Here is a 55,649-nt window from a genome sequence, read left to right on the forward strand (position 1 = left end):
GTGGCGTCGAGGCCGGCGGCAACCTCCTCTTGGCGCTCCTCGTCGGAGTGCTGATAGATCAGCGCGGCCTTCTCGGAGGACTGTCCGGCGCGCACCATCGTGTCCTTCAGGGTGGCACCGGATCGGGTGGAGAGCGTGTGCCCGGTGTGCCGCAGGTCGTAGAACCGGAAGCCCTCCGGCATGCCGACGGCCTCCCGGGCCTTCCGCCACTTCCGCCCGAAGGTGCTCCGCCGGAAGGGAGCGCCCTTCTCACCGACGAAGAGCAGCCCGTCCGGGCCCGGCTCGGCGTAGGACTCCAGGTGCCAACGGAGCTCCCGGCGGAGGAAGGCGGGAAGAATCACAGTCCGGGTGCTTGCCTCGGACTTGGTGTCGCCCTGGACGCGGCGCCCGTTCATCCGCTCCGGTTCGGCGAGGCGGACTCGGAGCCGTAAGTGGTCAAGGTCGACATCCCGGCGCCGGAGACCGGCCAGCTCTTCGGGCCGGAGCGGACCGTAGGCGCCGAGGTAGACCATGAGCCGCCACCGCATGCCCACCGCGTTGGCGAGGGCGTCCACCTGGTCGACGGTGGCGATACGCCGCTCAGCGGCCTTCTCCTTACCCGCACCCTTGATGCGGCACGGGTTGCGTGTGATCAGCTCGTCATCAACGGCCGTCTCCATGATGGCCTTGAGGAGGCGGTACGCCTTTGCCGTGATCGTTTTGGCACCCGTGAGCCGCAGCCGTTCAGCCCGCCATTCCCGGACGCGGGGCGCGGTGATCTCGTCCAAGTCCAGGTCGGTGAAGGCGAACAGGTGCTTGTCGAGGAGGTAGCGGTAGAGGTCCTGCGTCAGCGGCGCGAGCTCCCGTTCCTCCACCCACTTCTCCGCGTAGGCCCGGAAACTCACCGCGCCCGCATCGGGGTCACGCCACTCACCACGGCGGATCTCGGTCTGCTTCTCGGCGAGCCAGTCATCGGCGTCCGCCGTCGTCTCGAAGGTGAAGGGAGCGGGACGCATCACACCGTCAGGTCCTGGATAGCGAGCCTGATAGCGGCCTGACGGCAGTTTCCTGATTGCTCCGAAGCGGCGCCGTCTGCCTCGATTGTTGGCCATCAGGCAGCCCTCCCGTAGCGAGCGCGAGGCCGCCGGATCGGCTCGACCGTATGAGACGAGATGAACTCGGCAAGGGCGCTTTCTGGGATACGTACGTGCCGACCGACTTTGACGTAGCGGATACGCCGCTCCTCGATGAGTCGCCGAGGAAAGCGGACCGTGGTGCCGAGCAGTTCGGCGACCTGCCCGACCGATAGATAGCGCTCAGCCACGTGTGGGCTCTCCTTCCGTTCCGGGAGCGGGATCGATGGTTTCGGCGAGCCAGGCTTCGGCGTCGGTGAGGCCGGTCCCGGCGTAGATCCAGTGCGCGAGGACGAGGGTCGTGTCCGGGTCGGTCTCAGCCGCCTCCAGGGCTTGTGCGCGGCGCCATTCGGCGCGGGCGTGGCGGAGGGCGCCGAGAGTGGTGGAGTAGCGGCGGGACTTGGTGGAGAAGTGGCCGCGGAAGCCGAGCATGTGGGCCCAGGCGCGCAGGCGGAGGTGTTCGAGGTCTTTGCGTGCGCCGAGGGTCCAGGCGGTGCGGACGAGCCGGCGGGCGTGGTCGCTGATGTCGAGCTGGGCGAGTTCGGCGAGGAACCTCAGCGGCCGGTCCAGAGCTCCCGTGGCGGTCTCGGCGCCCTTGGTGGCGTACTTGGCGATGTACGCGGCGACGGCCCGCTCGGTCAGCTCCTGGCCGCCGTCGAAGTCGGCCGAGCGGATGGTGCGCACGTCGAGCTGACGGCCGAAGGCGAAGGCATGCGCCCGCCCGTCGAGGATCGGGCCGTCCACGCGGGCGGCGGCGGTGGCGGCCTGGATGGCGTCGGTCAGCAGCTCGGCGGTGGCCCAGGCGGGAGGCGGGGTGTCGCCGCCCTCGGGGCCGTCGATGCGGATGACGGCGTGGAAGTGGACGGCTCCGCGCTTCTGGTACTCGGCGACCTTGGCGAAGGACACCCGGGCGTGCTCGCGGAAGGCCCGCTGCGTCAGGCCGGCGCGCTTGGCGACCTCCCGGCGCAGGTAGGTCGAGAAGCGCCGCCACAGCGGACCGGCATGCGCGTTCCAGAGCACGGCTGCTTCGTAGTCGTAGGTGTCCGGGTCGAGCGGGGTGCCGAGTGCGGGGTCGTCCTGGTCATGGAGCGTGCCGCACCGGCAGCGGCGGACCGAACCGGCCGCTCCGCTGGGGCGGTTGTGGACCGGGCCGAAGCTCGGCGCGGTGAAGGTGGCGAAGACGCGCGGGTGGGCGGCGACGCGTTCGGGGATGCCCTTGCCGCCGCGCAGGCCGCTGGTGATCAGGTGGAAGGTGTCGCGGCGGTAGACCTCGGCGCAGGCCGCGCAGCGGGTGGTGCGGCGGTTGTTGCAGCGGACCAGGAGGTGACCGGTCGGGAGGCTGGAGGAGTCGAGGTGGTGGAGGACGTTGCCGATCTCACCGGTGCGGGTGTTCAGGTCGTACTCGGTGCGGTAACCGTCGAGGCGGATCGGGTGGATGCAGCCGCCGAGGCCGGCGAGTTGGCGCAGGAGTGCGGGCATGGTGCCCAGGGCGGCCAGTTCGCCGAGTTCGTGGAGCGGGGGCGGAGTGGCGCGGGTGATGATGGTTTCTCCTTCTGGTTTCGGCTGGAGGGAAAGGGCCCCGGGGCGGCGGATGCTTGGCGGTATCGAGGCCGCCCCGGGGGCCTGGTGTGTCAGCGGCGGTGCTGGTCGCGGAGCATCGAGCGCAGGACCACGGCGGCGACGGCCACGGAGACGGCAGTGACGGCGACGGCGGCCAGGAGCGCGGTCAGCACGACGCCGCCGACGAGGACGGCCGCGACCGCTCCCGTGCTGGCGGAGATCTGAGGGGCGGGACGCCGCGCGGGCGCCTGGTCGGCCACGGCGTGGGGGTACGCGGGCGGCGGCGTCGGGCTGTCGGGGTACTTGGGCAGGAACACAGCGAAGCTCTCCTTACCTACTCGTCTAGTCATGTGAGCCATTGACGATGTCCACGCCGGAGCGCGTACCGGACTCGATGGCCGGAGCCATGAACGTGTGCGAGAGCCAGAAGCCGAAAAGGGCAATCAGGACGACGATCCACGTGCGAACCCCGAGGAACTTGACCGCTCCCCAGGCGAAAAAGCCGAGGACGACGACGAGCGGGAGACTGACGGTCACGGTGTGCGGGTCCTTTCAGCGGACGGGGCAGCGGTGGGTACGGGCGGCCAGTTCGGCGGCGGCACGGCTGTCGTAGTCGGCGGAGAAGCCACAGCGCGGGGCCGTGCAGACGGCGGTGTGCTTCTCCCGGCCGCGACCGTCGTAGTACGTGCCGACCTGGACCGGGCCGATGCGGGTGACGGAACGGAAGCGGCGGTTGGCGCTCACGTGGGTGTCTCCTCTCAGAGCTGGGCGGCGATGGCGTCGGCCATGGGCGGCGGGACGCCGAGGCGGGCGCGCAGGGTTGGGGTGTCGATGGCCGTCCCGGTGCGGGCGTGGTGCTCGGCGGCGACCTTGCGGGCGTGCTCGACCAGAGCGGTCGGGACGGCAACCGGAGGCGGGGGCGTTGCCGGAATCGGTACCGGATCGACTGCCGGAGGCGCCGGGAGTTCCGGTGCGGGGTCGAGGACGGCGTCCTCCTGGCCCTCGATCTCCTCGGACGTCTTTCCGTCCACGGCGTCACTGGTCTCGTCGTGCGATGCCGGCGGGGAGTGGGCGAGGAGGGTTCCGCCGAGGAAGGCGACCGCGGGCCAGCCCGCGACGAGGATGCGGAGCCAGGCCGGTACGTGGTCGAGGTCGAGCAGTCCGGCGGTGGCGATGTTCGCGCCGAGGGATGCGGCGAGGGCGATCAGGAACCAGCACCACCCGGCCGCTTTCGCCTCCCCGGAGCGCAGTCGGCGCCAGGCGGCGACGAGCAGCAGGTCAACGCTGATCGGGTAGGCCCACGCCTTCCACCCGTCCTGTCCGGCGGCGGAGGCGACGTCGTGCAGGTGGGCGAAGGACAGCGCGGCGGCGATGACCGCTTGGACGAGCACCGCGTCGACGCGGGCCAGGTGGGCACGCATGCTGCGGCTCCTTCCGGATTCAGGCATGGGAGGGGTAGGGACGTGGCGTGAGGCGGTCACGCCGACCGGGGATGCGTTGAGACGTGGATCAGTCGGTCACTGGCCGGGGCCACAGAACCGGGTCCGGCGTCTCGGCGGTCGGCCGTACGGGCACGTGTGGCCGGAAGGGCTTGAGCGCGGGCAGGTCGGGGACCATGTGGGCCGACTCGCGGCAGGCATCGGCGGCGTCGCCGAGGGAGAGGTACGGCGTGCGGATGCGGGACCAGCCGCCGGAGGTGTCACCGGCCACGGCGAGGCCAGGCCGTTCGGGGGCGATGGCGCAGGCGGCGGAGACCGCTTCGGGGGCGATGTCGCCGAGCGCCATCTTGGCTGAGGCTTCGTCGTTGACGCGGTGGCAGACGCGGCCAGTCAACTGGGCCCGCAGCATGGTCGCGCCCTTGCCGAGTTCGGCGCCGAAGCGCTGGCCGCAGACCTCCAGGTAGATGCCGGCGGCCCGGCCGAGCTGGGCGAGGCGGATGAGCTGGGTGACCATCTCGTCCCGGCGTTCCTCGTCCTTCTTCGTGGCGACGAGGAAGAGTTCGGCCACCTCGTCGACGAACAGCACGACGGGAACCGGGCGTTCGTGGTCGGGCAGGCCCCAGATGTCGGAGGTGATCTCTTCGTCCGGGGTGCTCGGCGCGATGCCCTGCCGGGACTTGATCAGGTCGTACCGGTCCTCCATTTCCTTGATGAGTACGGGCAGCAGCTCGGCGGCCTGTTCCGGGTCGGTGGCGAGTGCTGACAGGCGTGGGGCGAAGGGCGCCAGTTCCACGCCCCGCTTGCAGTCGATGCCAACCAGGGCGACGGGCTGAGGGGCGAGTCCGGCGACGAGGTGACGCAAATACATGGACTTGCCGGACAGCGTGGCGCCAAGGGTCAGTTGATGCGGCACGGCGCGGTAGTCGCGTACGAACGGCGTGGCGTCCTCGCGCAGCGCGACCGGCACCCGCAGCAGGTCCGGGTGGAGCTTGCGGGGCATACGAACCTTCCGCAGTACGTCAAAGCCGACGAGCCGCAGTTCCACCACCCCCGGCTTGACCGTGCTCACGTAGACGGCGTGGACGCCCCAGGCGTGCCGCAGCCGTTCGGCGGAGGCGGCCACGTCGGCGGGCTCCTGGCCCGGGGCAAGCCGCAGGCGGACCCGCAGCCCCGTCGCGGTCGGCCGGATGATCCCCCGACGCGGCGGCACGGGCCGGACCTCACGGCGGGTGGTGGCTTTGACCGCCAGGACCCGCAGCCGGGAGGGCGCCACAGTCAGACCGCACGCCTCCATGACCGAGCTGTAGGAGCTGAGGAGCCGGACCGTGGATATCGGTAAGCCGACGGTGGACCAGTACACCCCGGGGTGCTTGGCCCGGGCGTAGGCGGCCCCACCGCCAAGCGCGGCGACGGGACCACCCACCTCCAGAAGCGTTGCCAGGTCGGTCATCAGGCCGCAGCCCCCACAGCGGCCGGGTAGGCAGCCGGAGTGACGGCGGCGGCCCGGAAGGCAATGCCGTGACGCTGCTGCCCGTTGAACACGCTCTCCCACGGCCGGGCGACCAGGCCCGGCAGGGAGACCGGGGCACCGAGGGCGAGCCCTTCCGACACCCCGCTCTCCGGAACGGTCACCTTGATCAGCGACGACTCCCCTTCCTCGATGTAGACGACGCCGATCGTCATCAGCGCCTCACCGCTGACGGCGTCCTTCGCGATCTCGCCCGTCTGCCGGTCGCGGACCTTGGGCTCGGGCGCCTCGGTCAGCAGGATCGTCGCGGCCGAGGTCTCCACACGGATGGTGCGCAAGGCTTCTTCCCCATCTACTCGTCTAGACAAGATGCAGTCTTCGAACCCGGCGGCGCCGGAACGTGGACCACCTTGCCACACAACTTGGCCACTCGTCTATACGAGTATGCGTGTCGGGGCGTACGAGTCCGGGGAAGTGGCCTCGCGCACCGCCGATCAGTTCGCCGGGAGCTGGTAGGAGAGGACGTAGGCGTCGGCCGCCATGACCGTGTCGCAGACCTCCACGGCTCGCCCAGCCGTGTCGAAGGCGGTGCGGATCAGGTGGATCACGGGCACACCGGAGGCCAACTGCAGCGTCTTGACCTCAGAAGGCGAGGGCATCCGGGCCCGGATCTCCTCCTCGAAGTGGTCGAGCTGGTGGCCCAGCTCCTCAAGCCGGGCGTAGATGCCGCCGGGGCCGGGATTCGGCTCGGCGATCTGCGTCCCGCGAGCGATGTCGAGCGGCAGGTACGAGGTGGCGAACTCGACCGGCCGTCCGTCGAGCAGGTACCGGCGACGCCGGGCGAGCACGCGCCGCACGGAGCCGAGGCGGGTGGAGATGTCCTGGCTGGCCTTCTCCTCCTTGACCTCCAGACTGTCCACCTTCGGGTGACTGCCGGCGGCGTCGGCCTCCACGATGAACGCGGACTTGCCCTGCTCGCGGTGGCGCCGGGCGAACCGGTCCGAGGCGAGCCGCCGCACCGGGGGCCGGGGCCGAACGAAGACGCCCTTGCCGTGCTCGGCGTGCACCAGGCCCTCGCCCTGGAGAACCGAGAAGGAGTTGCGGACCGTCATCCGGGAAACGCCGTAGTGCTCGACCAGCTCAGCTTCGGAGGGCAGCTTCTCCCCCTCCTTGAATCGCCCACGGTCGATGGCCTCGCGCAGCTGGTCGGCGATCTGCCGGAAGACTGCCCGATCACTGGTCGGGTCGAGGTCGCCAAGAATGCTCGGTAGAGACGTCACGCGTACTCCTTTAGGTATCTAGACGAGTGGGCGAGTGTTGTTGCTACGGTGGAGAGCCTAGTCAGCCGAGAGGGCCAAAGAACGTGAGCACAGAACGCCCGCACTCCGTGAGCGTCGCCGGGGTCATCGTCGACGACCAAGGCCGGGCCCTCCTGATCAAGCGCCGCGACAACGGTCACTGGGAGCCCCCGGGCGGAATCCTCGAACGCGAGGAAACCATCCCCGAAGCCCTCCAGCGCGAAGTTCTCGAAGAGACCGGCATCAAGATCGAGCTCCCTGCAACCCTGACCGGCGTCTACAAGAACATGACGGGCCTGATCGTCTCCCTCGTCTTCCGCTGCCAGGCAGCCGACGGCACCCCCACCACCGGAGACGAGACCCGCGCACTGCGCTGGGCCACCCGCGAAGAAGTCATCGACCTTGCCGACGAGGCCTACGCGATCCGCGTCCTTGACGCACTCGACGCGATGTCTCCGCCGGCCATCCGCGCCCACGACGGCGTGAAACTCGTCTAGCCCGAACCCGCTGCACATGGCGGCCTACCAGCATGAAGGAACTTGTATGCACGAGTATACGAGTAGAGCCCGGGTCTGGGGACTGTCTTGCCCAGGTTTCCCGGAAGAGGTCAGCCGGGCCCGCCGCTGGACCCGGGACATCCTGCGCGGATCTCCCCTGGCCGACGACGCCGAGCTGATCGTGAGCGAGCTGAGCGCGAACGCGATCCTCCATACCGCCAGCGGCATGCAGACGGGCAGCTTCCATCTGGCGCTCGCGGTGTCCCCGCAGGTGGTCGCCCTCTCGGTCACGGACGAGGGAGGCACGGGCACGGCTCCGAAGATCGAGCACCAGGACGACCAGGCCGAGCACGGCCGGGGCCTGGGCATGGTCAGCGCGCTCGCACACCGGGTCGTCGTCTACGACAGCCACGGCGGCTACACGGTCACCGCGGAGCTCTTCACCCGGGCCCGCTTGGCAGGGGGAAACCAGTGTTGACGCCTCAGCATCCCGAAGCACTGGACGCGGACAGTGGCCCCCTTCACTACCGCAGCCAGGCTGCCGCCTACCCCTCGCACGCGGCCCACTCCATCCCCCTGGGGACACACGACACCACGAGCCCGCGCTTGGCCCTGCGCTGGTTACAAGAGCGCACGCGCCACATCACCGACCAGCTCGACGCCGCATACGCGCAGCCCGGACTGCACTGGCTGATCGACGAGGCAGAGCACGAACGAGCCCTCGCCCACATGACCGCAGGAACGGGCTACCAACTCACCCTGCATGACGAGAACGCCCACTACGTCCTCACCGCCCACCGGATGGGAGCGGCCTCGTGAGCGGGACAGTCCGCGGCTACTGGTGCGAGTGCTGGACCGAACACGTCACCAAGCCGGACCCGCCGGCACTCCGAGCATCGTTCGACGCGTACTCCGCATCCCAAGCAGACCGATGGGTGGCCATCGCACTCCGCGCCATCTCACCGGCACTCGACTCGGACGCCTCGGACGAAGCGTGGGCATGGCTGCACGAGGACCGCGCCGAGACGAGGAGGGCTCTCCTACGCTCCGAGCCGTGCACGGTGACCATCAAGCACGTTCAACTCCGCATCACTTGGACCATCCGTCCAGTTCGCTACCTGCCCCTCGCACACCGGCAGGCCGCTGAACTTCCGGCCTGTACCTATGCCTTCAGACCCCAGCCGACCAACTGAGTTACAACTTTCTCTACTGGTTCAAGGCGGCTCGCTCCGCTCACCGCGCGCGGCCCGGCCCCCGGCCGGGCCTGCGCTCCTGTCTCCGCCCCGCTCCAGCCCGGCCGGCGCCCGTACCGCGCTCAAAGCCTGTAGCCACCTGACGCCAGAGAAGAGGTACGCCGTGGCTGGGGCGGTCGGCTCCACGGCTTTACGGAGCCACTTTGGCGCGAGCCTCGAAGATCATGGCCCCAACGTCGTGCTTTACCGGGCAGGTCCACAGACTGCCCGACGCGCCGGAAGCTTACGGGGCCATGATCCCTCGCGCCAAAGCAGCGCCACCCCAAAGCCGCTACGCCGACCTCATGTGTTTGGCGCCACGTCGTCTTCATGGCTCGGAACTTGGTTTGGGAGAGATACCGCTGCGTCAGACGCCTGCTGCGCGAGCTTCTTGTAGCCGGTTACAGTGATGCTCCGCCAAGCCATATAGAAACCAGCCGCAGATAGTCCGCCAACCACCACCACCGCAACACAAAGAAGCGGTCGATTCTGGACGGGAAAACGCCAGATAGCTAGCGAAGCTGCTAGCGATAGCAACAGAGAGTCCAGTAGCCATCCGCGACAAATCCTCATACGCGAACGCGCATAGTCTGACATAGCCACCAGGTGCGGAGAATCTAGAATTACGCGTCGAGCAGCATCGTAGGCAACATCAGTCGGAAAGTAGCGCCTTCTCAGCCGCCTCCTGGGCAACGTCAGGAGATGATCTGCAGCGCGATCGAAAACAATTCCAAGAGCGTACGCAAATGCAAGTGCCGCGCCGGAGGCCGGTGTAGACCCGAGGATAGGGGCGACCTTTTGCAGGTTAGCGTAGCCAGCAATGGATGCCAAGCAGCCGAATACGCCAAGAAGCGCTCCGATACCGACAACTAAGACTTCAACGAACATTGCCGTAGCAGCAACAACTCCTGATGCCTCAGGCTTTGCAAGCTGACTCACAGAGAAACACCCCAGGCATCTGCCATATCATTCAACATGGACTCCGGAAGCTCGTCGACCCAACGGCCATGAAGCAGGAGCTTAGAACTTGATAAGCGCTCAAAGATGATTAAGCTTTCTGGCTGACTCGCCAAAATATATCGCCCGTGACGCAGGAAATGATCACTTTCGGGACCATAGTCCCTGTAGGCGCGTTCAAGGTCTGCTCGCCGATCATCGATGAATCTCGAAAGCCGTTCAGGATACCCGCCAGGGTCAGGAATGGCCTTCACCAGTACGTCAACGACCTCTTCAGATAGGTCGCGTCGGGGCTTATGCTCCGTGAACGTTCGGAAGAGATGTTCCGCTTCATCCAGGAGGCGGTTACTCTGGGCAACATCGGGGTACTGCGCCATGGCCTCAACCCCCCGTCGGACCTCAAGATCGTAAAGCTCGATCAGAGCAATCAAACGGTACAGCGAGCGTCTGACATTGGATGGTACGACCGCCGCCTCAGCCTTGTACATGAGCTTGTGCGACATCCTGGCCCACAAGTCGATGGCCTCCGTGCGAAGCTGGATCTCGCACTCGTATGGCTTCCCGTCATCACTCACCTGGTCGCCAGAGGCGATCACCTGAACGTGGAGACGTGGGTACTGGAGGCGATCTTCCGCTCCAACGATAAGACGATCATCCTCTGGTTCCCCGACTACGTTGAGTGACTCTTGGATCAGATGGAGCATCGGATCGAGCAAGCCCTCGTGTTGAACCACCACGCGCACGCCGGCCTTGTCAGTAATCTGCTTCCAGGGATCCACGTAATTCTTGTACTGGGCCTTAGTTACGAAGCTACTGACTTCCTTAGCCCGGTAAGAGACCTCACAGTTAATCCGCGCACGCGCTGCACGCCGCCTCAAGTGAGCCGCAGTCAACCTAGCGGCGATCTCTATGCGTGGACGCTCGCGCCGATACCTAGAAAAAACCTCATCCATCACGGTCGTCTGCCCCGGGGGCAGGGATATCTCCATCCGCCGTACCTCGACCGCCCGCTTGGCTGCTGCGCCTAGTGCGTCGTCCTCCTCCTGGCGGGGCGTACGCAGTGGCAGTCGTCACCGTGCCCGTAATTGTTACGCTCGTAGTGCCATCACCTTGATCTTTCAATATGATGTCGCCGTTATCAGCTTCGTTGTCTCCAACGGGGGCAACGATGAAAGCACCGTTGGCGAATGCGACTCGCATATTCTTGAGGCGGCTTTCAAGCTGCTCGATGTCCTTATCAAAATTCCGACAGGGTACGTCGGCCGCTTGCAAGTACTCGATGAAATCGTCTCTATGAACGACATCTAGGTGCTGCTGGGCAAAGGTGACTGGATTAAGGAAACGCGTAGGGCTTTGGAGTTCCGCCAATGTCGCGACGACGTAGTTGACGCGTTTATCCGGATCCGCAATGTGTGAATTGATCCACTTAGTTGCCGCATCGTGGAAACGGCGGGTTACCTCTCGCGGTTCATCTTTCTGCTGGCAGCCCAAGAATCGCTCCAGGAAGAAGACAGCCATCCTTCCGGACAATTGCCGGTCTGCCGCCCACCCTTCAACCCGGTCTTCGCCAATACCATCCTCAGAGAACAACGCCACCTTGTGAATTTTCGATTTTTCCGTGAACAGCAGGTCCGCTAGGTACTTCACGTCAAAGGTGCGCAAACCATTCACGACTGTTTCAGTGGCCTGCATGCCAGTTTCTTGCTCAAGCTTGACGATCAATAAGGATTTTTGACTCCCCAGCCGAGCTTCGGCCACAAGGAGCAATCCTGCCGAGTTCACACCTGACTGACTGCTCCTCAGCAAATGGACCAAGTCCACGGACACATCGACTAGGTTAGATTCACCGGTAAGAAATGCATAGACATAATCAGGAAGGGCAGATTTCGAATCCGGATTTTCTATTATTTCCCGTCCCGTATGAGCGAGGACACCTCGTAGCCGCGCTTGCAGGGCAGTGCGCACGTCATGGTTCAAATTACATGGCGCCTCGCTCAGAGGGATATCTTCACTGGGATCCGTTCGCCTGCGCTGTGGCACGACGTGCACGATCGCTTGTTCGATGACGAGATCGCCGAAGTCCGTCCGCAACGCTTCCCACCCGTAGTTCGCTTAGCGGCCTGCTGGCCGGCTGACATGGTCCCCCACAGCTTCAGGCTGAACACACGCCTTCAGCGTCTGCGCCCCACTTGCGGGCGCGTACACGTATGGTGACACACTGCGACGGTATTGGGGAGGCTTCCGATATAACCCTTGCGTGCAAGCGTCACTTGATGACCACTGCACGCTAAATCGAACTGGTAGTCGATTTACGGCTTCTGGTGGCTTGTCACCTCACGGGTTGGTGGCGACGCCGGCGCCCCCACCCTTCAGCATGGCATTGATGTGTTTGATTCGTTTTGTTGCATCGTCGAATTCAGCTACAGAGAACTCGCGCCTGAGGTGGACAACATCGTTCCTCATGCGGCGAAGGAGGTCGATCTCGTCTCCGATCCCATAGGGGATATCCAAAATCCTCACCAGGTTCGCCACCGGCATGGTGGAGCGACGCGACACTCCAGATTGTTGCGCCAAATCATTAAGAGTAGTTTCAAGTTCGACCCAGTCCTGCAAAAATTCAAGCATCGCATTCGCTGTATCGCGCGCAGCATCCGAACTATCTATGTGCGACGAATTAGATGCGCTGCGAATATCGTTGTAAACTGCATAACGTGCCGAGTCCTCTGCCAAGAGCGCGTCTACAACTTGTTCCGCCAACGGACGCTCTGCAACCGCACCGTGGAGGGATTCAAGATACTTCGCTAGATCGGCAGGGGTAGTCATGTTGAGTCGCTTGAGCAGCGCGAAAAGGTCATCGACCTTACCGAGCCCCGAGTCACCGACAGGTTCTGCTAGAGCGTCGTTCGCGTGCCGCAGTAGATGTGCCGCAAGTTCATAGTGGTTCAAGAAGTTGGCGCCGGTGCGTGCGACGCGAGTTTCGCCAGCTTCCTGTAGAAGCCTGAGAGAAATCTCGCCAGCCAGCACAAGGCCGTTCAGCTGATCAAGAATAGAATGCTCTTCGCTTGAAAGATCTCCTGCCATCTGTTTGTAAGTAAGATCGTGTTGCACTTCTGACCAGGCATGCATCAGCACGGATGCCACCTGGATCTCTACTCGGGCCTTCAAGTACCTCCTGTCTGCATCGCCGATGAATTTTTCCCTAGGTTGCACTCGGTAGTGCACTGCTGAATACCCCGAAAAGCTGCGCCCTTCTGGGACTTCCTCGGCCCCCGGGAAGATCCTTTTTGTGTCCCACTGGTCAAAGAGTCGTGTAATCGCCTTGTCTACGAGCTCCAATTCTCCGGGGAAGTACAAGGCAACTCGAACACCAGCCAGGTCGACGATATCTGCAAAAATACCCTCGATCGATTCATATCGTTTCTCGGAATTTCGCTGGATGCACTTATCTTTAAGTCTTTCGACCTCTTTCGCTCGATGGCTTACGATGCATCGAACACCGGAAGACCGTAGATCATTTTCTAGGATTTGAGCGACAAGATTAGCCGCCCTGCCGTAAAAATCATACTCTTTTGTGTAGCGGTCAATAAATTCCTCGATCAAGCTCATTTCCCCACCTCAAGCTCAGCCCAACCGTGTCTAGGACACAGCTACGCAGCACGGTTCCCAACGCATCTGCTGGGAAAAGATATCCGCTATCACGTGTCGGCATGCCCTCTTCGGTAGTGCTCGCAGGTAACCGCACTCACGGGGAAGACCTCATGGACTCGTCACACGCCGCGTAGTCGCACAGCAGGTCAGCGCGCCCCCGGCCTACGTAGCGTTTCAGTAGAACGTCCAGGCCCGCCAGGAGCAGGCCGGCTGACTCCCGAGCCTCGGCCAGGTCGCCCCGCTCGCACCCTTCAACCACCTCAGCCAGATCGCTACGAAGGATGTGAAGGGAGTCGCCCTGCATCAGCACACCCGGAAACCTCCGACCAGGCAGGCGAACCACAGCGTCGTTGCCACCATCAGTGAACAGCTCTGCCTCAACGCGCTCCATCACACCATCCAACCTGACATCACCAGCTGACATCAACGACGGCGTACACAGGCACCCTTGAACGACCGAACGCGCAGGGCGAGCGAGGGCGTCGAGGCTCCAGGGTGGCCGATGGAGCGAACTCCTGAAGCGGTGCTCCGCAAAGGCCAGCCTCTGCCACCGGCTTCCGTCGCTACGCTCGATCCGTGAGCGAAGACGCCCGACTCATCGCGAACCACCGAGTCCACGTCGTACCTGTGGTGCTGGCTCTGGCCAATCCACCATGGCCGCGGGACGTGTGGCTTGACCCATCGGCGTTTGAAGACCTGGACCATGTCTGCCACACACTCTTCGACGACTTCTGCGACGCCGACGAGCCAGAGCGGTACCTCGGCGTCAGCCTTCGAACTGCCAAAGAGGTCGTTCTGATGAGACAGCTCGGTGCCGCGCTTAACGCCGCGGCGGCCGAGGCGCCCAACGACACCGACGCAGAGCATCTCCGGACATCTGCCTGGCCAGAGGTTGTTGCCATCGCCGGACGCCTCGCTCAGGCCATGGTCGAGGACGACCTAAGGGAACTAGCCGCGCTGCTCGACCACACGGCCGTGCCAGACCCGTGCCAGATCGTACGGGGAACCACGGGGAACAGCGGGGAGCCGAGCGGCGGAGAACCAAGCTCCAAGACGGCATCACCGAAGGTCAGACCGGCGATCTCTCCCAAACGCCCCTAGCTTCCCAAGCTGAGGGTCCTCACGGCACTATGGGTCGGCTGACCATAGGGGGCATGGTGGGGAACAAGGAGACAGAGCACGCTGCGGTCATGCATGTGATGGCCTTGGAACGTGCTGCCGGCCGCGATCCGAAGGACGTCCGTACCTCGGGCCTTCCGTACGACATCGAAAGTCCTCCTCGCATGATCGAGGTGAAGGCCTTCAGCCGCACCGCCCGCAGCGAAGCTCTGCCACTGGAACACCGGCAGGTGGAGGCCGCCAGAGCGAACCCCGAGCAGTACTACCTCTATGTCGTGGACAATCTCGCAGGTGCGGATGGAGCCGAGGTTGGCGTACGCACTCTGCATGGCGAAACGCTGTCGGCAATGATCGAGCGGTCCCAGCCCCAGATGACGTACTGGCCCACGTTCAGGGCAGCCGAGTACGACCAGGCGGATCGCCTGCTTTGACCGCTGCGGTACCGCACGGACTGCAGCAACCACAGTGATCACGGCTGATCATTGCGACAGGTACAGGTGTGCACGCCACCTCTGCGAGGCTCTGCCGACAGCGGACTTGGGGCGCCCCAGGGCCGACCAACGGCGTTCGACAGTGAGGGTCGGTCGCCCCAGCAGCCGCCAGCGGTGAGCCTCTGGCCAGTGCCCCTCGACCGTACGGGTTTCCCCGAGGGCTAGCGTCAGACGAGACGGAGCATCCCGCGACAGTCTTCCGGTAGACCAATGTGTCCACAGGCTGTGGACGGCCCGGCCGCGCCAGGGGCATGCGCCCAGTACCGGCTCTTTGCGGTGGTCCGGTGGGGTGTCAGTCTGCTACTGGCAGCGCTGCCGCCACCGCGTCGCGCTCCTTGCGGCCGAGCAGGGGGAAGGTGATCTTCAGGCTGTTCTCGCTGCCGGGGGCGGAGATCACGAAGGACGAGTTCAGTACGCGTTCCCTGATCTCCGAGCGGACCAGGCCGGCGCGCGGGATGGTCATCAGGTGCTCTTCCGGGCGGGCGAAGGTCGGGCTCGCGCGGAAGATGAAGATGCGGCGGTCGGTCATCGCCAGGTACATGGGGGTGGGCGTCGGGACCACGGCCATGGCGCCGGCGCTCATGAGGGCCGAGGCCGCCGCGAAGGCCGCCGTACGGCGCACCGAGACGGAGCTCAGGTTGACGACGGACGTCACCTCGACCTGCTCGCCGGGTTCGAGCAGGGGGGCGACGGCGGCCAGCAGCAGTCGACGGCGCTTTCCGTTCACGGGCGGTACTCCTGAGGGTCGGTGCAACCGGCGGAGGGGGCTCCTGTCCGGCAGATGATCGTCCGGCTCGCCGGATCGCCGTCGCAGAGTACCTGTGGCCGGAAAGCGTCTACAGGCTGGGTCCGGCCCGGCCGGGCCGTCGCCGGCGGGCCGCGTGGCGTCAGGACGCCTGGGCCGGGGTCGGCCGGGCCTCCGGTTCCGGTTCCGGATCCGGCAGGGGAGGCGTGGGGGCCGGGTCCCAGCGGCGCGTTGTGCGGAGGTAGCCGTAGATCACCGACGTCATCGCCAGGATGAGCACCGGGCCGGATATCTCCGGGTGGCGGGCCATCTCCGTCGGCAGGTAGCGGTACGAGACGAGGAGCGCGAGGAAGATCGTCGTGCCGTAGGTGACCAGGTGGACGCCGGAGCGGTCCCAGCCGCGGTCGGCGGCGCGCAGGGCTCCCTCGACCGTGAGGGCGAAGACCACGCCCGCGATGAGGTCGACGCCGTAGTGGTAGCCGAAGCCGAGCGTCGCGGTGAGCGTGGCGATCAGCCAGAACGTGCCCGCGTAGCGGAGCAGGCGGGGGGCCCTGCGGGTGTGGAGGTAGATGGCGAGGGCCCAGGCCGTGTGCAGGCTGGGCATGCAGTTGCGCGGGGTGATCCCGTCGTAGGTCATGGGCAGCGGGGTGGTGACCGGCGGCAGGGTGTGGGGCCACAGGTCGGCCACCGCCCACTCCACACCGCCGGTGCCGGAGGCGCCCGGGCCGTAGGCGAAGACCGGGCCGACGACCGGGAAGAGCATGTAGACGCCCGGGCCGAGGAGGCCGATCAGCAGGAACGTGCGGACCAGGTGGTGGCGCGGGAAGCGGCGCTCGGTCACGACGTTGCGCAGCTGGTAGCAGGCGACGACGACCGCGGCGACGGCCAGTTGGGCGTAGACGAGCTGGAGGAGGTGCGGGCCGACGGGGGCGGTGGCCTGAAGCGCCCGGCCCACCAGCCACGACGGGTCGCCCAGGGCGTGGTCGGCGGTGGCGACGTACTGGTCGAGGACGGTCGGGCGGGTCTTCGACGTGATGAACAGCCAGGTGTCGCCGATCTTGCGGGCGGCCACCAGCAGCAGGCCCAGGCCGACGCCCTTGAGGAGCAGGACGCGTTCGGGGCCGGTGCGGCGGGTGAGGGCGATGACGGCGGTGCCCAGCATCACCCACAGCGCGCCCGTGCCGAAGGAGACGCCCTCGGGTATCTCGGCACCGGCCGCCCAGCGGATCAGCAGCAGGACGGTGTCGATGCCGACCGCCGTGCCGGCCGCGAGGAACCGCTGCCGCCAGGTCAGCACCACCATCATCAGCGCCAGCCCGCCGTACAGCGGGCCCGACTTGGGGGCGAGGACCAGGGCCTGCAGCTGGGTGGTGATCGGGCCGGGTTCGCCGTAGTGGCGGGAGGCGGCCTCCAGGGCGATGAGGAATCCGCACACCACCAGGCCGGCCGCGGACCACAGCACCGCGCGTCCGTGGCGCCACGCGATCCGTGACGTCTTGCCGCTCATCCGCTCATCCGCGAAGACACCCGCGATGCTCCAGTTTTTGATCGTTTGATGAGATCGAACATGTTATCGGAGGGCCGCCGCCGAGTGGCCGGAACGGCGGGAACGGCCGGAACGACGGCAGGGGCGGCGCCGGGAACGGCCGGAGCGGCGGCCGGAGCGGCAGTCGGGAACGGCCGGGGCGGTGGGACGCGGATCGTGCGCGGGATCGTCTGTCGATCATGGACCGGACAACTGCTACGATCCGGCCACTCACCTGGGGGGGTGTCCGAAACGCCGGCCGCGCAGGCTCGTGACCCGCGGCGCGACGGCGCGCACACGCCTGCCCCGCCCTGCCTACATCCCCGGAGAGGTCCTGCATGGGCAGACGCGCGCTCGTTCGAGGCGCCACCGCCGTCGCCGTTTCCCTCACGCTCGCCGTCGGTCTCGGTTCGCTGACCGCCGGGAGCGCGCACGGCGAGGCGGTCGCCGGAGAGGTGGTCGTCCCGGCCACCACGTCCGCCGTCCCCTGGACGAGCCTGCTGAGCGCGGGGCCCTCCGGGTTCCTCCGCTACGAGCAGGGGCGCGGTCACCTGTGGACGAGCTACGCCGGGGCCGACACGGTCGTCGACGCGTCCGGCTGGGACTCCTACGGCACCACCGCCTCGGGCGCGGGCACGGACGTCGTCGCCCGCTACGACCAGTCGGCCCGGACCGTGACGCTGCGCGACATGGCCTCCGGTGAGGTCCGCGAGGTCGCGCTCCCCGAGGGGCACACCTACTACAGCACCCTCGGGTCGACGGTCGTCACGACCACGGGGAAGGCCGGCACCGACACCGTGCTGCACCTGCTGGCCCCCGGCGCGGACGGCTCGGTCGCCGACCGCACGGTGACGGGTCTGCCCTCCGGCAGCCATCTGTGGCACTCCTCGCTCAGTGACGCGCGCGGGCAGATCGTGCGGTACCGCACGGGCGACGACGAGTTCACCGGCTGGCTCGACGTGGCGCAGGGGCGGCTGACGACGCTGCCGTACGAGGTGAAGGCGTGGTACTCCCTCGTCGCGCTCAGCTCCACCCACCTGGTGTGGTGGCACGACGGCACCCTGTTCACCGTCCCGCGCGCGAACCTGACCGGCACGCCGCGGACCATGCCGCTCGCCGATGTCGGGCAGGTGCTGGGCCTGGTCGGCGACCGCGTCATCGTGTCCCGGTACGACGCGTCCTTCGGCCGCAGCAGCACCCACCTCCCGGTCTGGCGGGTCGACGCCGTCCCGCTCGACGGTTCCGCGCCCCGGACGATCCTGGCCCGGACCTCGCGGCAGGCCATGCCGACCCCGGACGGCGGGCTCCTGATACCGGGCGGTGCCCACCCGGACCAGTGGGGCGTCTCCCTCGTCGCGCCCGCCGACGGCGGCGGGGTCACCGTGCGCAGGGTGGCGGACGCGTACCCCGCGCGGGCCGCCCACACGGTCTCCCGGCTGACCTACGCCCAGGGCAGGCTGACCACCGTGGAGGAGGACCCCGCCGGGGAGTGGACGTATCTGCACACCCGGGAGACCGGGGTGAGCGGCTCCCCCACGGCGGGCGCGCGCACCAACCGCGGCCGCCTCGACCTGGTGCCCTACGGCGAGGGCGGCCCGCGCCTGGCCGACACCGGGGACGGCCGCACGATCGTCTCCGGCTACGGCGAGGACAGCGCCGCGCAGCCCCGCCTGCTCGGGCCCGGCCAGTGGATGCCCGGCACGCGGATCGACGGCTCCCGCACCTACGTGCCGGTGACTGCCGCGAGCGGCCGGTTCGCCGCGCTGGCCGCTTCGTTCGACAGCGCCGAAGCGGGGCGGACCCGGATCGTCGACCTCGACTCCGGGCGCACGGTGTACGAGACGACGGAGCGGGTGAAGGCGCTGTGGGGCACCACGGCGTGGCTGTCGTACGGCAGCGGCGGCGTGATCCCGGTCGACCTGCTGACCGGGCGCGAGGGCGAGCCGGTGTCGTTCGGGCGCGGGTGCCTGCTGGAGAACTTCCAGGCGGTCGGTCACCGGCTGCTGTGGCAGTGCGTGCTCAACTCGGAGGGCCTGGGCGTCTACGACACCGTCACGAAGCGGGAGACGACGCTGGTCTCCGGTGACGTGTGGGGACAGGCGCAGCTCGGTGACGGCTTCGTCGCGCTGTCCGACGAGGGACAGCTCAAGGTGATCGACGTGCGGGGCGAGACGCCCGTGACGCGCACCGCCGGAGCGTTCGAGGGCAACGGCTACCACACCTGGGACGTCGACCCGTACACCGGCGTGATCGCGCAGCTCCGCTCCGACAACTCCGTCCGGCTGACGCCCAGCGGCATTCCCGTCTCGCCCCTCGTGCAGCGGGACGCCACCGTCGCCGCCTCGGTGGACGTCAAGGGCGGCGCGGCGCAGTGGGGCCCGAAGTGGTGGCTGAACAAGCCGGCGGCCTCCTGGCAGCTGGTGATCGCCGGCAAGGCCACCGGCAAGGCCGTGCGCACCCTCTCGGGCGGTCAGGCGCGCGGTGTGGTGGCCCCGGCGTGGAACGGCAAGGACGGCGCCGGCCGGCTGGTGCCCAACGGTGCCTACACCTGGACGCTGACCGTCACCCCCGCCGACGGGCAGGGCGCGGCACTGACGAGGACGGGCACGGTCAAGGTCACCGGCGCCGCTCCGGCGTGGCGCGACTTCACCGGCTCGGACGGCTTCGGCGAGTTGCTGACGCTCAACGGTTCGGGCGGGCTGACGTACCAGTCCGGCACCGGGACCGGGGTGTTCACCGGGAAGACGACGGGCTCGGGGTGGCCGGCGACCGTGAAGGCGGTGCCGTTCGGCGACCTGAACGGGGACCGGTGCAACGACGTGCTCGTGCGGTTCGCCAGTGGCGCGCTGCGCGCCTACCGGCCGGGGTGCGGCAAGGCGGTGACCCCGTCGACCGCGTACACCTCGCTGGGGACGTCCGGCTGGACCCAGTACGACGTGCTGACCTCGCCGGGCGACGTCAGCGGTGACGGACGCGCGGACCTGATCGCCCGTCAGGCCACGACCGGGGACGTCTACCTCTACAAGGCGACCAGCACGGGGAAGCTCGCCACCCGGGTGAAGATCGCGTCGAAGTGGACGGGCTACAAGAAGGTCCTGGGCGCCGGGGACCTCGACGGCGACGGCCACGGCGACCTGCTCGCGCAGGACAAGTCGAACGAGCTGTGGCGCTACGGCGGCACCGCCACCGGCGGGTTCAAGGCCCGGGTGAAGGTGTTCGCCGACTGGGGCGCGTCCTACACCGCGGTCGTGGGCGTCGGTGACATCACCGGCGACGGCCGGGCCGACCTGGTCTCCCGCGACTCCTCCGGCAACGCCTGGCGCAACAACGGCGACGGCAGGGGTTCCTTCGGCGGCCGCACGAAGATCGCGACCGGATGGCAGGGGTACAAGGCGCTGTTCTGACGGCGGCCTCCGCCCCGGCCCGGCACACGGGTGACATGGGAACGCGACAAGGGGGCATTCGGACAATCGAGCCGAACGTGAGGTCACGAACGGCTCGTTCGGTCCGTGTCATCGACAACTGGGAGTCTCCCATGACGAGTTACGGCAGTTCCCCTGCCGCGTCCTCCGGATCGCGCACCAACGGCATGGCGATCGCGAGCCTGTGCTGCGGCATCGTCGGGCTGTTCATCCTGAACATCATCCTCGGCCCGCTGGCCATCGTCTTCGGTGTCGTCGCCCGCCGCCAGGGGCCCGGGAACGGTGCCGGGATGGCCAAGGCCGGCATCATCCTCGGCGTGGTCGCCGTGGTGCTGTGGCTCGTGATGCTGGCGGTCGCCTCCAGCAACGGCGGGTTCAGCTGGTACGTGGGCGGCTAGCGTCCGCCCGGGCGGACGACGGCGCGAGGAGCGCGTGCGGGTGGGCATCGGCAGGTCAGGGCCGGTGCCCACCCGCAGTGCTGTCCGCCCCCGTGAGGCTTCGCGTGTCGTGCCTCAGTGGGGTCGCCGTATACCCCCCAGGGGTATATTCTGCGAGTCATGGACCACTCCACGCACGATCACGCTCATCACGCGTCACCCCACGACGCCCGTGCGGGCGCCTCCTGGGGCATGGCGGTCAGGGCGACGCTGCACTGCCTGACCGGCTGCGCCGTCGGCGAGATCCTCGGCATGGTCATCGGGACCGCGCTGCGCTGGGGCAACGTGCCCACCATGGCGCTGGCGATCGCGCTGGCCTTCCTGTTCGGCTACTCGTTCACCCTGTTCGCGGTGGTGCGGGCCGGACTGAGACCGAAGGCCGCGATCAAGGTGGCCCTGGCCGCCGACACGGTCTCGATCGCCGTCATGGAACTCGTCGACAACACGATCATCGCGCTGACGCCCGGCGCGATGGACGCCCATCTGTCCGACGGCCTGTTCTGGTCGGCCCTGCTCGGCGGGTTCGCGGTCGCCTTCCTGGTCACCACGCCGGTCAACAAGTGGATGATCGGCCGGGGCAAGGGACACGCCGTGGTGCACGCCCACCACTGACCGGCCGTCCGCCTGCCGGATACGGGCCGGGGGTATATTGCCCGGGACCACACCCACGTACGTCCAGGGTCCGAGGCACTTCCAGGGCCCGACGCGCATCCCGTCCCCGCGGAGGTCGGTCACCGTGGCCGTGAGCCGGTACGCACGAGCGGCGGGCGCCCTCGGGCACCTGCTGCTCGTCGTCGTGCTCGCGCTCGGCGTGTTCGTCATGCACACCATGGGCCACCCCTTTGAGGCACACGGCTCGGGGTCGGGGCAGGCCTCGCACGCGGCGGTGGCGGTGCCGCAGCCGGCGTCCGCGTACGAGCAGCCGGCGTCCGCGCACGAGCAGCCGGCGTCCGCGCACGAGCAGGAGGCCTCCGCGCACGAACAACCGGCCGCGCACCAGCAGGAGGCCTCCGCGCGGGAGCGGCCGGCTTCCGCCGCCGGGGACGCGCCGCATCCGGTCGCCGCGGGGCACTCGGCCTCCACCGACCCGCCCCTGGGCGCCGGGGACATGGCCTCGCTGTGCGTGGCGGTCCTGCTCGCGGTGTGGGTGCTCACCGCGCTCGTCCGGTCGGCACTGGCCCGTGAGTCCGGCCGGCTGACGCGGCTGCACGCCCGGGCCCTCGCGGCGGTGCGCCCCGACCCCCCGCCACCCCGCGGTCCCGATCTCACCCTGCTGTCGGTCCTTCGGCTGTAGGCCGAGACACCTGAGCGGGCGCGCAGCTTGCGCGGTCCCGCCGTCTCGCATGCCCGAGAACAGCCCGAGAACAGCCCGAAGACCGGACGACACCGAGGTGAAAGACACCATGACCGCCTTCACGCGTGCCCTGCGCCGCACCCCCGCCCGCCACGCCGCGACGGTGACCGCCGTCGCGGCGGGAGCCCTGCTGCTGGCCGCCTGCGGCAGCGGCGACGACACCGGCACCACCCACCACGGGGGCGCGTCGGCCACGGCCGGAGCGCGGCCGGGCACCGGGTCCGGCGACCCGGCCGGTGCGTTCAACGACGCCGACGTGCGGTTCGCACAGCTGATGATCCCGCACCACGAGCAGGCCCTGGAGATGTCCCGGCTGGCCGAGGGCCGGGCCTCCGACGCGGAGATCGAGGAACTCGCCCGGCGGATCGAGCGGGCCCAGGACCCTGAGATCAAGGCCATGAAGGGCTGGCTCACGTCCTGGGGCGAGCCCACCGGCGCCCCGTCGATGCCCGGCACCGGACACGGCGACGGCCACGGCGACGGACCCGGCGACGGGATGATGAGCGAGGCCGACATGGACCGGCTCGCGGACCTGAAGGGCACGGCGTTCGACAGGGCGTTCGCCCGGCTGATGATCGCCCACCACGAGGGCGCGATCGCCATGGCCGAGGTCGAGCGGCGCGAGGGTGCCGACCCCGAGGCCAGGAAGACGGCCCGCGCCATCGTCAAGGGCCAGTCCGCGGAGGTCGAACAGCTCCGGGACATCCTCGGCCGGCTCTGACCGCCACCGCCGCCGCCCGGCCGCCGCCACCGCCGCCGGGCCGTCGACACCTGGGCCGTCGCGGCCGTCGCGGCGGCCGGGTCCCGGGTCCACGACCCGGGCCCGGCCCGTCGTGACCGTCAGGCCGCCGCCTCGACCGACGGGTTCGCGGGGGCCGTCGCGGGAACGACCCGCCGGCGGCGGGCCGGGCCCAGGATCGGGTGGGCGACACCCCAGGCCGCGCCCTTGCAGACCAGTTCCTTGTAGCGGGCGGCGAGCCGGCCGGTCAGGGCCGCGTCGACGGCCCGGTCGTCGGCGGTGACGTACTGGATGAGGCCGTCCCGGCGGCCCAGCGAGACGCACTGGTTGAAGTACCGGATCGACACGTCCGGGAGCTTCCCGCCGGTCAGCCGGGCCGCGATGGCGTCGGCGGCCTGCCAGGCCATGGGCACGCCCGACGCGCACGACATGCGCAGCGGCTTCCCGCCGGGGCCCGTCGCGAGGGCCGCGTCGCCGATGGCGTACACGTCCGGGTGCGAGACCGAGCGCATGGTCCGGTCGACGACGATCCGGCCGGTGTCGGTGACCTCCAGGGCGGTGGCCCGGGCGATCGGGTGGACGGCGAAGCCCGTGGTCCACACGGTGACCGCGGCGGGCACGGAGCCGCCGGCGGCGGTGGTGACGTGGTCGGCGGCGACGGAGGTGACCTCGGTGTGCTCGTGCACGGTGATGCCGAGCCGGTCGGTCACCTTCCGCAGGTGCCGGCGGCCGCGGGGCGACAGCCAGTCGCCGAGGCCGCCGCCGGCGACGAGGGCGACGTCGAGGTCCGGGCGGGCCTCCGCGATCTCGGTCACGGCCTCCAGACCGGTGAGGCCGCCGCCGACCACGACGACGGGCTGCCCGGCGTCGAGACGGGCCAGGCGCTCGCGCAGCCGGAGCGCTCCCGGGCGGCCGGCGATCTCGTGGGCGTGCTCGGCGACGCCGGGCACGCCCCGGGCGTCCCAGCTGCTGCCCAGCGCGTAGACGAGGGTGTCGTACTCCAGTTCCTCCCGCGACGCGTCCGCGTCCCCGGGCTCGCCCTGCCCCGGCGTGCCGGAGGGGTGCGCGGCGGTGACGGTGACGGTCCTGCGGTCGACGTCGACGGCGGTGACCCGCGCGAGCTTCAGGGCGACGCCGGTGTCGCGGAACATCTCGTCGAAGGGCCGCGGCGTCAGGTCCTGGCCGACGGCGAGCTGGTGCATCCGCACGCGCTCGACGAAGTCGGGCTCGGCGTTGACGAGGGTGATGGCGACGTCGTCGCGGTGCAGGCGCCTGGCGAGGCGGCCGGCGGCGATGGCGCCGGTGTATCCGGCGCCGAGGACGATGATGCGGTGCTGCATTTCCTGGCTCCTGTCGTCTGCGGATTCACCCCTTGAACCGGGTGGTCCGCCGTTTCCTGACAGAAGGGCGGTGTGAAGCGGGTCACATCGTGGCGGGTGCCCGTCAGAAGATCGTGGCCAGGGGTTCTCCGTGGTCGGTGGCCGCCCACCGCCGGGTCGCGCGCTCCAGCTTGTCGGGGTTGACCTGGCTGCGGAGCGCGGCGATGCCGTCGGCGGTGATCTCCAGGCTGATGGTGCCGAAGACGCGGCCGCCGACGACCGCGAGGAGGGCGGGGCCGCCGTTGACGGTGGTGGCGTACATCTCGATCGAGCCGCCGACCAGGGCGCGCTGGGCCTTGCCCGGCTTGAACATGCCGCGCAGGAACTTCGCGACCGCGAGGGCGCCCTCGAACGCCCGGGCGCGGGCCGGGACCTTGCCGCCACCGTCGCCGATCGCGACGGCGTCCTCGGTGAGCAGCCGTACGAGCGGTTCGGTGCGGCCGCTGGTGGCGGCGGCGAGGAACTCGTCGATGACCCGCCGCGCGGTGGCCTCGTCGACCTCCGCGCGGGCCTTGCCCGCGGCCACGTGCCGCTTGGCGCGGTGGAAGATCTGCTGGCTGGCGGCCTCGGTGAGGTCGAGGATCTCGGCGATCTCCCGGTGCGGGTAGCCGAAGGCCTCGCGCAGCACGTACACCGCCCGCTCGTTGGGGGTCAGGCGCTCCAGCAGGGTGAGGACGGCGTAGGAGACCGAGTCGCGCTGTTCGGCGGTGTCGGCCGGGCCGAGCATCGGGTCGCCGGCCAGCAGCGGCTCGGGCAGCCACTGGCCCACGTAGGTCTCGCGGCGGGCGCGGGCGGAGGTGAGCTGGTTGAGGCACAGGTTGGTGAGCACCTTGGTCAGCCAGGCCTCGGGCACCTCGACGCGCGCGGCGTCGGCGGCCTGCCACCGCAGGAACGTCTCCTGCACGGCGTCCTCGGCCTCGCTCGCCGAACCGAGGAGCCGGTAGGCCATGGCCTCCAGGCGTGGCCTGAAGGCTTCGAACCGGTCCACGTCCTCCGCGGTCAGGGGCATGGCCCGGATCCTAACGCCCGGGGCGGCCGGGCCGGGCGCCGCCCGGGGCGAGGCGGTGGTAGGCGGCGCGGGCGTGGGCGACGCGGGACAGGGCCGTGCCGACGAGGGCGGCGGCGAGCAGGCAGCCGAGCCAGGTGGTGTCGCGGTGGCCCGCCCAGGTGAGGGTGCCCATGGGCGGGATGCCGAACGCGTTGAGGAACAGCCAGCACAGCACGGCCGTGCCGGGGGCCGCGGTGAAGCGGGCGCACAGCCCCAGCACGGCGGCGAGCAACGACAGGGCGGCCAGGGCCAGTTCGGGCCGGCCGGGTCCGACCAGGCTGTTGAGGAGCGCCACGAGCACCAGCGCGCCGCCGAAGGCCCCGGCCCAGACCAACGGCGTCGCCACGGGCTGCGGGACGGGTCTGACCCCGGTCCTCAGGGGCCTCCACTCGATCATGCCGGCGGTTCCTTCCGCTCTCCTGCACTGCGATTGTGCCCCCGCGCGGTGTGCCCGGGGCACGGTCGGGGGATATGGCGCCTTCGCGCGGTCGTCATCCGGCCGTTCCCGGCGTGTGGCGTCCGGTGCCTCAACTGCCGGCGGGGGCAGTGCTCTTGAGGGTCTCGGCCGCGGGCGCGGAGACCGTGCGGCGGTCCAGGCGCCGGGCGAGGGGCCCGGTCCAGCGGGCGGCGGGCGGGCCGACGGCGACCGGGACGAGGACGGAGGCGGTGGCCGGCGAACGCGCGGCTGATCGGGCGGTCGTGCCGCAGCGCCGCGTGCGGGGCCGCGCCCACGGCGGCGGGGAGGCGGGCGGGGTGAGCGCGCCGCCCGCGAGGCCTGCCCCGCGAGCAGGGCGGCGCGGACCGGCAGGTGGACCGCCATGGGCAGATCCTCCGGTCCGCCGGCCCTCCGCCGGTCCTTCGGTCCGCCGGTGGTCAGCCGGCCGGCGTCGGGTCCGTCAGGGCGTCGAGTTCGGCGGCGAAGAGCTGTGCCGGGTCGAAGCCCATGCCGGTGAAGTGGCCGGCCAGTTCCAGGGACAGCACGCCGTGCAACCGGGTCCAGAAGGCCAGGGCCCGGCGGAGGGTCGCGGGCGGGGCGGGGTGGCCGTCCGCCCACGCCCGGTGGGCCGCGAGGTGCTCGTCGAAGGGGGTCGCCGCGCCGTCCGGGGGCGCGGGCAGCGCGGCGCAGGCGTCCAGGAGCGTGGCCATGGTCTCGGACGCGATCGCGGTGATGTCGCCGGGCGCGTGATAGCCGGGCACGGGCGTGCCGTAGACGAGGAAGTACCGCTGGGGGTCGGCCAGGGCCCAGGCGCGCAGGGCGTGCGCCAGCGCCACCACGTCGGGGCCGTGCTCGGCCGCCGTCGCGCGCAGGGTGTCGGCGAGGCTGCGGTACGCGTCCCTGACCAGCTCGGTGATCAGCTCGTCGCGCCCGCCGAAGTACCGGTACAGCGCCGGTCCGCTCATGCCGAGCTGCTTGGCGATCGCGTTGAGGGAGAGGGCCGACGCGCCCGCCGCCGCGATCTGCTCCCACGCCCGTTCCTTGATCTCCGCGCGGACCTGGGCGCGGTAGCGCTCGCGCGGGCTCTTCATCGGCTCTGCCTCCGTCACAGTTAGAGGCTATCACTGGAGTTATTGACACTCTCCCCGCCGAGGAGTTACAACTTCTAACGAACACGAGAGACAGTCACCATCAGTGGAGGGCGTCATGGACACCGAAGAGCGCGTCGAGGTCGTACTGCCGGGCGAGGTCGAGCCGGAGGGACTGGAGATCCGCCGCGGCTCCGTCCCCGTGCCCGGACCCGGCCGGCTCCTGGTCCGGACGGAGGCGACCGGGGTCTCCTTCGCCGAGCAGCAGATGCGCCGCGGCCGCTACTACGACCAGCCGCCGTTCCCGTTCGTCCCCGGCTACGACCTGGTCGGCACGGTGCTGGCGACCGGTGAGGGCGTGGCGCCCGAACTGGCCGGCACGCGGGTCGCCGCGCTGGTCAAGGTGGGCGGCTGGGCCAGCCACGTGCTGGTCGACGCGGCGGACGTGGTGCCGGTGCCGGAGGGGATCGGCGCGGCCGAGGCGGAGACCCTCGTCGTCAACGGCATCACCGCCTGGCAGATGCTGCACCGCAAGGCCCGCGTCCGCGCCGGACAGACCGTCGTGGTGCACGGCGCCAACGGCGGTGTCGGCTCGGTCCTGGTCCAGCTCGCCCTGGCCGCGGGCGCCCGGGTGATCGGCACGGCCTCCGCACGCCACCACGAGGCCCTGCGCGCGCAGGGAGTCGTCCCCGTCGACCACCGCGCCCCCGGCCTCGCGGCCCGGCTCCGCGCGCTCGCCCCCGGCGGGGTGGACGCCGTCTTCGACCACGTCGGCGGCAGGGGCATCGTCGACTCCTGGCGCCTGCTCGCCCCCGGCGGCACGCTCGTCTCCTACGGCAGCGCCTCCACCCGGGACGCCGAGGGGTCCAAGCAGTGGCCGGTGCTCAAACTGCTGATACGGGTGTGGCTGTGGAACGCCCTGCCCAACCGGCGCCGCGCCCGCTTCTTCAACATCTGGGCCGGCCGGGCCCTGGCCAAGGACCGCTTCCGGTCCCGGCTCCGCGCCGACCTCGGCCAGGTCTTCGCCGCCCTGCAGCGCGGCGAGGTCACGGCCCGGATCGCCGCGCAACTGCCCCTCACCCGGGTCGCGGACGCCGTACGGCTGGCCGAGTCCGGCACCGTCAGCGGCAAGGTCGTCCTCATCCCGTAGCGCCGCCTGCGGTGGAGCGGCCCCGCGGTCGGCGGAGACCGCGCATCGACCGGGGCGTCCACCCCACGGCGACGGCTCCCGGGGCGGGCCTGGACGCCTGGCTCCGGGACCTGAGGGCGACGGCCGAGGCCCGCGGGTCCGGTACGACCACGCGCGTCGCGGGCACCGTCCGGTCCGCGGCGCGGTGACGCCGGGCCGCCGCCCCAACGCCCTTGCCCGACCGCCCCGTTACCGTGTCCGGCAGCCGGCCCGGCGGACGACGGGCCAGGACGGGGCGTACGGGTGACGGGACGGGGGCGTACGGGGTGACGGGCATACGCGGCAGGCTGCGCGACGCGTGGGAGCGGGGACGGCAACGCGCCGCCGCCCGGCCGCTCCTGGTCGATCTCGGAATCGCCCTGCTCGTGCAGGGCGCCATGACCATGCCGTTCCTGGTGCCGCGCGACCCCGCGCTGCCACCGGCGACCTGGGGGGCGTACGGGCTGAGCACCCTCGCCGTGCTGCCCCTGGTGTGGCGGCGGCGCGCCCCGCTCGCCGTGCTGTGCGCGGTGCTGGCCGCGAGCGCGCTGTACCGGCTGACCCTGGACGGGCCCGGGCAGCCCCTGCCGTACACCGGGCTGGTGGCCGTCTACACCGTCGCCGCCCTGTCGCCCGCGCCGCGGCGGCTGCTCACCGGACTGCTGCTGCTCGTCGCCGTACCGGCGGGGGTGTGGCTCAACACCCGGTCGGCGCGCGAACTGACCTTCTCCTGGTTCGTGTTCGCCGCCGCCTACGTCTTCGGACGGCTCACCGACGCCCGGCAGCGCGCGCACCGCGTCGAGGCCGAGCGGGCCGCCGCCCGGGAACGGGCCCGGATCGCGCGGGAGATGCACGACATCCTCTCCCACGCGGTGAGCCTGATGATCGTGCAGGCCGAGGCCGGACCCGTGGCGGTGCGGGCCGCGCCGGAGCGGGCCGAGGCCGCCTTCGACGCCATCTCCGCGACCGGCCGGGACGCCATGGCGCAGCTGCGCCGGATGCTGGGCGTGCTGCGCGACGGCGACGAACCCGGCGGCTCCCCGCGCGCCCCGCAGCCCGGCCTCGCCCAACTGCCCGCCCTGCTCGACCGGGTGCGGGACAGCGGCCTGGACGCCCGCTACCGCGCCACGGGCCGGGCCCGCCCGGTTCCGGACGGAGTCGGGGCCACCGTGTACCGGATCGTCCAGGAGGCCCTGACCAACACCGTCCGGCACGCCGGCGCCCGTACCGTGACGGTGGAACTGGACTGGAGGAGCGAGGAGTTGGAGATCCGGGTGACGGACGACGGGTGCGGGCCGCGGCCCGGGGCGCAGCGCGGCGGCGGACACGGGCTCGTCGGGATGCGGGAGCGGGCGGCGGCGCACGGCGGCACCGCGGCCACCGGAGCCGGGCCGGACGGCCGGGGCTTCGGCGTCCGCGTCCGTCTCCCCCTCCCTCTCGCCCCGGCCGCCGCGGAGGTGGCGGGGTGACCATCCGGGTGGTCGTGGCCGACGACCAGGAACTGGTGCGCAGCGGCTTCGCCCTCATCCTGGACGTGCAGCCGGACATCGAGGTCGTCGCGGAGGCGGCCGACGGGGCCGAGGCCGTCGAGGCGGTGCGGCGGCACGCCCCCGACGTGGCGCTGCTCGACATCCGGATGCCCCGCATGGACGGCATCGAGGCCTGCCGGGCGATCAGCGCGGCCGGGAACTGCCGCACGGTGATGCTCACGACCTTCGACTCCGACGCGTACCTGTACGAGGCGCTGCACGCGGGCGCCGGCGGGTTCCTGCTGAAGGACGTCCGGCGCGACGACCTGGTGCACGCGGTGCGGGTCGCCGCCCGGGGCGACGCGCTGCTCGCGCCCAGCGTGGCCCGGCGCCTGGTGGAGCAGTACACCCGGCCGCCCGCCGCCCGGCCCCGCAGGCCCGACCCCCGGCTGGAGGTGCTCACCGCACGCGAGCGCCAGACGCTGCTGCTGCTCGCGCGCGGCCTGTCCAACGCCGAGATCGCCGCCGAACTGGTGGTCAGCGACCACACCGTGAAGACGCACGTCGGCAACGTGCTCGCCAAGCTGGGGCTACGGGACCGGATCCACGCCGTGATCTGCGCGTACGAGACGGGTCTGATCGCGGCCGGTGAACGCCGCCCGGACGAGCCGGAACGGCCCGTTCCTCCCCCGCGCCGGTGAGCCGCCGGCGCCCCGGAACCGCTCGCTCGGGCGATCCGCCGGGCGGGACCGCCGCGAAGGATGGAGCCGTACCCGACAACGGCTCACCATCCCGGAGTTGACCCATGAGGACCCGAACCGCACTGCTGGCCGCCGTGCTCGCCGTGGGCGTGGCCGCCGGGCCGTCCGTCCTGCCGGACCCCGCCCACGCCGCCCCCGCCGCGGCCACCGCGCCGTCCCCGCGCAGCGTCCCGCACGCCGCCCTGGAGGCCGCCCTCGCCGGTCTTCCCGACGCCGACGCGACCGCCGCCCTCGTACGGGTCGGGGGCACGGAGGGTGTCTGGCACGGCAGTTCCGGCGTGCACGACCTGCGGACCGGCCGGCCGGCCGACCCGGCGGCCCGGTTCCGCGCCGGGTCGGTGACCAAGGTCTTCACCGCGGCCGTCGTCCTGCAACTGGCCGCCGAGGGCCGGCTGGACCTCGACCGCACCGCCCGCTCCTACCTGCCCGACCTCATCCCGGCGTCGTACGCGGGCGTCACCGTGCGGCAGTTGCTGAACCACACGCACGGCATCCCGGCCCCCGACGTCCCGGGCACCACGGTCGAGGAGTGGTACGCGCAACGCTTCCGGGTCCACGACCCGCGGGAGATGGTCCGCTCGGCGACCGCGAAGCAGCGGGAGTTCGCGCCGGGCGAGCGGCAGCACTACCTCAACATCGGCTACACGATCGCCGGTCTGCTCGTGGAACGCGTCACCGGCGACCGCTACGAGCACCAGCTCGCCCGCAGGGTGCTCCGGCCGCTGGGGCTCGGGGACACGTACTCCCCGGGCCGCGACCCGCGCATCACCGGACCGCACAACCACGGCTACCAGCGGATGCGGCTGGACGACGGGACGACGGGGCTGCGCGACGTGTCCGTGTGGACGAGCACGGACGGCTGGGCGGCCGGGGACCTCGTCTCCACCACCAGGGACCTCGAACGGTTCGTCCGCGCCCTGTTCCGGGGCCACGTCGTGCGCGGGCCGCTGCTGGAGGAGATGTTCACCCTGCCGCAGGTGACCGACCTCGGCAGCGGCCGGCCGGCCGCGTACTCCGCCGGCCTGTCCATGAAGGTGCTGGGCGGACGCGAGGTGTGGGGCAAGACGGGCGGGCGCTGGGGCTACAACGCGGCCGTGGCGTCCACCCGCGACGGCTCGCGCACCCTCGTCTACAGCGTCAACTCCACCGACGCCAAGGGCCCGGAGATGAACCGGGTGGCGGAGCACCTCATGGTGGCGGCCTACGGCAGGCCGTAGGCGGCCCCCTCACACCGGGGGCGTCGCGCGGACCAGACCCGTCTGGTAGGCGATGACGACGAGCTGGGCCCGGTCGCGGGCGCCGAGCTTGGTCATGGCCCGGTGGATGTGGGTGCGCACGGTCAGCGGGCTGAGCACGAGGTCGTCGGCGATCTCGGTGTTGGAGCGGCCCTCCGCGGCCAGGGCCATCACCTCGCGCTCGCGGACCGTGAGGTCGGCCAGGCGCTCCGGCGGCGCCGCATCCGCGCCGGGGGCCGGTGCCATGAGGAAGCGGGTGATCAGGGAGCGGGTGGCGCCCGGCGACAGCAGTGCCTCGCCGGAGGCCACCGTGCGCAGGCCGGCCAGCAGCGTGTCGGCGGTGACGTCCTTGCCGAGGAAGCCGCTGGCCCCGGCGCGCAGGGCCTGGGCGACGTAGTCCTCGGTCTCGAACGTGGTGAGGATCAGCACGCGGGTGGCGGCCAGCTCCGGGTCGGCGCAGAGCGCGGAGGTGGCGGCCAGGCCGTCGGTGCCGGGCATGCGGATGTCCATCAGGACGATGTCGGGGCGGTGGGCGCGGGTCAGCTCCACCGCCTCCCTGCCGTCGGAGGCCTCGGCGACGACCTCCATGTCCGGGCAGGAGTCGATGAGGATGCGGAAGGTGGCCCGCAGCAGGGCCTGGTCGTCGGCGAGCAGCACCCTGATGCTCATGCGGTGGTTCCTTCCGGGAGGTGGTCGGCGGGCTGCAGCGGCAGGGCGGTGGTGACCTCGAAGCCGCCCTGGGGGCGGGGGCCGGCGCACAGGTCGCCGCCGATGGAGCGGGCCCGCTCGCGCATGCCCATCACGCCGAAGCCGCGGCCCTGGGCGGGCTCCGCCCTGCTGGGGCCGTCGTTGGTGACGGTGATCAGCAGACGGGAGCCGGTGTAGGCGAGCCGGATGTGGGCGGCCTCGGCGGCGGCGTGCTTGGTGACGTTGGTGAGGGCCTCCTGCACGATCCGGTAGGCGGTGAGGTCGACGCCCGGCGACAGCGGCTGCGGCTCGCCCTCCGTGCTGACGGCGACCTCCAGGCCGGCCGACTCGCAGGCCGAGACCAGCTCGGGCAGCCGGGCCAGACCGGGCGACGGCTCCAGCGGACCGGCCCCGTCGGTGTCGTCGTTCTCGCGCAGCAACCCGAGCGCGGCCTTCAGCTCGCGCAGCGCGGCGGAGGTGGTGCCGGTCAGGTCGGTGAGAATCTTCCGGCTCTGCTCGGGATCGGTGAGGGCGAGGTGGGCGGCCGTGCCGGCCTGGGCGTTGGCCAGCGCCATGTGGTGGGCCACCACGTCGTGCAGCTCGCGGGCGATGCGCACGCGCTCCTCGGTGACCCGCAGCCGGGCCTCCTCCTCCCGGGTGCGCTCGGCGTGCTCGGCCCGGGCCTGGACGGCGTGCAGATAGGCGCGCCGCATCCGGGTCATCGTGCCGGCGGCGAGGGGCAGCAGCAGCCAGAAGAAGGGGCCGATGGTGCGCAGCAGCAGCGAGAGGTGGTCCATGGAGTCGGCGAACACGGCCGCGACGGTCACCGCCAGCATGGTGACCAGGCCGTAGACGCGGAGGGTCTTGCGCGGGGAGACGGTGGCCAGCCAGTACAGCGCCGCCATGATCGGCGCCAGCAGCAGCGGTGTGAGCAGGTAGCCCTTCGCCACCGCCGCCACCGTGCAGGCCGTGTTGACCAGCACGACCGTGCGCGGATAGGCGCGGTGCTTGAGCAGGAAGAGGCAGCCCACGCCCATGAGGACGATTCCGGTCGTGTCCCGGGCCGGCGTGCTCGCGCTGGGCAGCGTCAGGGAGGTGCCGTAGGTCGCGCAGGCCATCAGCGCCAGCGCCGTCGCCAGGTCGACGAGGAAGGGGCGGCGGTGGGCGAACTCCTCCAGGCGGTCCGCGTACCGCCGCTCCGGGCTGGTGATCATGAGGGCTCTCCGGTCGGTGGACTGTCACCATCGTCATCGATGCGGGGTGGGGACGCCCGAGGGGCCGCCCGTGTCCTTCGCCACGGGCGGCCCTGCGACGGGTCCGGCTAGGTACGCGCCGGTTCCAGGTCCCGGGCGCTGTCCGGGGCGGGTCCGGCCGCCGGCCGGGTGAGGGCCTCCCCCTCCACGTCGACCCGGGGCAGCAGCCGGTCCAGCCACTTCGGCAGCCACCAGGCCTTGCCGCCGAGCAGGGCGAGGACGGCCGGCACGATCGCCATCCGGACGACGAACGCGTCGAACAGGACGGCGGTGGCGAGCCCGAACCCGATCATCTTGATCATGGAGTCGCTCTCGCCGATGAACCCGGCGAACACCGCGATCATGATCAGGGCGGCGGCCACGACCACCCGGGCGCTGTGCCGGAAGCCGGACACGACCGCCCGCTCGGGCGTCTCGCCGTGCACGTGGGCCTCCCGCATCCGCGAGACGAGGAACACCTCGTAGTCCATCGCCAGGCCGAAGACGATGCCCACCAGGAAGATCGGCATCAGGCTCATGATCGGGCCGGTCTGCTCCACCCCGAACAGCTCCGCCCCGTGCCCCTCCTGGAAGACGACCACGACCGCGCCGAGGGAGGCCAGCACCGACAGCAGGAAGCCGAGGGCCGCCTTCAGCGGGACGAGCAGCGACCGGAAGACCACCAGCAGCAGCACGACCGCCAGGCCGACCACCACGATCAGGTAGGGCACCAGCGCCGCCTGCACCTTCGCCGCGATGTCGATGTTCATGGCGGTGGTGCCGGTGACCTCGTAGCTCGCCCCGGTGTCCGACTCGACGCCGGGCCGCTCGTCCCGGATGGCCGTCACCAGGTCCTCGGTCTTCTCGTCGGTCGGCGCCGTCGACGGCACGACCGAGAAGACGGCCGTGTCGCCGGCCTCGTTGAAGCGGGCCGGGGAGACCGACACCACGCCCTCGGTGGCGCCGATCTCCTCGGCGACCGCAGTGACGGCGCCCTTGGGGTCGGCGGCTCCCGCGGCGTCCACGACGATGGTCAGCGGCCCGTTGAAGCCCGGCCCGAAGCCCTCGGCGAGCGCGTCGTAGGCGCGGCGTTCGGTGGTGGACACCGGCTTCGCCTCGTCGCCGGGCATGCCCAGCTGCAGGCCGGTCACCGGCACGGCCAGGGCGCCGAGACCGAGCACGCCCAGGAGCAGCACGGGCACCGGGCGGCGCAGGACGTAGCGGGCCCAGCGGGTGCCGCCGTTGGCCTCGGTGCTTGCCTCGATACGGCCGCTCCTGCGGGCCTTGCGGGTCAGCACGGCGTTCGGCCAGAAGCCGAGGAACGCCGGCACCAGGGTCAGCGCGATCAGCACCCCGACGACGACGGCGCCCGCCGCGGCCAGCCCCATCTTGGTGAGCATCGGGATGCCGACGACGGCGAGCCCGGCCAGCGCGATGACGACGGTGAGCCCGGCGAAGACGACCGCGGACCCGGCGGTGCCGACGGCCAGCCCGGTCGCCTCCTGCGGCGTGCGGCCCTTGGCGCGTTCCTCGCGGTAGCGGGAGACGACGAACAGGGCGTAGTCGATGCCGACGGCCAGGCCCAGCATCATCGCCAGGGTGCCGGTGGTGGTGGACAGGCCGAGGGCGCTGGACAGGGCGAGGATCGTGGCCATGCTCACACCGACCCCGATCACGGCCGTGAGCAGGGGCAGCCCGGCGGCGGCCAGCGAGCCGAAGGTGACGAGCAGCACGACCGCGGCGATCGCGACACCGATGATCTCGGCCGCGCCGCCCGGCCCGCCCTCCTCGGCGAGCGCGGTGCCGCCGGCCTCGACGGTCAGGCCGGATTCCCGGGCCTGGTCGATCGTGCGCTCCAGGTGGGCGCGGCTGGCGTCGGTGAGGTCGGCCGCCCCGACCTCGTAGGTGACGGTCGCGAAGGCGGTCGTGCCGTCCTTGCTGATCGTCTTCGCCCGGAACGGGTCGACGGCGCCCGCGACCTGCGTCCCGTCGCCCAGCCGGCCGACGGCCTGCTCTATCGCCTCCTTGTTCGCGGCGGCGGTCACCTTCTCGCCGCTGGGCGCGAGGAACACCACCCGGGCAGTGGCGCTGTCGGCGGTGGCTCCGGGGAAGCGCTCCTCCATCAGGTCGAACGCCTTCTGGGACTCGATGCCGGGCATCGAGAACTCCTCGTCGACGGCGCCCGGAGCCTTGAGGGCGCCCAGCCCGACGGCGGCCAGGACGGCCGCCCAGACCAGGGCGACGTACCAGCGTCGCCTGAAGGCCAGACGGCCCACTCGGTACAGGAAAGTTGCCACGGCAGGAGGTCTCCACATCTGGTGTCGATCGTCCGCCCAGCGTCTCCGTCCGAGGGCCCTCCCGTCGTCGTGCGGCTGCCGACAATCCGGGGTACTCGCCACGCAGTAGGACAGGCACCCGGGTCAGCCTCGGGTACGAGATTTTCCGGGCCTTCCTCCGCCTGCTGTGCTACCGTCGTTGTTGTTGCAGTTTTGGTTCCCAGAGACTTCGAGTGCTCTATCGACCTTTTGTCGACACGAGCACTCTTTTTTGTTTCCGAGATTTTCGGATCTCTCCACAGGGTGATCATTTCGGCGACTACGGGTCCGCAAGGTGCGGGCCCTGAGTACTGCCCCTCAAGGGAGATTCATATGGCTACCGGCACCGTGAAGTGGTTCAACTCGGAAAAGGGCTTCGGCTTCATCGAGCAGGAGGGCGGCGGTCCCGACGTGTTCGCCCACTACTCGAACATCGCCACCTCCGGCTTCCGTGAGCTCCAGGAAGGCCAGAAGGTGACCTTCGACGTCACGCAGGGCCAGAAGGGCCCGCAGGCGGAGAACATCCTCCCCGCCTGACGCGGACGCGTCTGCCCCGACCGGGGCCCGCACCCTCGCGGGTGCGGGCCCCGGCTCGTTTCGTTTTCCCCCATTCCGGCTCGCTCTTGCGAATCCTGCGGCCCTCCGGCGCCGTCGCGCATTCCCCGATACGTGCCGCATCGAGGAAGGTTCCCCCATGGACCGCACGGCTCGCAGGAGCAACGGCTCCCCCCGCTCCCGCAACGGCGGGTTCCGCACCCGCAAGACGGCAGGCCAGCCCACCGCGGCCCGGTCGGCGAACGGCGGCCCCGGCGCCCGCCGCTCCGCCCCCGCCCGGGAGTTCGCACCGCCCGCCACCCTCACCCCGGCGCTGCCCGCCGTCGAGGCCTTCGCCGACCTGGACCTGCCGCCGCGGCTGCTGGCCGCGCTCGGCGCCGAGGGCCTGACCGAGCCGTTCCCGATCCAGGCGGCCACGCTGCCGAACTCGCTGGCCGGCCGGGACGTCCTGGGCCGCGGGCGCACCGGCTCGGGCAAGACCCTCGCCTTCGGCCTCGCCCTGCTGGCCCGCGTCGACGGGCAGCGGGCCGAGGCCCGGCAGCCCCTGGCGCTGGTCCTGGTGCCCACGCGGGAACTGGCCCAGCAGGTCACCGACGCCCTCACCCCGTTCGCCAAGGCGCTGCGGCTGCGGCTCGCGACGGTGGTCGGCGGGCTGCCGATCGGCCGCCAGGCCAACGCCCTGCGCGCCGGCGCCGAGGTCGTCGTCGCGACGCCCGGCCGGCTCAAGGACCTCCTGGACCGCGGCGACTGCCGGCTGGACCAGGTCGGCGTGACGGTGCTCGACGAGGCCGACCAGATGACCGACATGGGCTTCATGCCGCAGGTGACGGCACTGCTGGACCAGGTGCGCCCCGGGGGCCAGCGGATGCTGTTCTCCGCCACCCTGGACCGCAACGTGGACCGGCTGGTGCGGGCGTACCTGCACGACCCCGTGGTGCACTCGGTCGATCCGTCCGCCGGTGCGGTCACCACGATGGAGCACCACCTGCTGCACGTGGAGGACGACGACAAGCACGCCACCACGACCCGGATCGCGGCCCGTGACGGACGCGTGATCATGTTCCTGGACACCAAGCACGCCGCCGACCGGCTGGCCAAGAAGCTGCTGGCGGTCGGGGTGCGCGCGATGGCCCTGCACGGCGGCAAGTCGCAGTCCCAGCGCACCCGGACCCTGGCCCGGTTCAAGGACGGCGACGTCACGGTGCTGGTGGCCACCAACGTCGCCGCCCGCGGCATCCACGTGGACAACCTCGACCTGGTCGTCAACGTCGACCCGCCCGCCGACCACAAGGACTACCTGCACCGGGGCGGCCGCACCGCGCGCGCCGGCGAGTCCGGGACCGTCGTCACGCTGGTCCTGCCGCACCAGCGGCGCGAGATGTCCCGGCTGATGGCCGACGCGGGCATCACCCCGCAGGTCACCCGGGTCGGGCCGGGCGAGGCGGAGCTGAGCCGCATCACGGGTGCGCAGGAGCCGTCGGGCGTGCCCGTCGTGCTGACGCCTCCGGCCACGGAGAACCGTCCCGCCGGCCGCACCGGCTCCGCCCCGAGCGCCCGCCGCGGCAGGCCGCCCCGGGGCCGCCGCCGCTGATCGCCCCCCTGCCGTTCAGGGCCTCCTGCGGGTCGTGCTCTGCCGGATCACCAGGCGGGTCGGCACCAGGGTCGTGCCGTGTGCGCCGCCGGTGGGTCCGGCCGCGCCCGCGGACTCTTCGCGCATCTTGCTCAGCACTCCCTCCACGCACAGCCGTCCCACCTCGGCGAAGTCCTGGTGGACGGTCGTCAGGGGCGGGAGGAAGGACGCCGACTCGGGGATGTCGTCGAACCCGACGACACTGACGTCGTCGGGGACGCGGCGGCCCCGCTCGTGCAGGGCGCGGAGCAGGCCCAGGGCCATCTGGTCGTTGGCCGCGAAGACGGCCGTGCAGCCGGGCTCGTCGGCGAGCAGGAGGCCGGCGCGGTAGCCGGACTGCGCCGACCAGTCGCCGCGCACCGGGGGCGGCGGGGTGCGGCCCGCCTCGGTGAGCGTCGTGCGCCAGGCGTTGGCGCGGCGCTGCGCGGCGAAGGAGTCCTCCGGGCCCGCCAGGTGCCACACCGTCTCGTGGCCGAGGCCGAGGAGGTGCCGTACGGCGTCCCGGGCGCCGCCCGCCTGGTCGGTGTCGACGACGGTGTAGCGGTCGCCCGCGTCGGAGTCGGCCACCACGACCTGCACGCCCGGCGGCAGGGAGACGGTGGCCGCGTCGAGCAGGTGGATCTCCATGATGACGATCACGGCGTCCACGGCCAGTTCGCCCAGGCGGGAGAACGCGCCGTTCACCTCGTCCTGGGTGGGGACGGCCACGGGCAGCAGCGTGACGGCGTACCCGTGCCCGGCCGCGGAGGTGGCGATGGCCTCCAGGGTGCGGATGTTGCCCAGGGTGGACAGGGAGAACGTGATCACCCCGAGGGTGCGGAACTCGCCGCGGCGCAGCGCCCGGGCCGCGCTGTTGGGCCGGTAGCCCAGCTCGCGCATGGCGGCCAGGACCTGGCGGCGGGTGTCCTCGGTGACGCCGGCGAAGCCGTTGGAGACGCGGGAGACCGTCTGGGAGGAGACCCCGGCGAGCCGGGCGACGTCGGCCATGGACGCGCCCTGGCGGGGCCGGGCCGCGCGTCGTCCCGTCCGGCTGGTGCCCCTCGGTTCGCCCTCGCCGTCCACCGTGTCCCCTGCCCCTCGCCGCGTACCTGGCGTGATGTTCGGTCCGGAACGCGTCCTTGACCCCTGAGATTCGGACAGTGTAGACATCCCGCCAGCGGATGTTTACGTAAACATCGCTCCGTCGGAACCGTACGAGAAGGCGTCGAACCCACCGGAAAGACGCACCGGCCACCCGCACCAGACCTGCACCCGACGCCTGCACCAGACGCCCGCACCAGGACCCGCGCCACGCCCGCACCGGTCGCACGAGCTGGAGTACTCGAGATGGCACACCGCACCCGCAAGAGAAGGCTCCTCGGGGCCATCGGCGTCACCGCCGTGGCGACCGGAACCCTCCTGGCCACGACGCCCCTGCCCGCCGCGCAGGCCGAACCGGCGGCCGGCCGGGCCGTCGCCGGGGTGACCGTCCGGCCGGACCCCTCCTACGCCGGGGAGAGGTTCGAGGGCTGGGGCACCAGCCTGGTCTGGTTCGCCAACGCCACCGGCGACTATCCGCCCGCGATACGCGAGAAGCTCTACCGGCTCCTCTTCGGCGACGAGGGGCTCGCCCTGAACATCGCCCGCTACAACATCGGCGGCGGTAACGCCCCGGACGTGCAGGACTACCTGCGCGCGGGCGGCGCCGTCGAGGGCTGGTGGAAGGCCCCGGCGGGCACCACCCGTGAGGACGTCGGCTGGTGGGACGCGGACGACCCGGGCGACTGGAACGAGCACGCGGACCGGACGCAGCGCTGGTGGGTCGACCGCATCAAGAAGGACATCACCCACTGGGAGGCCTTCAGCAACTCCCCGCCCTGGTTCATGACCGAGAGCGGCTACGTCTCCGGCAACTTCGACGCCGGCCAGGACCAGCTCAAGCCCGAGTCGGTCGAGGACTTCGCGCGGTACCTGGTGGGGGCCACCGAGCGGCTGGAGAAGGCGCACGGCATCGAGGTCGACACGCTCGACCCGTTCAACGAGCCGAACACGGACTACTGGGGCACCAGGCTGGGTCCCGGCGGCGAGCCGGTCGGCGGCCGTCAGGAAGGCGCCCACATGGGCCCCGAGCTGCAGCAGAAGGTACTGCGCGCCCTGGCCCCGGCCTTGGAGGAGTCCCGGTCGGACGCGGAGATCTCCGCGATGGACGAGACCAACCCCGGCATCTTCGCCACCAACTGGAACTCCTACCCGCAGGAGGTCCGCGACCTGGTCGGCCAGATGAACGTCCACACCTACGGCACCGGGCAGCGCACCACCGTCCGCGACCTCGCCAAGGCCGCGGGCAAACCGCTGTGGATGAGCGAGGTCGAGGGCGACTGGGGCGACGGCCAGAGCTTCACGGACATGCGGCCCGGCCTCGGCCTCGCCCAGCGCATCGTCGACGACCTGCGCGAACTGGAGCCGAAGGCCTGGGTGTTCTGGCAGCCCGTCGAGGACTACGACAACATGAAGCCGGGCGGCGAGTCCGCCAAGGGCGGCAACTGGGGCGAGATCCAGGTCCCGTTCAGCTGCACGGCGAAGGACACGCTGAAGACCTGCCCGGTGTACACGAACACCAAGTTCGACACCGCCCGCAACTTCACGCACTTCATCCGGCCCGGCGACCGGCTGATCAAGACCGACGACACGTCCAGCACGGCCGCGGTCTCCCGCGAGGGCGACGCGGCGACCGTCGTGCACGTCAACGGCACCACCGAGGCGCGCGAGGTGACGCTCGACCTGTCGAAGTTCGGCCGGGTCTCCTCCCGTGCCACCGTCACCCCCGTGGTGACCAGCGCCGACGGCAAGCTGGACAGGCAGCGGCCGGTCCGTGTCACCGGCGAGCGGGCCACCGTCGCCGTGCCCGCCCGGTCGGTGACGTCCTTCCTGGTCGAGGGCGTCTCGGGCGTCGCGAAGGACGCGGCGGAACTGCGCGCGGGCCACACGTACCGCCTGACCGGGGTGCAGAGCGGCAAGGACCTCGCGCTCGCCGGCGACGGCACGGGCCTGGTCATCCGCGGCGCCTCGGCCGGCCGGGCCGGCCGGGAGTGGACGGTGGAGCGGATCCGCGGCACCGACCACCGCAAGCGCTACGTCCTCGCCGAGTCCGCGTCGGGCAAGCGGCTCGCCGTCCGCGGCGGGGCCCTGGTCGCCGAGCCGGACACGGGCCGCCGCGACAGGGCCGCCGAGTGGATCGGCTCCACGACCGGCGACGGCACCTGGACCCTCGTCAACGCGGCCACCGGCCAACTCCCGGACGTCTCCGGCCAGTCCACGCGGGAGAACGCCCCCGTGGGCGTCTGGCAGCCCAACTCGGGGGCGAACCAGCGCTGGCGGGTGACGGAGGTGACGGGCTAAGCCGCCCCGCCGTCCTTCGGGGTAGTGCGTGGTCAGCACGTCGATCGGCAAGCGTGCCGGGGTTCCCCGCGAGGGGCCCCGGCCCCGGGGCGACTCGGCCGTCCGCGCGGGGCAGGAGGGGGCCGCGCGGGCGCGGCCTAACGGGTGGGCGCCGTGCGGAACCGGTCCGTCGCGGCCACCACCGCCCCCGCCGAGCCGCCGCCGGCCAGCCCGTGGCCCTCGTCGCCGATCAGCACGAGCTCGGCGTCCGGCCACACCCGGGCCAGGTGCCAGGCCACGTCCGGCGGCCCGCTGATGTCCATGCGGCCGTGGACGAGCACCCCGGGGATGCCGGCGAGCCTCCCGGCGTCGCGCAGCAGCGCCCCGTCCTCCAGGAACGCGGCGTGCCGCCAGTAGTGCGTGACGAGCCGGGCGAAGCGGAACCGGAAGCGCGGGTCCGCGAAGCGCGGGTCGGGACGGTGCCCCGGGTGCGTCGACACGTGCACGTCCTCCCACCGGCACCACTCCCGCGCGGCCCGCTCCCGCACGGCCGGATCCGGGTCGGCGAGCATCCGGGCGTACGCGTCCACCAGGCTCCCCTCGCGCTCCGCCTCCGGCACGGCGTCGCGGAACCGGGCCCACTCCTCGGGGAAGATCCGCCCCATGTCCCGCGTCACCCACTCCACTTCGCGGCGCGTGGTGTTGGTGACGCTGAACAGCACCAGCTCGGAGACGTGGCGGGGGTGCCGCTCGGCGTAGGCCAGGGCGAGGGTGACGCCCCAGGAGCCGCCCAGGACCAGCCACCGCTCGATGCCGAGGTGGAGCCGCAGCCGTTCGATGTCGGCGACCAGGTGCTGTGTGGTGTTGGCGGCGAGCGAGGTCTCCGGGTCCGCCGCGTCGGGCGTGCTGCGCCCGCAGCCGCGCTGGTCGAACAGCACGATGCGGTACGCCTCCGGGTCGAACAGCCGCCGCCAGGCCGGTCCCGCGCCGGAGCCGGGTCCGCCGTGCAGCACGAGCGCGGGCTTGCCGTCGGGGTTGCCGCAGGTCTCCCAGTGGACGAGGTTGCCGTCGCCCACGGCGAGCATGCCGTGGGCGTACGGCTCGATGGAGGCGGGATAGAGCTCGGGCATGCCGGAATCGTGTCACGCGAGCCGAACGCCGGGGTTCCGCAAGTGAATGCCCGCACAACTACCGCCGGGTAATGCGAAGATCACGTCCCAGGATGCCGACAATCCCGCCCCGGCCGCTCCCCGTGACCCGGCCCGGCTGGACACTGCCTGCGACCGACGCGATCGACCGACCAGTGCGATCGCCCGACCGACCGAGGGCACCGGGCCGACACCCGCGTGCCGAGGGGGAATCCACTCAGTGAGAACGACAGAACACGGCGGACGCCGCTCCGCCGCGCGCGCGGCCGGGCGTGTGCCCCGGCTGCGCGTCGCCCTCGCCGCCGCAGCGGCGCTCGCCGTCTGCGCGGCCACCGCGCCGCAGGCGATGGCCGCCCCGTCCACCGCGACCGACCCCCAGCCGGCCGTGCCGAGCCTGAACTGGGCCGACTGCCAGGGCGGGTTCGAGTGCGCGGACGCTCAGGTGCCGCTGGACTACCGCGACCCGCAGGGCCGGACCATCACCCTGGCGGTCGTCCGCAAGAAGGCCGCCGACCAGGGCGCGAAGAAGGGCACGCTCTTCCTCCAGCCCGGCGGCCCCGGCAACTCCGGCGTCGACTTCGTGCGCAACAACTACGCCGGCCTGCCCGCCTCCCTGCGCGACAACTTCGACGTCTTCGGCTACGACGTCCGTGGCGTCGGCCGGAGTTCGCAGGTGGTGTGCTGGGACGACCCGACGTACACGCAGGCCGTCACCGCCGCCAAGGGCACCCCCGGCCCGGACGCCTTCGAGCCCGCCGTGCGCCAGGCCGCCTCGTTCGTGCAGGGCTGCCAGGACAACGCCGGCGGCCTCGTGCCGTACGTGGGAACCGGGTACGTCGCCCGGGACATCGACCTGCTGCGTCAGGCGCTCGGGGAAGAGCAACTGACGTACTACGGGCGGTCCTTCGGCAGCTACATCGGGACCGTCTACGCCGCCATGTACCCCGAGCGCGTGCGCGCCCTCGTCCTCGACGGCGGCTACGACCCGGAGCACTACGCGAACAAGCCGTACGCCTACGACCGGCCCCAGTACCTGGCGCTGGACGGCGCGATGGGCCGCTTCCTCGACTGGTGCGAGACCGACCAGGCCACCTGCGGGTTCGGCGACGGCGACCCCCGGGGCGCGTTCGAGAAGCTCAAGGCCGACCTGGACGCCAACCCCGTACCGACCGCCAACGGCGGGCAGGCCAACGGCTACACCCTGGTCTACCGCCTGATGTTCAACATCAACGAGGGCAAGGTCATCTGGCCCTCCCTCGGCCAGGCCCTGCGCAAGGCGCAGCAGCGCGACAACACCTCGTTCCTGCTGCGGCCCCCGTCCCCGGCCAGCTACGACTTCCTCAACCCGAACGTGGCCGTCGAGTGCGTCGACAAGGACTACCCGCGTGATACGGCCCTGCTGAAGCGGCAGGTCACCCGGAACGCCGAACTGGCCCCGCTGCTGGGCCCGGCCATGGCGTACGGCCCGCCGACCTACGACCACCAGCACGCCACCGCCTGCGTCCAGTGGACCGGCGAGAAGCCCAGCCGCTACGCCGGCTCCTTCCGGGCCAAGGGCTCCGCGCCGATCCTGGTCCTCGGCACCACCGGCGACCCGGACACCCCGTACCAGGACGCGGTGGCCCTGTCCCGGAAGCTGGACAACGGCCGGCTGCTCACCTTCCGCGCCGAGGGGCACACCGCCTTCGGCCGCAGCGCCTGCGCGACGGACGCCGTGACCGGCTACCTCGTCGACCTCGAGGTGCCGGCGCGGGGCACCACCTGCGCGGACGAGACGCAGCCGCCGTCCGCCACGCCGAAGAAGGCCCCCGCGGGCACGACCCTCGGTGAGCTGCGCAACGGCGTCGACGAGCGGCTCGACCGCATCGGCACCCTGCGCTGACCCACCCCGCCCGGACCCCGGGCTCCCCGTGCCGCACGGGGAGCCCGGGGTTTCGCGTGTCCCGACCGCCCGCGGGCCGTCCCGGGGCGCGCCACGGGCGGGGGCTTTGCCATCTCTTTACAACCCGCCTGCCGCCCGCCTCGTCTCTCCGCACGACCTGTTCACCGATCTGGGAGTGCGACTCCATGCGCCGAACCGTCCTCAGCCTGCTGGCCCTCACGGGCACCGCCGTACTGATGGGCACGGGGCCCGCGTCCGCGGACGGGGCGACGGCCCCGAGCCCCGTCCCGTCGGCCGCCCGGCCGACCGCCCACCCGGCCACCGGCGACACGCCGCGGCCGGCCGCGCCCGCCGAGCGCAGCCGCCCCGCCCGCCCGGTCCCGAGCGCCGAGCCGACCCGGGCACCGGCGCGCGACCAGGTGTCCGTCGTGCCGAGCGGCGCGCCCGATACCGGCGTGACCACGGCGTCCGGCCGTCACCAGGGCTCCGGCACCGACGGCACGGCGATCGGCGCGGGCGCCGCGGCGGTGCTCCTCGTGGGCGGCGGCGCGGTCTTCGCCGTGCGCCGCCGGGCGACCGGGGCATGACCGCGTTCTCCAGGCGCGCGTTCACGGCCGGGGCCCTGGCGTCCGTGCTGACGGCCTGCGGTGGCGGCCCGGCGGCGCGACCGCGCGCCACCGGGACCGGGCGGGCGGGCACCCCGGCCGCGGGGGCGTCTCCCGCGGCCGGTGCGGCCCCGGTCCGGCTGCTGATCCCGGCGATCGGCGTCGACACCCCGGTCGTCCGGCTGGGCCTGGCGGCGGACGGCACCGTGCAGGTGCCGCCGGTCACGGCCCACGACCGGGCGGGCTGGTACCGGCACTCGCCGCCGCCGGGCCGGAAGGGGCCGTCGGTCCTCCTCGGCCACGTCACGGTCGGGCGGTTCGGCGACGGCGTCTTCCGCCACCTGGCCCGGCTGCGCCCCGGCGACCGGATCGAGGCGCGCCTGGAGAACGGCACGGCGGCGGTCTTCGCCGTCACCGCCGTACGGACCGTGCCGAAGCGCGACTTCCCGGCCGACGACGTCTACGGGAACGTGGCGCGCCCGGAGTTGCGGCTGATCACCTGCGGCGGAGCGCGTACCGGCGACGGCTACGCGGACAACGTGATCGTGTTCGCCGTGCAGGACGGCGCCGAGTCCCCCACCTCTGGAGAGCGTTGAAACGGTCCCGCGAGAAGGCCGCGTCCGAGCTGTTCGCCGCCCTCTACCCGCGTCTCGCCGGCTGGTGCCGCCGGCTCGTCGACGACGACGAGACGGCCCACGAGATCGCCTCCGAGGCGTTCACCCGGCTGTGGGCCCGCTGGACGTCCGTCGACGAGCCCCGCGGGTTCCTCTACGTCACCGCGGCCAACCTCGTCCGGGACCACTGGCGCAAGCTGGAGCGCGAGCGCCGGGCCCTGCACCGCGTCACCTCGGAGGCCGCCGTGCGCCCCCACCCCGAGCAGGCCGACCCGTCGGTGCGGCTGCTGGTGCAGGCGCTGCCGGAGCGACTGCGCGTCCCGATCCTCCTCCACTACTACGCTGACATGCCGGTCCGGGAGGTGTCCGCCCTGACCGGGCGCAAGGAAGGAACCGTCAAGGCCGATCTGCACGCGGCCCGGGAACTGCTCCGCGTCCATCTGAGGAGAAGCCTTGACCACACGCCTTGACGACGTCCCGGGCGAGCCCGAGTCCGGCCCCGACGACCCGCTCGCCGTGATCCTGCGGCCCTCCTCGCCCGACTACCTGGGCGCCCCGCCCGGCCAGTTCGAGGCGGTCCGCCGCCGGGCGACCCGCCGCCGCCTGCTGCGCACCGCGGCCGGGGCGGGCCTGTGCTGCGCCGTGGCCGCCCTCGTGGTCCTCCCGCTGCGCCTGGGCGCACCGCAGGCGCCACCCGTCCCGACGGTCCCGATGGCCCCGGCCCCCGCGACCCGGGCTCCCGCCACCCCGGTCCCCTCGCCCTCCGCGTCCCGCTCCGGCTCCCCGGCGGAGCGCTCCCGGACGCCCGCCCCCCGCACCGGCGGCCCCCGTGCCGAGGACTCCCGGCCCACCGCCCCCCGCACGGCCGCCACCCGCACCACCGCGCCCGCCGACCGCGCCGACGCCACGCCCGGTCCCCCCTCGGCCAGGCCGACCTCGGTACGGCCCGTCCCCTCCGGGGCCCGCACGGGCACGGCCGAGGAGCCGGCCACCGACCGCCGGTAGTCCCGGCGGCCCGCCGGTCCGGCCGCCCGGTCGCCGGGCAGGGGTTTGCGGAACCTTTGCCCGGGGGCCGGGCGTTGGCAGGGTGTGCGCGCGCGAGCGGGTGCGTCCTTTGACGGTGACGAATACCGAGGTGACGGCAATGGCAGTGTGGGACCGGCTGAAGGATCAGGCCAAGGCTCTCCAGCAGGGTCAGTCCGGACACGGCGCGCCCGGGGGGCACAGCGGCGGGCACGGCGCTCCGCGGTCCGGCGGGGGCGGCAAGGCCCAGCTGATCGGCCTGTTCAAGACGCAGCTCGGATCGCTGAAGAGCGAACTCAAGAGCGGCGCCTACCGGGACGCGAGCATGGCGATCTGCGCCCTGGTCGCGGCGGCCGACGGCCAGGTGGACGCCTCCGAGCGCCAGCAGGTCGAAAACATGATCCTCAGCAACGACGTGCTGCAGAACTTCCCGCCGGAGCAGCTGCGCCAGCGCTTCGGCAAGCACGTGGACCAGCTGACGGCGAACTTCCAGTACGGCAAGGCGGAGGCGATGCAGGAGATCGCCAAGGCGGCCAAGAAGCCCGGCGAGGCGCGGGCCGTGATCCAGACCGGCATGGTCATCGCCGGTGCCGACGGCCACTTCTCGCAGGCCGAGGCCCAGGTCCTGCGCGAGGCGTGCGCGGCGCTGGGGCTGTCCCCGGCGGAGTTCCAGCTCTGAGTCAGCGGGCGCGCAGGGCGTCCACCGCCAGGCGGGCCGTCGTGCCGATGACGGCGTCGGCGGCCGGCAGCAGCGCGGAGGTGCGGGCCGTGCGGGTGAAGACGGCGACGGCGTAGCGGCCCCCGTCGGGGTACTCGACGACGCCGACCTCGTTGCGCACGGTCGGCAGGCTGCCCGTCTTGCCCGCGACGTGCACGTCGTCGAAGGGGAAGCCGGAGGCCAGCCGGTGCGGCCACACCTGCAGTCCCAGGACCCGGCGGATGGCCGCGCCGTGCTCCGGCGGGCACGCCTCGTCGCGCCAGACGGCGGCGAGCAGCCGGGTCATGTCGCGCGGGGTGCTGCGGTTGGTGCGGGCCGGATCCAGCGCGCGGAGCCGGGTGACGACGTGCGGATCGGCCAGCGCCCCCGCGCCACCGGGACCGGCGTCCTCCTTGATGGTGGCCAGAAGCTCGCCGAAGGTGTGGACGGCGTGGGTGTGCGTCAGACCGAGGCGGGCCGTGGCGCGGTTGACGGCGTCCAGGCCGACGCGCCCCAGCAGCAGGTCGGCGGCGGCGTTGTCGCTGACGGACATCATCAAGAAGGCCAGGTCCCGCAGGGACAGCCGGGCCCCGTCGAGCATCGCGGCGAGCCCCGTCGGACCGGTGGTGCGCCCCTGCGGCGGGCACTCGACCTGCTCGGTGAGGTCCAGCAGCCCCTCGGCCGCCCGCTGGTGCAGCGCGACGAGCAGGCACAGCTTGTGGACGCTGGCGGTGCACACCGGCTGGTCGGCGCCGGCGTCGAGCTGCGCCCCGGAATCGATGTCGACGGCGTGCAGCCGGCCGGTGACCCCGGCGTCGGCGAAGGCCGCGTGGATGCGGGCGAGGACGTCGGTCACAGCCAGTACTCCGAGGCGGGGCGCAGATGGAGCGGGCGGGAGGGCAGGTCGGGGGTGGCACCGGCGGTGGCGCGCAACGCGCCCGCGGCGGCCTCGGCGAACGCGCCGACGGCGGCGTCGCCCCGCCCGCCGGGCCAGGCGACGGAGTGCCGCAGCGCGAGCGGGGCGCCGGTGAGCGGGCGCCACACGACGCCGCCGTCCGCTGTCTGGGGCGCAGTGCGCTCCGCGTCGCCGTGCGCGTCCCGCGGGCTGAGGGCCACCGCCCGGGCCGACAGCACCAGGCCGCGCACGAAGCTGGCGCCCTGGGCGTGGCGTACGGCGGGCGGGGTGTAGCCGTTGCGGGCGCAGGTGGTCAGCAGGTCGTCGTAGACGGCGGGGGCGGCCGCGCGGGGGAAGAGGATCAGGTCGTGGCCGGTCAGGGAGGCGAGCGGGACCTCGGCCAGGCCGGCCGCGGCCGCGTCGCCGGGCAGCAGCACGCCCAGTTCGCGGCGGAGCACCGGGCCCAGCTCCAGCCCGGAGACGTCGCAGGGGTGGTGGATGAGCCCGACGTCCAGTTCGTGCGCGGCGAACCGCTCCAGCTGCTGGGCGGTGGACAGTTCGTGCAGCTCCAGCTCCAGGCCGGCGGCGCCCTCGGTGAACGCCGTCAGCAGCGCGGCGACCGTCGCGCCGGAGACGTCCGGGGGCAGGGCGGCCCGCAGCAGCCCGGTCTCGCCGTCGCGGATGCGGCGCGCGGTGGCCAGCAGCGCCTCGGAGCGGGCGAGCACCTCGCGGGCCTCGGCCAGCAGCAGCGTCCCCGCCTCGGTGATGGTCACCTGCCGGCTGGTGCGTTCGAAGAGCCGGACGCCGAGGTGCCGCTCCAGGCGCTGGATGCGCTGCGACAGCGGCGGCTGGGCCATGCCGAGCCGGGCGGCGGCACGGCCGAAGTGTGACTCTTCTGCAACAGCCACGAAGCACTCCAGGTGCCGCACCAGGTCCACGAGCAGGAATCATATCGACTGGATATTGATCCGACACCGATACCGGTCTTGGACAGGATGCCGGGCCGCTGCTGTCCTCGGCGCATGGACACTCACACCGACCACACGGGCGTGATCACCGGCGGGTCCGGACCGCGCCGCAGGGGCCCGCGGGCCGTCGTCGCCGGGGCGGTGGTGCTGGCCGCCGTCGCGGGCGGGGCGTACGCGGCCGGTCTCGGGCCCTTCGCGCGGGACACCGGGCCCGATCCGGAGGCCGGCAGGCAGGCCCGGGCGTTCCTGGCCGACTGGGCCGCCGGCCGGGTCCCGGACGCGGCGGGCCGTACGACCAGTCCGGCGACGGCCCGGCGGGTGCTGGACAGCTTCACCACCGGGCTCGACATCAGCGAGCCGAAGCTCACGGCCGGCTCCGCGGCCGAGGCCGGGGACGGCACGGTCACCGTCCCCTTCACCGCCCGGATGCCGGTCACCGGCCTGGGCACCTGGACCTACGCGTCGAAGCTGCCGCTGCGCGAGCAGGACGACGGCACCTGGAAGGTGGACTGGACGCTGTCCCTCGTCCACCCGCGGCTGAGCGACACGGAGAAGTTCCGCCTGGAACGCGAGGAGACCGAGCCCCCCGAGGTGAAGGACCGCGACGGCACCACCCTGTCCGCCGCCGACCACCCCTCCCTGGCGCCGCTGATGACCCGGCTCGCCGGGGGCGACGGCGGGGAGACCGGGGCGCGGGGCGCGATCCGCCTGGTCGACCGCGCCACGGGGAAGGTGGAGCGCACGGAGGCCACGTTCGGCGCGAAGACGGTCCGGGCGGACCGGGGCCCGGTCGCCACGACCCTCGACGCCGACTGGCAGTCCGCCGCGGAGGAGGCCCTCGCCGCCCACGCCGGCGGCAAGAACGCCGCGCTGGTCGCACTGCGCGTCGACGACGGCGAGATCCTGGCCGTGGCCAACTCCCCGTCGTCGGGCTTCAACCGCGCGCTCTCCGGCACCTACGCGCCCGGCTCCACCTGGAAGATCGTCACCAGCAGCGCCCTGCTGCTGAAGGGCGCCGTCGCGCCGGACGACGTGGTGGACTGCCCCAAGTACCTCACGGTGGGCAAGCGGTTCCAGAACGTGGAGCTGTCCGAGCATCCGGGCGCGACCTTCGCCAAGGACTTCACCGAGTCGTGCAACACGGCGTTCATCAGCCTGCGCGACCGGCTCGACGACGGGGAACCGGGCGAGGTGGCCCGCCGGTACTTCGGCGTCGGGCAGGAGTGGCACGTCGGGGCGCCCACGTACGACGGCTCGGTGCCGGTGCCGAAGGACGAGACGGAGAAGGCCGCGTCGATGATCGGGCAGGGGCGGGTGCAGGCCAACCCGCTGATCATGGCGTCCGTGACGGCGACGGCCGTGTCCGGCAGGTTCCACCAGCCCTCGCTCACCGCCGGCACCGAGGACACGACCGACACGGCCCCGCTGCCCGGGCGCGTCGTCACGCAGCTGCGCGCGATGCTGCGGGCCACGGTCACCGACGGCACGGCGAGGATCCTCGCCGGCCTGCCCGGCGAGGTCGGCGCGAAGACCGGCACCGCCGAGGTCTCCGACGACCAGGACAACAACGGCTGGCTCGTCGCGCACCGGGGCGATGTGGCCGTCGCCTGCGTCGTGGAGGAGGGCGTCACCGGCGGCGGCTCGGCCGGACCGATCGTCCGGAGCCTGCTGGCCGCGGTTCCGGACCCCTCGTGAGGGAGATGAGCATCCGTATGCCCCTCGACCGGCCCGTGTCCTCCCGCCGCTCCTTCCTGGCCGCCGCGGCCCTGCTGCCGCTCCCCCTCGCCGGCTGCGGCGCCGGTGAGAGGCCTCCCGGCCGCCCCGGCCGGCAGGCGACGGCCACCGGGTCCGCCCCGCCGCCGGGCCGGCCGCCGGTGCACCGGCCCCGCTTCGCGGACCTGGAGCGCGCGTACGGCGCCCGGGTCGGGGTCTACGCGCTCGCGACCGGCACCGGGGCCACCGTCGAGCACCGCGCGGGGGAACGCTTCGCGTTCTGCTCGGTGTTCAAGGCCCTGGCCGCCGCTGCGGTGCTGCACCACCGCTCCCCGCACGACCTGGACCGGCGCGTCGCCTACACCCGGGCCGACCTGCGCTCCACCACACCAGTCACCGGACGGCACCTGGCGACGGGCATGACCCTGCGTCAGCTCTGCGACGCCGCCGTCCGCTTCAGCGACGGCGCGGCGGGCAACCTGCTGATGCGCGAGATCGGCGGCCCGCGCCGGCTCACCGCCTACCTGCGCGGACTCGGCGACCGGACCAGCCGCATGGACCACTACGAACCCGAGCTGCACGACGTCCCGCCGGGCGACCCCAGCGACACCACCACCCCCGAGGCGGTCGCCACCGACTTCCGCACGCTCCTGCTGGGCACCGCCCTGCCCGCCCGCGACCGCGCGCTGCTGCTGGACTGGCTCTCCCGCAACGCCACCCCCGTCGGCGCCCGCCGCATCCGGGCCGGGCTGCCCGCCGGCTGGCAGGTCGCCGACAAGACCGGCACGGGGCGTCACGGCCGGGCCAACGACGTCGCGGTCGTCCACCCGCCCCGCGGCGGGCCGCTCGTCCTCGCCGTGCTCACCGACCGCTGCAACCCCGGCGCCGAGCCCTCGGACGCCCTGATCGCCGAGGCGACCCGGCGGACCGTCGCCGCCCTCGGCCTGTCGGACCGGGGCGGGCTATAACGGGGCCATGATCTATCACGTCGTACCGAGCACCGTCTGGACCGCCGAGCCCGGCCGGCCGTACGCGCCCGCCTCCCTCGCCGAGGAGGGCTTCGTGCACTGCTCCCCGGACGAGGCGACCACGCTGGCCGTCGTCAACGCCTTCTACCGGGACGCGCCCCGGCCCCTGCTGGTGCTCGCGCTCGACGAGACGCGGCTGACCGCGCGGGTGGAGTGGGAGGCGGCGGCCCCCGCACCGCCGCCCGGGGTCGCCGGCGACACCCTGTTCCCGCACGTCTTCGGCCCGCTCGACCGGGACGCCGTCGACCACGTCCTCCAGGTGCGGTGGGACGGGCAGGGCCGGGCCTCGGAACTGAGTACGACAGGATGACCGGGTGACCGTCCGGAGTGTTGCCCCCACCGCCCCCACCGCCCCCGCCGTGCTCCCGGCCCGCTGCGCCGTCGCGGCCCTCGCCCTGGCCGCACTGGCCTGGGCCGTCCGGGCGGTGTGGCACCTGCGGCTGTTCCTGGCGGGGGAGCCGGCGTCCGGCCCGCCCGACCAGGGCGGGGGCACGCACCGCCCGCTGACCGCGCTGGAGGACTCCTACCACCAGGTCGCCGCGGCGGGCGGTGTCGTCACGGCCGTCTGCGCCGTGGTCTTCCTGTTCTGGCTGGACCGGGTGCGGGACAACGCCCGCGCCCTGTCGGGCAGCGCACCGCGCTACGGCTCCTTCTGGCTCTTCCTCGGCTGGATCGTGCCCGTCGCCAACCTGTGGATACCCCGGGGCGTGGTCGCGGACGTCCACCGCTCGGTCTTCCCCGGACGGCCGCTGCCCGCCGTCGTGAACTGGTGGTGGGGGCTGTGGCTGGCGGGTCTGGCGGGCGGCGCGGGAATCGTCCACGCCGACGACACCGACGAGGTCATCGCCCGCGCCTACACCGGGGTCCTGCCCCTGCTGGCCGCCGATCTGGCCGTCGTGGCGGCGGCCGTGGCCGCCGCCCTCATGATCCGTACGCTCACGGCGGCGCAGGACGAGCACCTCGCCCGCCAGGGCTACTGAGCGGACCCGGCGGGCCGGTACACCGACACGGCGAACGACGCGGTGACGTGCACCGGCGTCCCCAACCGGGCGACCCGGCCCGGCAGTTGCGCCGTGTCGAGGTGGTGCGCGGCCGGGCTCATGGCCACCAGGCGGACGACGTCCCCGGGCGTCAGGGCCGGGGTGAACTCCAGCCGCTCGGTGCCATCGAGCCGGAAGGCGGCCGACAGGGTCCGGCGCAGCCGTTCCTCCTTCCTGGGATCGACCGCCAGCAGCCCCAGGGGGCCGCGCAGTTCGCGCAGGTGCCGTGCCGTGGGCGTGACGACGAGCAGGGCGCCGTCCGCGCGCAGGACACGGCGGAACTCGGGGCCGTTGCGAGGGGCGAAGACGTTGAGGACGAGGTGGGCGCAGCCGGTGCGGACGGGCCAGGGCCGCCAGACGTCCCAGCCGGCGGCCCGCGCGCGGGGATGGGCCCGGGCCGTGGCGCGCAGGGCGGCGGCGGAGGTGTCCAGGCCGATGCCGAGGGCCCCGGGGAGGGCGTCCAGGACGGCGGCCAGGTAGTGGCCGGTGCCCGCGCCGGCGTCCAGCACGGTCGCGTCGGCGGGTGCCAGGCCGGCGGCGAGGTCGGCGAGGGTGCGGGCGAGCGGATCGTAGTGCCCGGAGCGCAGGAAGGCGGCGCGGCTGCTCACCATGGCGGCGGAGTCGGCGCTCGCGGGACGCCGGTGGCCGGTCAGCAGGCTCACATGGCCGTGGCGGGCGATGTCGAAGGTGTGCCGCGCGGGGCAGCGCAGGGCGCCGTCGGCGCGGGTGAGGCCGGAGTGGCACTGGGGGCAGGTCAGGACGGTCAGCAGCCGGTCGGACGGCAGGCGGGCGGGACCCGAGGGCATGGCGGTGCTCCTGGACGGCGCGGCGCGGCGAGGGGCCGGGCCGCGTGCGGGCGGTGGACGCGAGTCACCGGCGTCCGCCGGGGGCGGACATGCCGGGGACGGCGACGTGACGCGCTCACGTCGCCGTCGTCACCGCGGTGTCAGAGGAAGCAGTGCGGCAGGGCGTTGCATGCCAGGGCCATACCCCCAGGCTACCGGCGCCGCACCGGCCACGGGGAGCCGCCCGACGGGGCGCCGGTCGGCCCCGGGCCCCACCCGGCCGGGCACCGCGCCGACCACCGGGAGACGCCCGACGGGGCACCGCACCGGCCGCCGGGAAACGCCCGGCCGGGCGCCGCGTCGGCCGCCGGGAACGGCCCGACGGGGCGCCGCACCGATCACCGAGGGCCACCCGGCCAGGCGCCGCACCGACCCCGGGAGGCACCCGAGGAGGCTGCGGTCGGCGGGCACCAGGAGGCACCCGGCCGGGCCCCGCACCAGCCGCCGGAAGACACCCAAGGAGCAGCGGTCGGCGGGCACCGAGAGCCACCCGACCGGGCCCCGCAACCGGCCACCGAGAACCACCCGGCCAGGCCCCGCACCAGCCACCAGGACCCACCCAAGGAGCGGCAGTCGGCGGGTACGGAGAGCCACCCGACCGGGCCCCGCACCAGCCACCAGGACCCACCCAAGGAGCGGCAGTCGGCGGGTACCGAGAGCCACCCGGCCGGGCCCCGCACCACCCACCGAGGGCCCCCGGCCAGGCACCGTACCGGCCTCGGGAGGCACCCGAGGAGGCGGCGGTCGGCAGGCACCAACAGCCGCCCGGCAGGGCACCGCACCAGCCACCGGGAGGCATCCGAGGAGGCGGCGGTGCCGCGAGCCGCCCGGCCGGGCGCCGCGTCGGCTGTCGGGGGTCGTCCGGCCGGGGTGGTGGGCCGGGGGGTACGCGGACGGCCCGCGTCCGGGTGTCCGGGGCGGGCCGTCGTGGTGACGTCGGGTCAGGTCCGGGTCAGCTGTGATCGCGTGAGCGGAGCCTCAGCCGCGGTCCGTAGCGGAAGGCCGCGAAGCCCACCGCCGCCAGGGCTCCGGCCGCCGCCGCGAGGAGGCCGACGCCGCCCGCGCCGGTGGAGGCGAGGCTGCCGCCGTCGAGGTCGGTCGACGCGCCGCCCGTGGTGGCGGTGCCGCCCGTGGACGTGCCGTCACCGCCGGTCGTGCCGCCGGTGCTCGCCGAGGGGCTCGGGTCCGCCGACGGGCTCGGGCTGCCCGACGGGTCGTCGCCCGGGCCGGGGCCCCCGGTGCCGTCGCCGGGGACGACCTCGACCGCGAACTGGGTCATGGCACCGCCGGCCGACGCGGTCACGGTGTAGGTGCCCGTGCCGTCACCGGCCGTCAGGGTCGGGGCCGTCGCCCTGCCCCGCTCGTCGGTCTCGACCCGGACGACCCGCTCACCGTCCGCGAAGCGGGGCGCGTCCTCGCTCTCGTCCTCGACACGGAACTCGACCTCGGTGCCGGCCGGTGCCGCGGCGCCCGCCGTGACCACCTCGGCGGCCAGGGCCTCCTCGAAGTCCGCGCCCTGCTCGGCCCGCTGGCCGTCGCCGCCCGCGACGGAGACGGTGTACGCCGAGTCCTTCACCTCGACGGAGAAGACCGTCGAGACGCCGCCGGCCGTCGCGCGGACGGTGAACGCGCCTTCCTTGCCGCCCACCTGGATCGGCTGGGACTCGGCCCGGCCGCGGGCGTCGGTCGGCACCACGAGCTCGGTGGAGTCGGCGCCGCCCTTGACGTAGAAGAAGGCGCCCTGCCGGCCGGGATCCTCGATGGTGAAGGTGACGGAGGCGTTCTCGA

Annotated in this window: 57 protein-coding genes (2 of these 57 running past the window's edge); 28 read left to right on the forward strand and 29 right to left on the reverse strand. The window is 72.1% G+C overall.

Annotated elements, in window-relative coordinates; genetic code table 11:
• From ACIGAN_RS09760 to ACIGAN_RS09805, 10 genes are all read right to left on the reverse strand, one after another.
• Window positions 1-1,091, reverse strand: the 5' portion of a protein-coding gene (locus tag ACIGAN_RS09760; RefSeq protein WP_399856469.1) for a tyrosine-type recombinase/integrase. It extends 79 nt beyond the left edge of the window; 1,091 of the gene's 1,170 nt are visible here — the first part of the coding sequence; the start codon lies at window positions 1,089-1,091; its stop codon lies beyond the left edge, outside the window.
• Entirely contained in the window at window positions 1,091-1,303 is a 213-nt protein-coding gene (locus ACIGAN_RS09765) for an excisionase family DNA-binding protein (protein WP_094054607.1), read from the reverse strand. Before ACIGAN_RS09765 ends, ACIGAN_RS09760 begins: the two co-directional genes overlap by 1 nt.
• Complete coding sequence (locus tag ACIGAN_RS09770) at window positions 1,296-2,591, reverse strand: replication initiator (protein WP_399856471.1); 1,296 nt, start codon at window positions 2,589-2,591, stop codon at window positions 1,296-1,298. Before ACIGAN_RS09770 ends, ACIGAN_RS09765 begins: the two co-directional genes overlap by 8 nt.
• A 152-nt stretch (window positions 2,592-2,743) precedes the next feature.
• Entirely contained in the window at window positions 2,744-2,989 is a 246-nt protein-coding gene (locus ACIGAN_RS09775; RefSeq protein ID WP_399856473.1) for a SpdD protein, read from the reverse strand.
• Window positions 2,990-3,014: 25 nt separating this feature from the next.
• Window positions 3,015-3,209, reverse strand: coding sequence for a hypothetical protein (locus tag ACIGAN_RS09780; RefSeq protein ID WP_018471713.1), 195 nt, complete (start codon window positions 3,207-3,209; stop codon window positions 3,015-3,017).
• A 15-nt stretch (window positions 3,210-3,224) separates the two neighbouring features.
• Entirely contained in the window at window positions 3,225-3,416 is a 192-nt protein-coding gene (locus ACIGAN_RS09785) for a mobile element transfer protein (RefSeq protein WP_399856475.1), read from the reverse strand.
• A 14-nt stretch (window positions 3,417-3,430) separates the two neighbouring features.
• Window positions 3,431-4,093, reverse strand: a complete 663-nt coding sequence (locus ACIGAN_RS09790; protein WP_399856477.1) for a DUF2637 domain-containing protein — start codon at window positions 4,091-4,093, stop codon at window positions 3,431-3,433.
• 88 nt (window positions 4,094-4,181) lie between these two features.
• A complete protein-coding gene (locus ACIGAN_RS09795) occupies window positions 4,182-5,561 on the reverse strand; it encodes an FtsK/SpoIIIE domain-containing protein (RefSeq protein ID WP_399856480.1) in 1,380 nt (459 codons plus the stop codon).
• The gene (locus tag ACIGAN_RS09800) at window positions 5,561-5,917 is read right to left on the reverse strand and encodes an SCO3933 family regulatory protein (protein ID WP_399856482.1); all 357 of its coding nucleotides are present in this window, start codon (window positions 5,915-5,917) and stop codon (window positions 5,561-5,563) included. Before ACIGAN_RS09800 ends, ACIGAN_RS09795 begins: the two co-directional genes overlap by 1 nt.
• Before the next feature lie 156 nt (window positions 5,918-6,073).
• Window positions 6,074-6,859, reverse strand: a complete 786-nt coding sequence (locus tag ACIGAN_RS09805; RefSeq protein ID WP_399856484.1) for a GntR family transcriptional regulator — start codon at window positions 6,857-6,859, stop codon at window positions 6,074-6,076.
• Between the two features lie 107 nt (window positions 6,860-6,966).
• Here ACIGAN_RS09805 and ACIGAN_RS09810 point away from each other — a divergent pair, with 107 nt between their 5' ends.
• Genes ACIGAN_RS09810 through ACIGAN_RS09825 form a run of 4 tightly spaced genes read left to right on the forward strand, consistent with a single transcriptional unit; the run spans window position 6,967 to window position 8,567 of the window.
• Window positions 6,967-7,374, forward strand: coding sequence for an NUDIX hydrolase (locus ACIGAN_RS09810; protein WP_395572766.1), 408 nt, complete (start codon window positions 6,967-6,969; stop codon window positions 7,372-7,374).
• 46 nt (window positions 7,375-7,420) lie between these two features.
• A complete protein-coding gene (locus ACIGAN_RS09815; RefSeq protein WP_399856486.1) occupies window positions 7,421-7,852 on the forward strand; it encodes an ATP-binding protein in 432 nt (143 codons plus the stop codon).
• Window positions 7,846-8,193, forward strand: a complete 348-nt coding sequence (locus ACIGAN_RS09820) for a hypothetical protein (RefSeq protein WP_399856488.1) — start codon at window positions 7,846-7,848, stop codon at window positions 8,191-8,193. The genes ACIGAN_RS09815 and ACIGAN_RS09820 overlap by 7 nt, the downstream gene beginning before the upstream one ends.
• Complete coding sequence (locus ACIGAN_RS09825; protein WP_399856490.1) at window positions 8,190-8,567, forward strand: hypothetical protein; 378 nt, start codon at window positions 8,190-8,192, stop codon at window positions 8,565-8,567. The genes ACIGAN_RS09820 and ACIGAN_RS09825 overlap by 4 nt, the downstream gene beginning before the upstream one ends.
• Before the next feature lie 974 nt (window positions 8,568-9,541).
• Here the strand turns inward: ACIGAN_RS09825 and ACIGAN_RS09830 are convergent.
• The 4 genes from ACIGAN_RS09830 to ACIGAN_RS09845 form a co-directional block, all read right to left on the reverse strand.
• Window positions 9,542-10,552 (reverse strand): hypothetical protein, encoded by a 1,011-nt coding sequence (locus ACIGAN_RS09830; protein ID WP_399856492.1) that lies wholly within the window; start codon window positions 10,550-10,552, stop codon window positions 9,542-9,544.
• Window positions 10,509-11,612 (reverse strand): nucleoid-associated protein, encoded by a 1,104-nt coding sequence (locus tag ACIGAN_RS09835; protein WP_399856804.1) that lies wholly within the window; start codon window positions 11,610-11,612, stop codon window positions 10,509-10,511. The genes ACIGAN_RS09830 and ACIGAN_RS09835 overlap by 44 nt, the downstream gene beginning before the upstream one ends.
• A gap of 285 nt (window positions 11,613-11,897) precedes the next feature.
• Window positions 11,898-13,169 (reverse strand): hypothetical protein, encoded by a 1,272-nt coding sequence (locus tag ACIGAN_RS09840; protein ID WP_399856494.1) that lies wholly within the window; start codon window positions 13,167-13,169, stop codon window positions 11,898-11,900.
• A gap of 136 nt (window positions 13,170-13,305) precedes the next feature.
• Window positions 13,306-13,635 (reverse strand): DUF6959 family protein, encoded by a 330-nt coding sequence (locus ACIGAN_RS09845; RefSeq protein WP_399856496.1) that lies wholly within the window; start codon window positions 13,633-13,635, stop codon window positions 13,306-13,308.
• Window positions 13,636-13,787: 152 nt separating this feature from the next.
• Here ACIGAN_RS09845 and ACIGAN_RS09850 point away from each other — a divergent pair, with 152 nt between their 5' ends.
• Window positions 13,788-14,312: an SCO4402 family protein gene (locus ACIGAN_RS09850; RefSeq protein ID WP_399856498.1), complete on the forward strand. Its 525-nt coding sequence runs from the start codon at window positions 13,788-13,790 to the stop codon at window positions 14,310-14,312.
• A 53-nt stretch (window positions 14,313-14,365) separates the two neighbouring features.
• Window positions 14,366-14,761: a DUF3883 domain-containing protein gene (locus tag ACIGAN_RS09855; RefSeq protein WP_399856500.1), complete on the forward strand. Its 396-nt coding sequence runs from the start codon at window positions 14,366-14,368 to the stop codon at window positions 14,759-14,761.
• Window positions 14,762-15,113: 352 nt separating this feature from the next.
• Here the strand turns inward: ACIGAN_RS09855 and ACIGAN_RS09860 are convergent, their stop codons facing one another.
• Window positions 15,114-15,548 carry a hypothetical protein gene (locus ACIGAN_RS09860; RefSeq protein ID WP_365090494.1) on the reverse strand — a complete coding sequence of 145 codons (435 nt, stop codon included), beginning with the start codon at window positions 15,546-15,548 and terminating at the stop codon, window positions 15,114-15,116.
• A 160-nt stretch (window positions 15,549-15,708) separates the two neighbouring features.
• Window positions 15,709-17,073, reverse strand: coding sequence for a phosphatase PAP2 family protein (locus ACIGAN_RS09865; RefSeq protein WP_399856502.1), 1,365 nt, complete (start codon window positions 17,071-17,073; stop codon window positions 15,709-15,711).
• A 356-nt stretch (window positions 17,074-17,429) separates the two neighbouring features.
• Here ACIGAN_RS09865 and ACIGAN_RS09870 point away from each other — a divergent pair, with 356 nt between their 5' ends.
• From ACIGAN_RS09870 to ACIGAN_RS09890, 5 genes are all read left to right on the forward strand, one after another.
• Window positions 17,430-20,495: an FG-GAP-like repeat-containing protein gene (locus ACIGAN_RS09870; protein ID WP_399856504.1), complete on the forward strand. Its 3,066-nt coding sequence runs from the start codon at window positions 17,430-17,432 to the stop codon at window positions 20,493-20,495.
• Window positions 20,496-20,626: 131 nt separating this feature from the next.
• Complete coding sequence (locus ACIGAN_RS09875; RefSeq protein ID WP_365090485.1) at window positions 20,627-20,911, forward strand: DUF4190 domain-containing protein; 285 nt, start codon at window positions 20,627-20,629, stop codon at window positions 20,909-20,911.
• 159 nt (window positions 20,912-21,070) lie between these two features.
• On the forward strand, window positions 21,071-21,562 hold the full coding sequence (locus ACIGAN_RS09880) for a DUF4396 domain-containing protein (protein ID WP_399856506.1): 492 nt from the start codon (window positions 21,071-21,073) through the stop codon (window positions 21,560-21,562).
• Window positions 21,563-21,692: 130 nt separating this feature from the next.
• Entirely contained in the window at window positions 21,693-22,244 is a 552-nt protein-coding gene (locus ACIGAN_RS09885; RefSeq protein ID WP_399856508.1) for a hypothetical protein, read from the forward strand.
• Between the two features lie 109 nt (window positions 22,245-22,353).
• A complete protein-coding gene (locus ACIGAN_RS09890; RefSeq protein ID WP_399856510.1) occupies window positions 22,354-23,025 on the forward strand; it encodes a DUF305 domain-containing protein in 672 nt (223 codons plus the stop codon).
• 119 nt (window positions 23,026-23,144) lie between these two features.
• On the opposite strand, the gene ACIGAN_RS09895 is transcribed toward ACIGAN_RS09890, so the two are convergent.
• The 4 genes from ACIGAN_RS09895 to ACIGAN_RS09910 form a co-directional block, all read right to left on the reverse strand.
• Window positions 23,145-24,383: an NAD(P)/FAD-dependent oxidoreductase gene (locus ACIGAN_RS09895; RefSeq protein WP_399856511.1), complete on the reverse strand. Its 1,239-nt coding sequence runs from the start codon at window positions 24,381-24,383 to the stop codon at window positions 23,145-23,147.
• Window positions 24,384-24,486: 103 nt separating this feature from the next.
• A complete protein-coding gene (locus ACIGAN_RS09900) occupies window positions 24,487-25,431 on the reverse strand; it encodes an RNA polymerase sigma-70 factor (protein WP_399856513.1) in 945 nt (314 codons plus the stop codon).
• Window positions 25,432-25,441: 10 nt separating this feature from the next.
• On the reverse strand, window positions 25,442-25,867 hold the full coding sequence (locus ACIGAN_RS09905) for a hypothetical protein (RefSeq protein ID WP_365090468.1): 426 nt from the start codon (window positions 25,865-25,867) through the stop codon (window positions 25,442-25,444).
• Window positions 25,868-26,343: 476 nt separating this feature from the next.
• A complete protein-coding gene (locus tag ACIGAN_RS09910; RefSeq protein ID WP_399856806.1) occupies window positions 26,344-26,997 on the reverse strand; it encodes a TetR/AcrR family transcriptional regulator in 654 nt (217 codons plus the stop codon).
• Between the two features lie 115 nt (window positions 26,998-27,112).
• Here ACIGAN_RS09910 and ACIGAN_RS09915 point away from each other — a divergent pair, with 115 nt between their 5' ends.
• The 4 genes from ACIGAN_RS09915 (at window position 27,113) to ACIGAN_RS09930 (ending at window position 31,609) form a co-directional block, all read left to right on the forward strand.
• Entirely contained in the window at window positions 27,113-28,144 is a 1,032-nt protein-coding gene (locus ACIGAN_RS09915; protein ID WP_399856516.1) for a medium chain dehydrogenase/reductase family protein, read from the forward strand.
• A gap of 305 nt (window positions 28,145-28,449) precedes the next feature.
• Window positions 28,450-29,631, forward strand: a complete 1,182-nt coding sequence (locus ACIGAN_RS09920; RefSeq protein ID WP_365736217.1) for a sensor histidine kinase — start codon at window positions 28,450-28,452, stop codon at window positions 29,629-29,631.
• Complete coding sequence (locus ACIGAN_RS09925; RefSeq protein WP_399856518.1) at window positions 29,628-30,332, forward strand: response regulator; 705 nt, start codon at window positions 29,628-29,630, stop codon at window positions 30,330-30,332. Before ACIGAN_RS09920 ends, ACIGAN_RS09925 begins: the two co-directional genes overlap by 4 nt.
• 104 nt (window positions 30,333-30,436) lie before the next feature.
• Window positions 30,437-31,609 carry a serine hydrolase domain-containing protein gene (locus ACIGAN_RS09930; RefSeq protein ID WP_399856520.1) on the forward strand — a complete coding sequence of 391 codons (1,173 nt, stop codon included), beginning with the start codon at window positions 30,437-30,439 and terminating at the stop codon, window positions 31,607-31,609.
• Between the two features lie 9 nt (window positions 31,610-31,618).
• Here the strand turns inward: ACIGAN_RS09930 and ACIGAN_RS09935 are convergent, their stop codons facing one another.
• The 3 genes from ACIGAN_RS09935 to ACIGAN_RS09945 all read right to left on the reverse strand — a co-directional run bounded on the left by ACIGAN_RS09935 (window position 31,619) and on the right by ACIGAN_RS09945 (window position 35,843).
• A complete protein-coding gene (locus ACIGAN_RS09935) occupies window positions 31,619-32,296 on the reverse strand; it encodes a response regulator transcription factor (protein WP_399856522.1) in 678 nt (225 codons plus the stop codon).
• Window positions 32,293-33,528 (reverse strand): sensor histidine kinase, encoded by a 1,236-nt coding sequence (locus ACIGAN_RS09940; protein WP_365090447.1) that lies wholly within the window; start codon window positions 33,526-33,528, stop codon window positions 32,293-32,295. The genes ACIGAN_RS09935 and ACIGAN_RS09940 overlap by 4 nt, the downstream gene beginning before the upstream one ends.
• Window positions 33,529-33,635: 107 nt before the next feature.
• Window positions 33,636-35,843, reverse strand: coding sequence for an MMPL family transporter (locus tag ACIGAN_RS09945; protein ID WP_399856524.1), 2,208 nt, complete (start codon window positions 35,841-35,843; stop codon window positions 33,636-33,638).
• A gap of 351 nt (window positions 35,844-36,194) precedes the next feature.
• On the opposite strand from ACIGAN_RS09945, the gene ACIGAN_RS09950 reads away from it, so the two are divergent.
• Window positions 36,195-36,398, forward strand: a complete 204-nt coding sequence (locus ACIGAN_RS09950; protein WP_033201600.1) for a cold-shock protein — start codon at window positions 36,195-36,197, stop codon at window positions 36,396-36,398.
• Window positions 36,399-36,555: 157 nt separating this feature from the next.
• The gene (locus ACIGAN_RS09955) at window positions 36,556-38,007 is read left to right on the forward strand and encodes a DEAD/DEAH box helicase (RefSeq protein WP_399856527.1); all 1,452 of its coding nucleotides are present in this window, start codon (window positions 36,556-36,558) and stop codon (window positions 38,005-38,007) included.
• 15 nt (window positions 38,008-38,022) lie between these two features.
• Here the strand turns inward: ACIGAN_RS09955 and ACIGAN_RS09960 are convergent, their stop codons facing one another.
• Window positions 38,023-39,033: a LacI family DNA-binding transcriptional regulator gene (locus ACIGAN_RS09960; RefSeq protein WP_399856529.1), complete on the reverse strand. Its 1,011-nt coding sequence runs from the start codon at window positions 39,031-39,033 to the stop codon at window positions 38,023-38,025.
• A 339-nt stretch (window positions 39,034-39,372) separates the two neighbouring features.
• On the opposite strand from ACIGAN_RS09960, the gene ACIGAN_RS09965 reads away from it, so the two are divergent.
• Entirely contained in the window at window positions 39,373-41,424 is a 2,052-nt protein-coding gene (locus ACIGAN_RS09965; protein WP_399856531.1) for an RICIN domain-containing protein, read from the forward strand.
• A 137-nt stretch (window positions 41,425-41,561) separates the two neighbouring features.
• Here the strand turns inward: ACIGAN_RS09965 and pip are convergent, their stop codons facing one another.
• Window positions 41,562-42,533 (reverse strand): prolyl aminopeptidase, encoded by a 972-nt coding sequence (gene pip / locus ACIGAN_RS09970; protein ID WP_365736232.1) that lies wholly within the window; start codon window positions 42,531-42,533, stop codon window positions 41,562-41,564.
• 364 nt (window positions 42,534-42,897) lie between these two features.
• Here pip and ACIGAN_RS09975 point away from each other — a divergent pair, with 364 nt between their 5' ends.
• From ACIGAN_RS09975 to ACIGAN_RS10000, 6 genes are all read left to right on the forward strand, one after another.
• Window positions 42,898-44,433: an alpha/beta hydrolase gene (locus ACIGAN_RS09975; protein ID WP_365736577.1), complete on the forward strand. Its 1,536-nt coding sequence runs from the start codon at window positions 42,898-42,900 to the stop codon at window positions 44,431-44,433.
• Window positions 44,434-44,618: 185 nt separating this feature from the next.
• Entirely contained in the window at window positions 44,619-45,020 is a 402-nt protein-coding gene (locus tag ACIGAN_RS09980; RefSeq protein ID WP_365736233.1) for a sortase-dependent protein, read from the forward strand.
• A complete protein-coding gene (locus tag ACIGAN_RS09985) occupies window positions 45,017-45,634 on the forward strand; it encodes a class F sortase (protein WP_365736235.1) in 618 nt (205 codons plus the stop codon). Before ACIGAN_RS09980 ends, ACIGAN_RS09985 begins: the two co-directional genes overlap by 4 nt.
• Entirely contained in the window at window positions 45,631-46,122 is a 492-nt protein-coding gene (locus ACIGAN_RS09990; protein WP_365090425.1) for an RNA polymerase sigma factor, read from the forward strand. The genes ACIGAN_RS09985 and ACIGAN_RS09990 overlap by 4 nt, the downstream gene beginning before the upstream one ends.
• Complete coding sequence (locus tag ACIGAN_RS09995; protein WP_399856534.1) at window positions 46,106-46,657, forward strand: hypothetical protein; 552 nt, start codon at window positions 46,106-46,108, stop codon at window positions 46,655-46,657. The genes ACIGAN_RS09990 and ACIGAN_RS09995 overlap by 17 nt, the downstream gene beginning before the upstream one ends.
• 139 nt (window positions 46,658-46,796) lie before the next feature.
• The gene (locus tag ACIGAN_RS10000; RefSeq protein ID WP_365090420.1) at window positions 46,797-47,354 is read left to right on the forward strand and encodes a tellurite resistance TerB family protein; all 558 of its coding nucleotides are present in this window, start codon (window positions 46,797-46,799) and stop codon (window positions 47,352-47,354) included.
• Between the two features lies 1 nt (window position 47,355).
• Here the strand turns inward: ACIGAN_RS10000 and ACIGAN_RS10005 are convergent, their stop codons facing one another.
• Entirely contained in the window at window positions 47,356-48,228 is an 873-nt protein-coding gene (locus ACIGAN_RS10005) for a serine hydrolase (protein WP_399856536.1), read from the reverse strand.
• Entirely contained in the window at window positions 48,225-49,205 is a 981-nt protein-coding gene (locus ACIGAN_RS10010) for a LysR family transcriptional regulator (protein ID WP_365090415.1), read from the reverse strand. The genes ACIGAN_RS10005 and ACIGAN_RS10010 overlap by 4 nt, the downstream gene beginning before the upstream one ends.
• A gap of 84 nt (window positions 49,206-49,289) precedes the next feature.
• On the opposite strand from ACIGAN_RS10010, the gene ACIGAN_RS10015 reads away from it, so the two are divergent.
• From ACIGAN_RS10015 to ACIGAN_RS10030, 4 genes are read left to right on the forward strand one after another with little or no spacing between them, the layout of a single operon-like run.
• Window positions 49,290-50,930, forward strand: a complete 1,641-nt coding sequence (locus ACIGAN_RS10015; RefSeq protein WP_399856538.1) for a penicillin-binding transpeptidase domain-containing protein — start codon at window positions 49,290-49,292, stop codon at window positions 50,928-50,930.
• Window positions 50,931-50,947: 17 nt separating this feature from the next.
• Entirely contained in the window at window positions 50,948-51,916 is a 969-nt protein-coding gene (gene bla, locus ACIGAN_RS10020) for a class A beta-lactamase (RefSeq protein WP_399856809.1), read from the forward strand.
• Window positions 51,917-51,923: 7 nt separating this feature from the next.
• Window positions 51,924-52,286: a DUF952 domain-containing protein gene (locus ACIGAN_RS10025; RefSeq protein WP_365090406.1), complete on the forward strand. Its 363-nt coding sequence runs from the start codon at window positions 51,924-51,926 to the stop codon at window positions 52,284-52,286.
• A gap of 4 nt (window positions 52,287-52,290) precedes the next feature.
• On the forward strand, window positions 52,291-52,956 hold the full coding sequence (locus tag ACIGAN_RS10030; RefSeq protein WP_399856540.1) for a DUF4328 domain-containing protein: 666 nt from the start codon (window positions 52,291-52,293) through the stop codon (window positions 52,954-52,956).
• Here ACIGAN_RS10030 and ACIGAN_RS10035 read toward each other — a convergent pair.
• Entirely contained in the window at window positions 52,950-53,822 is an 873-nt protein-coding gene (locus ACIGAN_RS10035; protein ID WP_399856542.1) for a putative RNA methyltransferase, read from the reverse strand. The two genes, ACIGAN_RS10030 and ACIGAN_RS10035, sit on opposite strands and share 7 nt — an antisense overlap.
• Before the next feature lie 991 nt (window positions 53,823-54,813).
• Window positions 54,814-55,649, reverse strand: the 3' end of a protein-coding gene (locus tag ACIGAN_RS10040; RefSeq protein ID WP_399856544.1) for a hypothetical protein. 1,069 nt of this gene lie beyond the right edge of the window; 836 of the gene's 1,905 nt are visible here — the last part of the coding sequence; the start codon falls outside the window, past its right edge; its stop codon occupies window positions 54,814-54,816.

Origin of the sequence: Streptomyces sp. NPDC085931 (assembly GCF_044540565.1) — a bacterium.
Lineage (GTDB): Bacteria > Actinomycetota > Actinomycetes > Streptomycetales > Streptomycetaceae > Streptomyces.

Coding starts and splice junctions, on each gene's coding strand:
- ACIGAN_RS09770 (WP_399856471.1), bottom strand. CDS start 2,591: ATGCCCGCACTCCTGCGCCAACTCGCCGGCCTCGGCGGCTGCATCCAC.
- ACIGAN_RS09790 (WP_399856477.1), bottom strand. CDS start 4,093: ATGCGTGCCCACCTGGCCCGCGTCGACGCGGTGCTCGTCCAAGCGGTC.
- ACIGAN_RS09795 (WP_399856480.1), bottom strand. CDS start 5,561: ATGACCGACCTGGCAACGCTTCTGGAGGTGGGTGGTCCCGTCGCCGCG.
- ACIGAN_RS09815 (WP_399856486.1), top strand. CDS start 7,421: ATGCACGAGTATACGAGTAGAGCCCGGGTCTGGGGACTGTCTTGCCCA.
- ACIGAN_RS09830 (WP_399856492.1), bottom strand. CDS start 10,552: ATGGAGATATCCCTGCCCCCGGGGCAGACGACCGTGATGGATGAGGTT.
- ACIGAN_RS09840 (WP_399856494.1), bottom strand. CDS start 13,169: ATGAGCTTGATCGAGGAATTTATTGACCGCTACACAAAAGAGTATGAT.
- ACIGAN_RS09845 (WP_399856496.1), bottom strand. CDS start 13,635: ATGTCAGCTGGTGATGTCAGGTTGGATGGTGTGATGGAGCGCGTTGAG.
- ACIGAN_RS09855 (WP_399856500.1), top strand. CDS start 14,366: ATGGTGGGGAACAAGGAGACAGAGCACGCTGCGGTCATGCATGTGATG.
- ACIGAN_RS09865 (WP_399856502.1), bottom strand. CDS start 17,073: ATGAGCGGCAAGACGTCACGGATCGCGTGGCGCCACGGACGCGCGGTG.
- ACIGAN_RS09870 (WP_399856504.1), top strand. CDS start 17,430: ATGGGCAGACGCGCGCTCGTTCGAGGCGCCACCGCCGTCGCCGTTTCC.
- ACIGAN_RS09875 (WP_365090485.1), top strand. CDS start 20,627: ATGACGAGTTACGGCAGTTCCCCTGCCGCGTCCTCCGGATCGCGCACC.
- ACIGAN_RS09880 (WP_399856506.1), top strand. CDS start 21,071: ATGGACCACTCCACGCACGATCACGCTCATCACGCGTCACCCCACGAC.
- ACIGAN_RS09890 (WP_399856510.1), top strand. CDS start 22,354: ATGACCGCCTTCACGCGTGCCCTGCGCCGCACCCCCGCCCGCCACGCC.
- ACIGAN_RS09895 (WP_399856511.1), bottom strand. CDS start 24,383: ATGCAGCACCGCATCATCGTCCTCGGCGCCGGATACACCGGCGCCATC.
- ACIGAN_RS09900 (WP_399856513.1), bottom strand. CDS start 25,431: ATGCCCCTGACCGCGGAGGACGTGGACCGGTTCGAAGCCTTCAGGCCA.
- ACIGAN_RS09905 (WP_365090468.1), bottom strand. CDS start 25,867: ATGATCGAGTGGAGGCCCCTGAGGACCGGGGTCAGACCCGTCCCGCAG.
- ACIGAN_RS09910 (WP_399856806.1), bottom strand. CDS start 26,997: ATGAAGAGCCCGCGCGAGCGCTACCGCGCCCAGGTCCGCGCGGAGATC.
- ACIGAN_RS09915 (WP_399856516.1), top strand. CDS start 27,113: ATGGACACCGAAGAGCGCGTCGAGGTCGTACTGCCGGGCGAGGTCGAG.
- ACIGAN_RS09930 (WP_399856520.1), top strand. CDS start 30,437: ATGAGGACCCGAACCGCACTGCTGGCCGCCGTGCTCGCCGTGGGCGTG.
- ACIGAN_RS09935 (WP_399856522.1), bottom strand. CDS start 32,296: ATGAGCATCAGGGTGCTGCTCGCCGACGACCAGGCCCTGCTGCGGGCC.
- ACIGAN_RS09940 (WP_365090447.1), bottom strand. CDS start 33,528: ATGATCACCAGCCCGGAGCGGCGGTACGCGGACCGCCTGGAGGAGTTC.
- ACIGAN_RS09950 (WP_033201600.1), top strand. CDS start 36,195: ATGGCTACCGGCACCGTGAAGTGGTTCAACTCGGAAAAGGGCTTCGGC.
- ACIGAN_RS09955 (WP_399856527.1), top strand. CDS start 36,556: ATGGACCGCACGGCTCGCAGGAGCAACGGCTCCCCCCGCTCCCGCAAC.
- ACIGAN_RS09960 (WP_399856529.1), bottom strand. CDS start 39,033: ATGGCCGACGTCGCCCGGCTCGCCGGGGTCTCCTCCCAGACGGTCTCC.
- ACIGAN_RS09965 (WP_399856531.1), top strand. CDS start 39,373: ATGGCACACCGCACCCGCAAGAGAAGGCTCCTCGGGGCCATCGGCGTC.
- pip (WP_365736232.1), bottom strand. CDS start 42,533: ATGCCCGAGCTCTATCCCGCCTCCATCGAGCCGTACGCCCACGGCATG.
- ACIGAN_RS09975 (WP_365736577.1), top strand. CDS start 42,898: ATGGCCGCCCCGTCCACCGCGACCGACCCCCAGCCGGCCGTGCCGAGC.
- ACIGAN_RS09980 (WP_365736233.1), top strand. CDS start 44,619: ATGCGCCGAACCGTCCTCAGCCTGCTGGCCCTCACGGGCACCGCCGTA.
- ACIGAN_RS09985 (WP_365736235.1), top strand. CDS start 45,017: ATGACCGCGTTCTCCAGGCGCGCGTTCACGGCCGGGGCCCTGGCGTCC.
- ACIGAN_RS10000 (WP_365090420.1), top strand. CDS start 46,797: ATGGCAGTGTGGGACCGGCTGAAGGATCAGGCCAAGGCTCTCCAGCAG.
- ACIGAN_RS10015 (WP_399856538.1), top strand. CDS start 49,290: ATGGACACTCACACCGACCACACGGGCGTGATCACCGGCGGGTCCGGA.
- bla (WP_399856809.1), top strand. CDS start 50,948: ATGCCCCTCGACCGGCCCGTGTCCTCCCGCCGCTCCTTCCTGGCCGCC.
- ACIGAN_RS10025 (WP_365090406.1), top strand. CDS start 51,924: ATGATCTATCACGTCGTACCGAGCACCGTCTGGACCGCCGAGCCCGGC.
- ACIGAN_RS10035 (WP_399856542.1), bottom strand. CDS start 53,822: ATGCCCTCGGGTCCCGCCCGCCTGCCGTCCGACCGGCTGCTGACCGTC.